General features: G+C 69.3%; 55 protein-coding genes (2 of these 55 cut by a window edge). 27 read left to right on the plus strand and 28 right to left on the minus strand.

What is annotated here, in order from left to right:
- The 3 genes in view from QGN31_RS00245 to QGN31_RS00255 are tightly spaced (at most 8 nt apart) and all read left to right on the plus strand, a layout consistent with a single transcriptional unit that may run on beyond the window.
- Positions 1–2118, plus strand: partial view of an acyl-CoA dehydrogenase gene (locus QGN31_RS00245; RefSeq protein WP_014943182.1) — the 3' portion only. 108 nt of this gene lie to the left of the window's left edge; 2118 of the gene's 2226 nt are visible here — the last part of the coding sequence; its start codon lies beyond the left edge, outside the window; the stop codon is at positions 2116–2118.
- An 8-nt stretch (positions 2119–2126) separates the two neighbouring features.
- On the plus strand, positions 2127–3335 hold the full coding sequence (locus tag QGN31_RS00250) for a thiolase family protein (protein ID WP_014943181.1): 1209 nt from the start codon (positions 2127–2129) through the stop codon (positions 3333–3335).
- Between the two features lie 6 nt (positions 3336–3341).
- Positions 3342–3755, plus strand: a complete 414-nt coding sequence (locus QGN31_RS00255) for a Zn-ribbon domain-containing OB-fold protein (RefSeq protein ID WP_014943180.1) — start codon at positions 3342–3344, stop codon at positions 3753–3755.
- A gap of 3 nt (positions 3756–3758) precedes the next feature.
- On the opposite strand, the gene QGN31_RS00260 is transcribed toward QGN31_RS00255, so the two are convergent.
- Entirely contained in the window at positions 3759–4736 is a 978-nt protein-coding gene (locus QGN31_RS00260; protein ID WP_038538275.1) for a LacI family DNA-binding transcriptional regulator, read from the minus strand.
- Positions 4737–5027: 291 nt separating this feature from the next.
- Between QGN31_RS00260 and QGN31_RS00265 the strand changes: the two genes are divergently transcribed.
- Genes QGN31_RS00265 through QGN31_RS00290 form a run of 6 tightly spaced genes read left to right on the plus strand, consistent with a single transcriptional unit; the run spans position 5028 to position 11312 of the window.
- A complete protein-coding gene (locus QGN31_RS00265; protein WP_041785330.1) occupies positions 5028–6377 on the plus strand; it encodes an amidohydrolase family protein in 1350 nt (449 codons plus the stop codon).
- 2 nt (positions 6378–6379) lie between these two features.
- On the plus strand, positions 6380–8716 hold the full coding sequence (locus tag QGN31_RS00270) for a CaiB/BaiF CoA-transferase family protein (protein ID WP_014943179.1): 2337 nt from the start codon (positions 6380–6382) through the stop codon (positions 8714–8716).
- Between the two features lies 1 nt (position 8717).
- A complete protein-coding gene (locus QGN31_RS00275; RefSeq protein ID WP_009953154.1) occupies positions 8718–9050 on the plus strand; it encodes a hypothetical protein in 333 nt (110 codons plus the stop codon).
- Positions 9051–9076: 26 nt separating this feature from the next.
- Positions 9077–10237, plus strand: a complete 1161-nt coding sequence (locus QGN31_RS00280) for a thiolase family protein (RefSeq protein WP_014943178.1) — start codon at positions 9077–9079, stop codon at positions 10235–10237.
- Positions 10234–10668, plus strand: a complete 435-nt coding sequence (locus QGN31_RS00285; RefSeq protein ID WP_014712579.1) for a Zn-ribbon domain-containing OB-fold protein — start codon at positions 10234–10236, stop codon at positions 10666–10668. Before QGN31_RS00280 ends, QGN31_RS00285 begins: the two co-directional genes overlap by 4 nt.
- A complete protein-coding gene (locus tag QGN31_RS00290) occupies positions 10665–11312 on the plus strand; it encodes a MarR family transcriptional regulator (protein ID WP_043955518.1) in 648 nt (215 codons plus the stop codon). The genes QGN31_RS00285 and QGN31_RS00290 overlap by 4 nt, the downstream gene beginning before the upstream one ends.
- Here the strand turns inward: QGN31_RS00290 and fadD1 are convergent.
- From fadD1 to QGN31_RS00305, 3 genes are all read right to left on the minus strand, one after another.
- On the minus strand, positions 11254–12885 hold the full coding sequence (gene fadD1, locus QGN31_RS00295) for a fatty-acid--CoA ligase FadD1 (protein ID WP_014943177.1): 1632 nt from the start codon (positions 12883–12885) through the stop codon (positions 11254–11256). The genes QGN31_RS00290 and fadD1 overlap by 59 nt on opposite strands.
- 85 nt (positions 12886–12970) lie before the next feature.
- Positions 12971–13732 (minus strand): SDR family NAD(P)-dependent oxidoreductase, encoded by a 762-nt coding sequence (locus QGN31_RS00300; RefSeq protein ID WP_014386113.1) that lies wholly within the window; start codon positions 13730–13732, stop codon positions 12971–12973.
- 75 nt (positions 13733–13807) lie between these two features.
- Positions 13808–14638, minus strand: a complete 831-nt coding sequence (locus QGN31_RS00305; RefSeq protein WP_014386112.1) for an alpha/beta fold hydrolase — start codon at positions 14636–14638, stop codon at positions 13808–13810.
- Positions 14639–14706: 68 nt separating this feature from the next.
- On the opposite strand from QGN31_RS00305, the gene QGN31_RS00310 reads away from it, so the two are divergent.
- Complete coding sequence (locus QGN31_RS00310; RefSeq protein WP_014383532.1) at positions 14707–15315, plus strand: TetR/AcrR family transcriptional regulator; 609 nt, start codon at positions 14707–14709, stop codon at positions 15313–15315.
- 8 nt (positions 15316–15323) lie between these two features.
- On the opposite strand, the gene QGN31_RS00315 is transcribed toward QGN31_RS00310, so the two are convergent.
- The 11 genes from QGN31_RS00315 to QGN31_RS00365 all read right to left on the minus strand — a co-directional run bounded on the left by QGN31_RS00315 (position 15324) and on the right by QGN31_RS00365 (position 27370).
- Positions 15324–15884 carry a TetR/AcrR family transcriptional regulator gene (locus QGN31_RS00315; RefSeq protein ID WP_009953164.1) on the minus strand — a complete coding sequence of 187 codons (561 nt, stop codon included), beginning with the start codon at positions 15882–15884 and terminating at the stop codon, positions 15324–15326.
- A 102-nt stretch (positions 15885–15986) separates the two neighbouring features.
- A complete protein-coding gene (locus tag QGN31_RS00320) occupies positions 15987–17276 on the minus strand; it encodes a lipase family protein (RefSeq protein ID WP_026071104.1) in 1290 nt (429 codons plus the stop codon).
- 215 nt (positions 17277–17491) lie between these two features.
- A complete protein-coding gene (locus QGN31_RS00325) occupies positions 17492–18301 on the minus strand; it encodes a polysaccharide deacetylase family protein (RefSeq protein WP_008262367.1) in 810 nt (269 codons plus the stop codon).
- 257 nt (positions 18302–18558) lie between these two features.
- Positions 18559–19947, minus strand: a complete 1389-nt coding sequence (locus QGN31_RS00330; protein ID WP_009953167.1) for an alpha/beta hydrolase — start codon at positions 19945–19947, stop codon at positions 18559–18561.
- A gap of 145 nt (positions 19948–20092) precedes the next feature.
- Positions 20093–22363 (minus strand): heavy metal translocating P-type ATPase, encoded by a 2271-nt coding sequence (locus tag QGN31_RS00335; protein ID WP_008262364.1) that lies wholly within the window; start codon positions 22361–22363, stop codon positions 20093–20095.
- Positions 22360–22572 (minus strand): heavy-metal-associated domain-containing protein, encoded by a 213-nt coding sequence (locus QGN31_RS00340; protein ID WP_008262354.1) that lies wholly within the window; start codon positions 22570–22572, stop codon positions 22360–22362. The genes QGN31_RS00335 and QGN31_RS00340 overlap by 4 nt, the downstream gene beginning before the upstream one ends.
- 63 nt (positions 22573–22635) lie before the next feature.
- Positions 22636–23406: an SDR family NAD(P)-dependent oxidoreductase gene (locus tag QGN31_RS00345; RefSeq protein WP_008262352.1), complete on the minus strand. Its 771-nt coding sequence runs from the start codon at positions 23404–23406 to the stop codon at positions 22636–22638.
- Entirely contained in the window at positions 23406–24227 is an 822-nt protein-coding gene (locus QGN31_RS00350; RefSeq protein WP_008262349.1) for a mycofactocin-coupled SDR family oxidoreductase, read from the minus strand. The genes QGN31_RS00345 and QGN31_RS00350 overlap by 1 nt, the downstream gene beginning before the upstream one ends.
- Before the next feature lie 18 nt (positions 24228–24245).
- Positions 24246–25310 (minus strand): hypothetical protein, encoded by a 1065-nt coding sequence (locus QGN31_RS00355; protein WP_014386111.1) that lies wholly within the window; start codon positions 25308–25310, stop codon positions 24246–24248.
- Complete coding sequence (locus QGN31_RS00360; protein WP_009954484.1) at positions 25300–26460, minus strand: sulfotransferase family protein; 1161 nt, start codon at positions 26458–26460, stop codon at positions 25300–25302. The genes QGN31_RS00355 and QGN31_RS00360 overlap by 11 nt, the downstream gene beginning before the upstream one ends.
- 34 nt (positions 26461–26494) lie before the next feature.
- Positions 26495–27370 carry an SDR family NAD(P)-dependent oxidoreductase gene (locus QGN31_RS00365; protein ID WP_008262344.1) on the minus strand — a complete coding sequence of 292 codons (876 nt, stop codon included), beginning with the start codon at positions 27368–27370 and terminating at the stop codon, positions 26495–26497.
- 139 nt (positions 27371–27509) lie between these two features.
- On the opposite strand from QGN31_RS00365, the gene QGN31_RS00370 reads away from it, so the two are divergent.
- Positions 27510–28475 carry a LysR family transcriptional regulator gene (locus QGN31_RS00370; RefSeq protein ID WP_014712576.1) on the plus strand — a complete coding sequence of 322 codons (966 nt, stop codon included), beginning with the start codon at positions 27510–27512 and terminating at the stop codon, positions 28473–28475.
- A 39-nt stretch (positions 28476–28514) separates the two neighbouring features.
- On the plus strand, positions 28515–28985 hold the full coding sequence (locus QGN31_RS00375; protein WP_008262340.1) for an SRPBCC family protein: 471 nt from the start codon (positions 28515–28517) through the stop codon (positions 28983–28985).
- Here the strand turns inward: QGN31_RS00375 and QGN31_RS00380 are convergent, their stop codons facing one another.
- A complete protein-coding gene (locus QGN31_RS00380) occupies positions 28986–29546 on the minus strand; it encodes a pyridoxamine 5'-phosphate oxidase family protein (protein ID WP_008262339.1) in 561 nt (186 codons plus the stop codon). It abuts the gene before it with no gap.
- A gap of 122 nt (positions 29547–29668) precedes the next feature.
- Between QGN31_RS00380 and QGN31_RS00385 the strand changes: the two genes are divergently transcribed.
- The 3 genes from QGN31_RS00385 (at position 29669) to QGN31_RS00395 (ending at position 32521) form a co-directional block, all read left to right on the plus strand.
- Positions 29669–30277 carry a TetR/AcrR family transcriptional regulator gene (locus tag QGN31_RS00385; protein ID WP_014386108.1) on the plus strand — a complete coding sequence of 203 codons (609 nt, stop codon included), beginning with the start codon at positions 29669–29671 and terminating at the stop codon, positions 30275–30277.
- A gap of 61 nt (positions 30278–30338) precedes the next feature.
- Positions 30339–30815 (plus strand): YkgB family protein, encoded by a 477-nt coding sequence (locus tag QGN31_RS00390; protein ID WP_008262337.1) that lies wholly within the window; start codon positions 30339–30341, stop codon positions 30813–30815.
- 119 nt (positions 30816–30934) lie between these two features.
- Positions 30935–32521, plus strand: coding sequence for a flavin-containing monooxygenase (locus tag QGN31_RS00395; RefSeq protein WP_008262336.1), 1587 nt, complete (start codon positions 30935–30937; stop codon positions 32519–32521).
- On the opposite strand, the gene QGN31_RS00400 is transcribed toward QGN31_RS00395, so the two are convergent.
- The 5 genes from QGN31_RS00400 to QGN31_RS00420 form a co-directional block, all read right to left on the minus strand.
- Complete coding sequence (locus QGN31_RS00400; RefSeq protein WP_014383518.1) at positions 32513–33316, minus strand: SDR family oxidoreductase; 804 nt, start codon at positions 33314–33316, stop codon at positions 32513–32515. The two genes, QGN31_RS00395 and QGN31_RS00400, sit on opposite strands and share 9 nt — an antisense overlap.
- Before the next feature lie 73 nt (positions 33317–33389).
- Entirely contained in the window at positions 33390–34682 is a 1293-nt protein-coding gene (locus QGN31_RS00405) for a sodium/hydrogen exchanger (RefSeq protein ID WP_014383517.1), read from the minus strand.
- A 244-nt stretch (positions 34683–34926) separates the two neighbouring features.
- The gene (locus tag QGN31_RS00410) at positions 34927–35745 is read right to left on the minus strand and encodes an SDR family NAD(P)-dependent oxidoreductase (protein ID WP_014943175.1); all 819 of its coding nucleotides are present in this window, start codon (positions 35743–35745) and stop codon (positions 34927–34929) included.
- On the minus strand, positions 35746–36159 hold the full coding sequence (locus QGN31_RS00415; protein WP_008262331.1) for a nuclear transport factor 2 family protein: 414 nt from the start codon (positions 36157–36159) through the stop codon (positions 35746–35748).
- Entirely contained in the window at positions 36156–37199 is a 1044-nt protein-coding gene (locus QGN31_RS00420) for a zinc-binding dehydrogenase (RefSeq protein ID WP_014943174.1), read from the minus strand. The genes QGN31_RS00415 and QGN31_RS00420 overlap by 4 nt, the downstream gene beginning before the upstream one ends.
- A gap of 124 nt (positions 37200–37323) precedes the next feature.
- Between QGN31_RS00420 and QGN31_RS00425 the strand changes: the two genes are divergently transcribed.
- Genes QGN31_RS00425 through QGN31_RS00435 form a run of 3 tightly spaced genes read left to right on the plus strand, consistent with a single transcriptional unit; the run spans position 37324 to position 40413 of the window.
- A complete protein-coding gene (locus tag QGN31_RS00425) occupies positions 37324–38172 on the plus strand; it encodes a helix-turn-helix domain-containing protein (protein ID WP_014383514.1) in 849 nt (282 codons plus the stop codon).
- Positions 38173–38213: 41 nt separating this feature from the next.
- The gene (locus QGN31_RS00430; protein ID WP_014383513.1) at positions 38214–39602 is read left to right on the plus strand and encodes an MmgE/PrpD family protein; all 1389 of its coding nucleotides are present in this window, start codon (positions 38214–38216) and stop codon (positions 39600–39602) included.
- 46 nt (positions 39603–39648) lie between these two features.
- A complete protein-coding gene (locus tag QGN31_RS00435) occupies positions 39649–40413 on the plus strand; it encodes a DUF2127 domain-containing protein (RefSeq protein WP_014386106.1) in 765 nt (254 codons plus the stop codon).
- 16 nt (positions 40414–40429) lie between these two features.
- On the opposite strand, the gene QGN31_RS00440 is transcribed toward QGN31_RS00435, so the two are convergent.
- Complete coding sequence (locus QGN31_RS00440) at positions 40430–41044, minus strand: PaaI family thioesterase (protein ID WP_008262317.1); 615 nt, start codon at positions 41042–41044, stop codon at positions 40430–40432.
- A 93-nt stretch (positions 41045–41137) separates the two neighbouring features.
- Between QGN31_RS00440 and QGN31_RS00445 the strand changes: the two genes are divergently transcribed.
- The 3 genes from QGN31_RS00445 to QGN31_RS00455 all read left to right on the plus strand — a co-directional run bounded on the left by QGN31_RS00445 (position 41138) and on the right by QGN31_RS00455 (position 42936).
- Positions 41138–41983 carry an SDR family oxidoreductase gene (locus tag QGN31_RS00445; protein ID WP_008262316.1) on the plus strand — a complete coding sequence of 282 codons (846 nt, stop codon included), beginning with the start codon at positions 41138–41140 and terminating at the stop codon, positions 41981–41983.
- Between the two features lie 152 nt (positions 41984–42135).
- Positions 42136–42300 (plus strand): hypothetical protein, encoded by a 165-nt coding sequence (locus QGN31_RS00450; RefSeq protein WP_008262315.1) that lies wholly within the window; start codon positions 42136–42138, stop codon positions 42298–42300.
- 24 nt (positions 42301–42324) lie between these two features.
- A complete protein-coding gene (locus QGN31_RS00455; protein ID WP_008262314.1) occupies positions 42325–42936 on the plus strand; it encodes a class I SAM-dependent methyltransferase in 612 nt (203 codons plus the stop codon).
- Here the strand turns inward: QGN31_RS00455 and QGN31_RS00460 are convergent.
- On the minus strand, positions 42916–43461 hold the full coding sequence (locus tag QGN31_RS00460; protein WP_008262309.1) for a CGNR zinc finger domain-containing protein: 546 nt from the start codon (positions 43459–43461) through the stop codon (positions 42916–42918). The two genes, QGN31_RS00455 and QGN31_RS00460, sit on opposite strands and share 21 nt — an antisense overlap.
- Before the next feature lie 148 nt (positions 43462–43609).
- On the opposite strand from QGN31_RS00460, the gene QGN31_RS00465 reads away from it, so the two are divergent.
- Together QGN31_RS00465 and QGN31_RS00470 are read left to right on the plus strand one after the other, a co-directional pair.
- On the plus strand, positions 43610–44305 hold the full coding sequence (locus QGN31_RS00465) for an SDR family oxidoreductase (protein WP_008262306.1): 696 nt from the start codon (positions 43610–43612) through the stop codon (positions 44303–44305).
- 58 nt (positions 44306–44363) lie between these two features.
- Complete coding sequence (locus tag QGN31_RS00470; RefSeq protein WP_008262303.1) at positions 44364–44816, plus strand: SRPBCC family protein; 453 nt, start codon at positions 44364–44366, stop codon at positions 44814–44816.
- A 17-nt stretch (positions 44817–44833) separates the two neighbouring features.
- Here QGN31_RS00470 and QGN31_RS00475 read toward each other — a convergent pair whose 3' ends face one another.
- The 3 genes from QGN31_RS00475 to QGN31_RS00485 form a co-directional block, all read right to left on the minus strand.
- A complete protein-coding gene (locus QGN31_RS00475) occupies positions 44834–45580 on the minus strand; it encodes a methyltransferase domain-containing protein (protein WP_008262302.1) in 747 nt (248 codons plus the stop codon).
- A 97-nt stretch (positions 45581–45677) separates the two neighbouring features.
- The gene (locus QGN31_RS00480) at positions 45678–47063 is read right to left on the minus strand and encodes an adenylate/guanylate cyclase domain-containing protein (RefSeq protein WP_009954459.1); all 1386 of its coding nucleotides are present in this window, start codon (positions 47061–47063) and stop codon (positions 45678–45680) included.
- 40 nt (positions 47064–47103) lie between these two features.
- The gene (locus QGN31_RS00485; protein ID WP_008262290.1) at positions 47104–47709 is read right to left on the minus strand and encodes a TetR/AcrR family transcriptional regulator; all 606 of its coding nucleotides are present in this window, start codon (positions 47707–47709) and stop codon (positions 47104–47106) included.
- Positions 47710–47895: 186 nt separating this feature from the next.
- Here QGN31_RS00485 and QGN31_RS00490 point away from each other — a divergent pair, with 186 nt between their 5' ends.
- Both QGN31_RS00490 and QGN31_RS00495 read left to right on the plus strand, forming a co-directional pair.
- The gene (locus QGN31_RS00490) at positions 47896–48870 is read left to right on the plus strand and encodes an oxygenase MpaB family protein (protein WP_043955900.1); all 975 of its coding nucleotides are present in this window, start codon (positions 47896–47898) and stop codon (positions 48868–48870) included.
- A 146-nt stretch (positions 48871–49016) separates the two neighbouring features.
- Entirely contained in the window at positions 49017–49781 is a 765-nt protein-coding gene (locus tag QGN31_RS00495) for an SDR family oxidoreductase (protein WP_008262286.1), read from the plus strand.
- A gap of 83 nt (positions 49782–49864) precedes the next feature.
- Here the strand turns inward: QGN31_RS00495 and QGN31_RS00500 are convergent, their stop codons facing one another.
- Complete coding sequence (locus QGN31_RS00500; RefSeq protein WP_043955515.1) at positions 49865–50608, minus strand: cutinase family protein; 744 nt, start codon at positions 50606–50608, stop codon at positions 49865–49867.
- A gap of 300 nt (positions 50609–50908) precedes the next feature.
- Between QGN31_RS00500 and QGN31_RS00505 the strand changes: the two genes are divergently transcribed.
- Both QGN31_RS00505 and QGN31_RS00510 read left to right on the plus strand, forming a co-directional pair.
- Positions 50909–51814, plus strand: coding sequence for an SDR family NAD(P)-dependent oxidoreductase (locus QGN31_RS00505; RefSeq protein WP_043955513.1), 906 nt, complete (start codon positions 50909–50911; stop codon positions 51812–51814).
- Entirely contained in the window at positions 51804–53375 is a 1572-nt protein-coding gene (locus QGN31_RS00510) for an AMP-binding protein (protein ID WP_014943170.1), read from the plus strand. Before QGN31_RS00505 ends, QGN31_RS00510 begins: the two co-directional genes overlap by 11 nt.
- A 63-nt stretch (positions 53376–53438) precedes the next feature.
- Here QGN31_RS00510 and QGN31_RS00515 read toward each other — a convergent pair whose 3' ends face one another.
- On the minus strand, positions 53439–56885 hold the 3' portion of the coding sequence (locus tag QGN31_RS00515) for a cation-translocating P-type ATPase (protein WP_014381517.1). Its footprint extends 1386 nt past the window's final position; 3447 of the gene's 4833 nt are visible here — the last part of the coding sequence; its start codon lies off the right edge, out of view; the stop codon is at positions 53439–53441.

Here is a 56885-nt window from a genome sequence, read left to right on the forward strand (position 1 = left end):
TCGGCAGGCCGCCCACCCGGATGGTGGGATGCGCTGGTCGGCAACGGGTTTCATGCCGTGCACCTGCCGGAGGACCTCGGCGGCCAGGGCGGACGGCTGATCGACGCCGCGTGCGTGCTGGAGGCGGCGGGCAAGTCGCTGTTGCCCGGCCCGCTGCTGCCGACGGTGGCCGCGGGTGCGGTCGCCTTGCTGGCCGATCCGACACCGAGCGCGCAATCACTGGTGCGTGACCTCGCGGCCGGCGTCACCGCTGCCGTCGTGCTTCCGGGCGACGGGGATCTGCACGCCTGGGCCGTGGACGGGCGGTGGTCTCTCAACGGGGCGTCGGAGATAACACCGGGCGTGTGCGCGGCGCGGATCATCCTGGTCGGCGCGCCGACCCGGGAAGGCGACGTCGTCTGGGTGCCGGTCGACACCCAAAAGCGCGCGGTGACAGTCGAACCCGTCCGCGGCACCGACCTCGTCGCCGATGCCGGGATCATGCGTCTGGACGACTACACGGCGACGGACGACGAGGCACTCACCGGGATCGACGCGGCACGCGCGCGCTGTGTGCTGTTGGGTCTCGTCGCCGCTACGACGGCCGGCATCGTCCAGTGGTGCCTGCAGGCCGTTACCGCCCACCTGCGCAGCCGCGAACAATTCGGCAAGGTGATCGGCACGTTCCAGGCGTTGCAACACAGCGCGGCAATGCTGTTGGTCAACAGCGAATTGGCCACCGCGGCGGCCTGGGACGCGGTGCGCGCCGTCGACGAATCACTCGATCAGCACAGGATGGCCGCCGCCGGGGCGGCCGTGATCGCGATCTCGCCCGCCCCGGACCTGGTGCTCGACGCGTTGACGATGCTCGGCGCCATCGGTTTCACCTGGGAGCACGACGTGCACCTGTACTGGCGGCGGGCCATCAGCCTGGCGGGATCCATCGGCCCGGCGAACCGCTGGGCGCGGCGGCTGGGGGAGCTCACCTGCACCCAGACGCGCGACATGTCGGTGAACCTCGGCGACGCCGAGCCCGAATTCCGTTCCTGGGTGGCCGAGACGCTCGATGCGGCCCTGCAGTTGCGCAACGACAAACCCGCGCCGCACGGCGACTATGAGCACCTCGCCACCGGGCCGCAACGCACGCTGATCGCCGACGCCGGCCTCATGGCGCCGCACTGGCCGGCGCCGTGGGGCGTCGATGCGGATCCGTTGAAACAGCTCATCATCGACGAGGAGTTCGCCAAGCGACCCGGCCTGGTTCGGCCCTCGCTGAACATCGCCGAATGGATCCTGCCCTCGGTGTTGGCCGCCGCGCCAAAAGACTTGCAGGAGCGGCTGATCCCGGCGACCCAACGCGGCGACATCCTGTGGTGTCAGCTGTTCAGCGAACCGGGAGCCGGCTCCGACCTCGCGTCGCTGACCACCCGCGCGACCAAGGTCGATGGCGGCTGGCGGATCAACGGCCACAAGATCTGGACGTCGTTGGCCCAATACGCCGACCTGGGTGCGCTCCTTGCGCGCACCGACCCCGAAGCCAGTAAGCACCGCGGCATCGGCTATTTCATCCTCGATATGCGTTCCCCCGGGGTGGAGATCCAGCCGATAAAGACGGCGACCGGGCAGGCGCATTTCAACGAGGTGTTCCTCAACGACGTGTTCATTCCCGACGAGATGCTGCTGGGTGGCCCCACCGATGGTTGGAGCCTGGCGATCGCGACGATGGCCGAAGAGCGTTCGGCCATCAGCGGATACGTCAAGTTCGACCGGGCCGTCGCGCTGCGCCGGCTCGCCGCTCAACCCGGACGGGACCGTGACGACGCGTTGCGTGAGCTCGGCGAGCTCGACGCCTACACCAACGCGATCAGGGCACTCGGGGTGCGCGAAACCATTCGGCTGCTCGACGGTCAGGCGTCCGGCCCGGCGTCCAGCATCGCCAAGGTCGCGATGAATGTGCTGCTGCGGCGCACCTTCCAGGCCACGCTGCAGCTCACCGGGCAGGTCGCGATGGTCGACGACCCCGACACCGCGGTCGTGGAGCCCTATCTGCATCTGCCGGCCGAGCTGATCGGCGGGGGAACCAGGGAGATCCAGCTCAACATCATCGCGCAGATGATCCTCGGACTACCCCGAAAGTAGGACAGCTCATGGGTTTACGTGGCGAGGCCGCGATCGTCGGGTACGTCGAACTGCCACCCGAACGAATGACCAAGGCGTCGCCCGCCCCCTTCGTCATCGAGCAATGGGCCGAACTCGGCGCCGCCGCGCTCGCCGATGCGGGATTGCCCTTCGAGGTTGTCGACGGCATCGTGGCGTCACACCTGGCCGAGTCGGAGATCTTCGTCCCCTCCACCATCGCCGAATACCTCGGAGTGGGGGCGAGGTTCGCCGAACACGTGGACCTGGGTGGCGCCAGCGCCGCGGCCATGGTGTGGCGGGCCGCCGCAGCCGTCGAACTCGGCATCTGCGACGCCGTCTTGTGCGCGCTGCCCGCCCGGTACATCACCCCGATGTCGCCGAAGAAACCCAGATCGCTCGGCGACGCATTGTATTTCGGGTCGTCGAGCAACCAATACGGCTCTCCCCAGGCCGAATTCGAGATCCCCTACGGAAATCTCGGCCAGAACGGACCGTATGGCCAGGTCGCCCAACGCTACGCGGCGATCTACGGCTACGACGAGCGGGCGATGGCCAAGATCGTCGTCGACCAGCGCACCAACGCCAACCACACCGAGGGCGCGATCTGGAAGGACAAGCCACTGACCGTCGATGACGTCCTGGCCAGCCCGGTCATCGCCGACCCGCTGCACATGCTGGAGATCGTGATGCCGTGTGTGGGGGGCGCCGCCGTCGTGGTCGCGAACGCCGACGTCGCCAGGCGCTCCCGCAATCGGCCGGTGTGGGTCAAGGGATTTGGCGAGCACGTGCCGTTCAAGACGCCGACCTACGCCCAGGACCTGCTGCAGACCCCGATCGCCGCCGCCGCCGACACGGCCTTCGCCATGACGGACCTGACCCGGGAGGAGATGGACATGGTTTCGATCTACGACTGCTACACCATCACCGTGCTGCTCTCCCTCGAAGACGCCGGATTCTGCGAGAAGGGCAAGGGGATGGAGTTCGTCGCCGGCCACGACCTCACGTTCCGCGGCGACTTCCCGCTCAACACCGCCGGCGGCCAATTAGGCTTCGGCCAGGCGGGTCTGGCCGGCGGCATGCACCACGTCTGCGACGCCACCCGCCAGATCATGGGCCGCGCCGGGGCGGCGCAGGTCGCCGACTGCCACCGCGCCTTCGTGTCCGGCAACGGCGGGATCCTGTCCGAGCAGACCACGCTCATCCTCGAGGGAGACTGATCACCGATGACCACCTTCGAGCGGCCGATGCCCGTCAAAACCCCTACCAGCGCGCCGTTTTGGGACGCGCTCGCGCAGCACCGCATCGTCATCCAGTATTCGCCGTCACTGCAGACGTATGTGTTCTATCCGCGGGTGCGCGCGCCGCGCACCCTGGCCGACGACCTGGAATGGCGCGAGATCTCCGGGATGGGCACGCTGTACTCCTACACCGTGGCCCACCGGCCGGTCAGCCCGCACTTCGCCGATGCCGTGCCCCAGCTACTCGCCATCGTCGAATGGGACGAGGGCCCAAGGTTTTCCACCGAAATGGTCAATGTCGACCCGGCCCGCCTGCGGGTGGGGATGCGGGTGAAGCCGGTGTTCTGCGACTACCCGGAACACGACGTCACGCTCCTGCGTTACGAGCCAGCCGACTGACGCTCACGTCGACGCCCGCACCACCAGGTGGGCGATGTCCGTCAGCTCGGGGGAGGGCGGGGCGGGTTGCCCCAGCCGCTCGAAGACGGCGGCGAGGGCGGCGTCGGCGACCGCGCAGGGGTCGAACTGAACGGTGGTCAGCGGTGGGGTGCTGACCATGCCCATGGGACTCGCGTCGACACCCATCACCGCGAGGTCGCTCGGACAGCGCAGCCGCGCCCGATGGATGCCGTAGAGGACGAGGCAGGCGATCTCGTCGCTTTGGGCGCAGACGGCGGTGACCCCGTCGCCCACCCATCCGGTGACCACGTCGGCGGCGTTGTCCAGGGTGACCTGGTCGACTCGCACGGGTGGCAGGTCGCGCGCCTGCGCGGCCCGCGACACGCCTTCGAACCAGTAGTCGCCCAGCGGCCTCCAGCGGTCAACCCCGGTGTACGCGAAGGCGATTCGCCGATGGCCGCGCTCGACGAGGTGCTCGACTCGCATCTCGCCGACCGAAAGATGCGGGTTGTTGAGTGCGGGCAGTGTCCCGATCTCGATGTGCGGGATGCCGGCCTTGGCCACCGCCTCGCGGGCGGCCGCGCTCAGCGGGAACAGGCTGGTGATCGCGACCGGGTCCAGGTTCTCGATCGCATCGACGACATGATGATCGTCGTCGGTCTCGAAAACCTGGACCTGAAGCAGACCCTGGCGGGCCAGCGCCGTGGTCATGCGGCTGCCCGCCTGCATCGGCATCTCGCCCACGGCCACGTGCGGCACCACGTAGAGCACCACACCGCTTTTGCCGCGCGCGAGGTTGCGGGCGGCGAGGTTGGGCCGATAACCGAGGAGTTTGGCGGCGCGGTAGACGGCGTCGCGGGTTTCGGGGGAGATCCGCCGGCCCTGCGCGTTGTTCAGCACGTAGCTGACCGTGGCGGTTGACACGCTGGCCAACCGGGCCACGTCCGCGGTGGTCGGACGCGCCGCCTTATTGCTGCTCAACTTCCGTCACCTTCCGGGCCCGGTCATGCCCCATGGTGGCATGCGAGACCCACCGGCACCGCAGGATGTCGTGTGGTGGAGCCGCATCACGTGGACTATTAGTCCACATGCGCCGGGAACGTCGTGCCCGAGCCGCCGGGAACAGGACGCGAAGCCCGGCAGCGCCTTGTCTCGTTGCGATGCAGCGGAAGACGCGAGAGGGGCGCGCTGTGTCCAACGCACCGCGCGTCGTTGACACTGTGATCGGCGCCATTATCTACTAGTCACTATAAATTGACCGAGGAGCGCGGCATGAACAAGGACGATCTGATCCTGATCAGCGTGGATGATCACATCGCCGAGCCGGCCGACATGTTCGACGCCCACGTTCCCGCCAAGTACAAGGACCGCGCCCCGCGGGTGGTCCTCGAACCCGACGGCGTCCAGCAGTGGTACTACGGCGAGGTGCGCGGCCGAAACATGGGCCTGAACGCCGTGGCCGGCAAGCCCCGCGAGATGTACAACATCGACGCCGCGCGCTACGACGAGATGCGGCCGGGCTGCTTCAACGTCGATGAGCGGGTCCGCGACATGAACGCCGGCGGGCAGCTGGCGGGGTTGAACTTTCCGAACTTCACCGGATTCTCCGGCCAGGTCCTCAACCAGGGCCCCGACCGCGAGGTCAACCTGGTGATGATCAAGGCCTACAACGACTGGCACGTCGACGAATGGTGCGGGGCGTACCCGGGCCGGTTCATCCCGTGCGGCATCCTGCCGCTGTTCGATGTGGCCGAGGCCGCCAAGGAAGTCAAACGCCTGGCCGACAAGGGTTGTCACGCGGTGACGTTCTCGGAGAATCCGGAAGCGTTGCAGATGCCCAGCATTCACACCAAGTACTGGTATCCGCTGTTCGAGGCCGCCTGCGAGAACAAGACGGTGCTGTGCACGCACGTCGGCTCCGCCTCCCGCTCCCCGCAGGTGTCGACCGACGCGCCGCCCAGCGTGCAGATGACGGCGTCGTCGATGATGAGCATGTTCACCTTCACCGAACTGATTTGGGCGGAGTTCTGGGCGGACTTCCCGCAATTGAAGTTCTCGCTCACCGAGGGCGACGTCGGCTGGATACCGTACTTCCTCTGGCGCGCCGAGCATGTGTACAACCGTCACTCGGGGTGGACACTGGCGACGTTCCCGCCCGGCTACAGTGGTCCCACCGATGTGTTCAAGCGGCATTTCTACACCTGCTTCATCAGTGACAAGGTCGGCGTCCACAACATGGAGTGGTTCAACGAGGACATGCTGTGCTGGGAGTCCGACTTCCCGCACTCCGACAGCAACTGGCCGTTCGCGCCGGAGGACATCATCGCCACCATGGGCCACCTCGACGACCGGGTCATCGACAAGATCACCCACGAAAACGCCATGGCCGCGTACTCATTCGACCCGTTCCAACACATCCCGAAGGAACAGGCGAGGGCCGGCCGGCTGCGCGCGCAGGCCACCGATGTCGACGTCGTCACCCACGTCGGCCGCCGAGCCAGCCAGCGTGACCGGGACGCGTGGACCCGGATGACACAGTTCGCCCTGCAGGCCGGAGCGGCCGCGCCCGTGACGGCCGAGGCGGCCGGCATCGCCGGACGCGCCACCACCCTGGGTAACTGAACGTGGCGGGTGCGGCGCCGTTCGCGGGTTGGCGCGTGCTGGAGTTGTGCAACGGACTGGCGGTGTCCTACTGCGGGAAGATGTTCGCCGACGCCGGGGCCGAGGTGGTGAAAATCGAATCCCCGCAGGGCGATTCGCTGCGCGCCTGGTCGGCGGCGGGCGGGCCACCGGGGGCGCTGTTCGGATATCTGGCCGCGGGCAAGAAGTCGGTGATCAACCGCGGCCAGGCAGAGGTCGCGTCGCTGCTGGCCGGCGCCGACCTCGTGCTCACCGACCTGACCGACGGATGGACGCTCGACGGCATCACCGCGCACACCGCCGCGTCGGCGGTGGTGGTGGCCGTGACACCGTTCGGCACCACCGGGCCCTACGCCGAAAACCAGGTCGCGGCCAACGAATTCATCCTGCAGGCACTGTGCGGATCGATCGCCGGGCGGGGCTGGCCGGACGACGAACCGGTGCAAGCCGGCGGGCGGCTCGGGGAATGGCTGGCGGGCACGTTCGCCGCGGCGGCCGCCGCGGCCACGGCGCGGCACGCCGCCCGAAGCGGCCGCGGCCGGGTCATCGACGTCTCGACGTACGAGGCCATGGTGATCGCCATGGGCGGCCTGTCGGCGATGTCGGCGAGCGTGCTGGGCCCCGATTCGCTGCTACACGAACGCAGTTTGGAGCTGCCGTCGATCGTTCCCACCGCCGACGGCATGGTCGGCTTCTGCACCATCACCGCGCAGCAGTTCCAGGACTTCCTGGTGATGATCGACCGCGCCGATCTCGTCGGCGACGCCGAGCTGGCGTCCTTCGCCGGACGGGTCGCGCGCCGCGACGAGTTCCTGGACATGGTCACCGCCTGGACCAGAAGCCGCACCACCCAGGAGATCGTCGACGTCGCCGTGGCCTTCCGGATTCCGGTCGCCCCCATAGCGTCTCCCGAGATGCTGCCCAAACTGGACCACTTCGTGGAACGCGGCGTGTTCGTCGAATCGCGGGACGGGGTGCTGGCGCCGCGGGTGCCGTATCGCAGCGAGGCTATGGCGACCAGGCCGCCCAGGCAGCCCCCGGCGCTCGGCGCCGACAACGCACGGCTGCACTGGCCGCCGCGACCCCAACCGCCCCGCACCGACGAGGCCGACGCGCTTCCGCTGTCCGACGTGCGGATCACCGATTTCACCGCGTTCTGGGCCGGCCCGGTCGCCACGCAACTGCTCGGCGCCCTGGGCGCCGACGTGATCAAGGTCGAGGGCGTCCGGCGGCCCGACGGCATGCGGTTCTCCGCGGGCCGCCCTCCCGACTGGGATCAATGGTGGGAGTGTGGCCCGGTCTTCTTATGCAGCAACAACAACAAGCGCGGGGTCAGCGTCGATCTGGGCACCGATGCCGGGCGATCCGTCGCGCTGGAACTCATCGCCGCCAGCGATCTGGTCATCGAGAACTTCTCGCCCCGGGTGATGGCGAACTTCGGCCTGGAATGGGACGCGGTCCGCGCCGCCAACCCACACGCCATCATGGTGCGGATGCCCGCCTTCGGCCTCGATGGCCCGTGGCGCGATCGCGTCGGGTTCGCGCAGACGATGGAGCAGGCGACCGGCATGGCGTGGATGACCGGCCACGCCGACGGTCCGCCCGTGATTCCGCGCGGAGTGTGCGACCCGATCGCCGGCTTGCACGCCGCCTTCGCCGCCGTGGCCGCACTGGCGATCCGCGACCGCGAGGGTGCCGGCATGCAGGTCGAATCGACCATGGTCGAGGCGGCGCTCAACGTGGCCGCCGAAATGCTGGTCGAGTACTCGCGCAACGGAATCGTCCTGCGGCGCAACGGGAACCGCGGCCCCGGCGCGTCCCCCCAGGGCGTGTACCGCTGTCGCGGCGACGACGAATGGGTCGCGCTCGCCGCGCTGGACGCCGCCGCCCGGGGGTCGCTGGCCGGGCTGCTCGACCAGCCGGATCTACACGACACCGCGTGGGACGAACGGGCCGACGACATCGACAAATTGATCTGCGCCTGGGCCGCGACGCGCTCGGTGACCGAAGCGGTCGACGCGCTGCGCGCCGCCGGCGTGGCCGCCGCGCGCGTCACCCCCGCCGCGGCGCTGCTGACCGATCCGCACCTGCACGCACGCGGCTTCTGGGAGACGGTCGACCATCCCGTCGCCGGTTCTTTCCTGTGCACCGGAATGCCTTTCGCGTTCCTCGACCGGCCGAGACGCTGGATCCGGCGGGTGCCACCGCTCTACGGGCAGCACACCCAAGAGGTACTCACCGACATTCTCGGGCACAGCGAAGCGGACCTGGCCGACCTGCGGCGCTCGGGCACCATCAGCGACCGGCCGGCGGGCCTGTGACATGGCGGTCAGCCTGTGCGTGCCGCCCCGCGCCGGGGAGCTGTGCGCGCCGGTGCGCTTCTTGGTGCGCCGGGATTCCGTGGTGATGGAGCTGACCGCCCGCCACCGCATCACCAGCGTGGAGTGGGACGAGGACGAACACGCGGTGGCGATGGTCGTCGAGATCACCGACCCGCAGACGGCGCGACCGGTGGACGTGCGGATCGACGTCGTGGAAGTGGCCGGCACCGATCACAGCCCCGCGCCCGGCACCATCATCGGCACCATCACCCGCGACGGGAGACGATACGAGGTCAGGGGCACCTACCTGGGTGTCGTCGCGGACGAAAACTGAACGGCGGTAACGGGAATGGAACATCGGTGAGCGCGACGAGGCGCACCGCGGCGATTGTCGGGGTGCACAACACCCGGCAGGGACGTCGGTTGGACGGCGAAACGTCGCGCGGCCTGGCGATCAAGGCGATCCTGGGCGCGCTCGACGATGCCGGGCTGACCCTCGATGACGTCGACGGCATCAGCGCGAGCCCCCAGTCGACCTCGTTGATCTACGACCTGCGGATCGGCCCGGCCTGGCAGGGCCTGGCCTTCGGGGTCGGCATGATCACCGAGGCGGTCACCGCGATCGAGCACGGCATGGCCGACGTGGTGGTGCTGGTCGCGGCGCAGGCCGGCGAATACCGCGACCACGAGGCCACCGCGCCGTGGACCCGGCCCGAAAACGAATTCGTCGCGCCCTGGGGCATGTTCACCACCGCCGAATTCGCGCTCATCGCCCGGCGCCACATGCACGTCTACCGCACCACGCGCGAACAACTCTCGCTCGTCGCCGCGACCATCCGCAACAACGGTTCGCGCAACCCAGAAGCCGTCTACTACCAGCGGGGCCCGTTCGCGCCGGAGGACATCACCGCGTCGCGCCCCATCGCGGACCCGTTCCATCTCCTGGACTGCGCGACCACGTCCGAAGGCGGGTGCGCGCTCGTCGTGGCCAACGTCGACGCCATCGACGTCAAGAGTCAACCCATCTACGTCCTGGGCAGCGGCGCGGACTTTCACGGTCCCTCCTACCAGCACCCACCGGCGTACGACCTGGCCGGGCGGCGCGGCGATCACGTGAACGGTGTGGTGGGCCGGCGCGCGGCCGAGTGCGCATTCACCCACGCCGGGCTGCGCCGCGAAGACGTCGACGTGCTGGAACTCTACGACCCGTTCTCCTTCGAAATCATCCGCCAGCTCGAGGCATTCGGCTTCTGCGGCGACGGCGAGGGCGGGCCGTTCGTCGCCGATGGCCACATCGCCATCGACGGCAGCCATCCGATCACCACCGACGGGGGGACCATGTCGTTCAGCCACGCGGGCTCCAACCCGCAGATGATGCAGCGCGCCATCCGAGCGGTTCAGCAGTTGCGCGGCCAGGCCGGCGATCTTCAAGTCCCCGATGCGCATATCGCGTTGTGTAGCAACGGGGGAGCGGGGGCGTTGTTCACGACGGTACTGATTTTGGGAGACGAGCCACGGTGACCTCTGATCCATTGCGACCCCAAACCGGCCCCGTCCCGCACGCGAGCAGCCAGGTCAGCGTGCCGTTCTGGGAGGGCTGCCGGTCGCGGCAGCTGCGTTATCAGCGTTGCGCGGGGTGTGGCCTGGCGAACTTTCCCCCGACCGAGCATTGCCGCCAATGCCTTTCGCAGGTCGTCGACTGGCGGGAGGGCAGCGGTCGCGGCGAGATCTACAGCTGGACGGTGGTTTATCGGCCGGTGACACCCGAGTTCGAACCGCCGTATGCGCCGGCGATCGTCACGCTCGACGAGGGCTATCAGATGCTGACCAACGTCGTCGGTGTGCCGCCGGAGGACATCGAGGTCGGCCTGCGCGTGCGGGTGCGATTCCACGACGTCGGTCCCGGCGTGACGCTTCCGTACTTCACCGCGGAAGGAACCGACAGTTCGTGAGTCCCCGTACCAGCAACGGACTTCCGGTCACCGCCTACCTGGTCCTGGGCGTGCTGGCGGCCAACGACGAGCAACTCACCGCCGGCGAGATCAAGATGCGCGCCGAACTGTCCGTCGGCCACTTCTACTGGTCCCCGTCGGTCAGCCACGTGCGGCGCGAACTGACCAGGCTGCTGGCCCGGGGAATGGTCAGCGAGACCGGCGCCCAGTCCGGCAAGCGCGCCATCACCCTGTACGAGACCACCGAGGCCGGGCTCGACGCGCTGCGCCGCTGGGTGCAGCACTTCCCGGGGCAGGACCAAGTGGTCATCAAACACCCCGTCATCCTCAAAACCTGGCTGGCCAGCGGCGAGGACCCCGAACACGTCCTGGACACCCTGGACCGCCATCTCGACGCGACCCGGGCCCGCCTCGACGAGGCGCTGTGGTCGCGGCAGCGTTCCCGCGAGCTCGGCATCACCGACGACCCCGAACAGCGCTACTCCTTCGCCGTTTTGGACTACGCGATCCGCGGGCTGTACGCGGAGATCTCCAACATCACCCAGCTGCGCGACGAGATCGCCGCCGGCACCACCCGCGATCCGGTCAAACGGGTGCGACGGTCGAAGGGGCAGATCCGCCGTAGGGAGCCCCGGAGCCCGTGACCGCATAGGCTGTCCCGCGGGATTCGCGCTCCCACAACACTTCTCCCTGCCCGATCGCGGTTCCCTGGGCGATCAACTGGCGCTTGAGCACCTTGTGGGTGGCGGTGCTGGGCAGGTCGGCGGCGATGCGGACGTAGCGTGGGCGCGCCTTGGGGGACAGGTCGGGCTGGGCGTCGAGGAACGCTTCGAATTCGTCGGGCGCCAGCGTGTGGCCGTCGTTGAGCACGACGGCTGCCATCACTTGATCGCCGACATGGCCGTCCGCGACGGCGTAGACCGCGACCCGGTTGATCGCGCTGTGGCGCAACAGGATCCGCTCGATGGGCGCGGCGGCCAGGTTCTCGCCGTCGACCCGCATCCAGTCGGCGGTGCGGCCGGCCAGGTAGATCCAGCCGTCGGAGTCGCGGTAGGCGAGGTCTCCGGACCAGTACATGCCGTGGCGCATGCGCTCGGCGTTGGCGTCCGGATCGTTGTAGTAGCCGGTGAAGAAACCCGAGCCGGCCGTGTTCACCAGCTCGCCCACCGCTTCGTCGGCGTTGACGAGTGCCCCGTCGGCGTCGAACCGGGCGACCGCGCATTCGGTGACGGTATCGCTGTGGTAGATGGCCACCCCGTCGGCGCCCCGCCCGATGGAGCCCTTGGGCGTGCCGGGTTCGCGGATCACGATGACGGCGTTCTCGGTCGACCCGAAGCCGTCCTCGACCTGCACACCGAACCGGCGCGCGAACTCCTCGATGTCCTTGTCGTTGGCCTCGTTGCCGAACGCCACCCGCAGCGGATTGTCGGCGTCGTCGTCGCGTTCGGCGGTGGCCAGGATGTAGGCCAGCGGCTTGCCGACGTAGTTCATGTAGGTGGCGCCGTGGCGGCGGATGTCGTCGAGGAAGTTGCTCGCCGAGAATTTCGCCGGCACGATCGCGGCACCCGAGCACACCGCCGGCGCCCATCCCGCGACCACCGCGTTGGAATGAAACAGCGGCATCGACACGTAACAGGTGTCCCGGTCGGTGAGGGTGAATCGCTCGGCCAGGCTGAGCCCGGCGACCGTGGCCATGAAGTGAGATACCTGCACCGCCTTGGGATTTCCGCTCGTTCCCGACGTGAAGATCATCATGAAGGCGTCCATCGCGGTGACCTGCCGATGCGGAGTGAGCTCGCCGGCGGAGTCGATGAGCTCGGCCCACTGCGGCGTCGAGGTGTCGAGGACGCGCGTGTCCGCCAGGTCCAGGCCGTCCAGCAGCGGGCGGTGCTCGGCGTCGGTCACCACGAACTGGCAGTCCGCGCGGCGGACGTCGGCGGCCAGCGCCTCGCCCCGGCGGGTGGTGTTCAGGCCACACAGCACGTAGCCGCCAAGCCCGGCCGCCGCCATCTGGCTCAACATCTCGGGGGTGTTTCCCAGCAGGGCGCCGACGTGCACCGGCCGGGACGGATCGGCGGCGGCCAGCAGGGCCGCGGCCCGCGCCGTCGAGCCCTCCAGATACTGACGCCAACTCCATTGCGCATCACCGTATTTCACCGCGATCGATGAATCGGATAGGCGCTTGCGCAGCAGCGCTTGAATCGTGTCGTCAGCCATCGGTCCGATTCACCCTCACTCTGCCTACCCTACGAGACGAGACGGTCCGTCTTATAGTAGCGGCCGGCGGCGGGCGGCGTGCCGCCTAGCCACCCACCATCATCAGGCCGCCGTCCACCGCCAGCAGTTGCCCTGTGATGAAGCCCGAGCCGGAACCGGCCAGAAACACCAGCATCGGCCCGAGGTCGCGGGTGGGGTCCCCCAGCGTCCCGCCCAGCGGGATCATCATCTTCATCTGCTGATCGATCAGGGCGGCGGCGTCGGGGCCGAGAAAGTCGCGCAGCCGGTCGGCACCCGGCGTCTGCACGGCGGGAGCCAGGGCGTTGACGGTGACGTTGTCGGCGGCCCAGGCCTTGGCGGCCGACCGCGTCCACGCCTGCACCGCGCCCTTGGTCGCGGCGTAGACGGCCGAGATCGGGCTGCCCATAACGGCTTCCGACGAGCCGAAGTTGATGATCCGTCCGCCCTTGGGGTCCTGGTCCCTCATGACGGCGTAGGCGGCCTGGTTGGTGAGGATGGTTGCCTTGACGTTGGTGTCCAACAGGAACGAGATGTCGTCGGCGCCGATATAGCCGGGGATGCCGGCCTGCCAGAGCCCCGCGGCGTTCACCAGCACGTCGAGCCCGCCCAGGTGGTGCGCCGCGTCCGTGACCGTCGCCGAGACGCCGTCGGGATCACGCGCGTCGCACTGAAACCACTTGGCGGCGAGGCCTTCCGGCGGCGGCGTCCGGTGATAGGTCGCGGCCACCTCGGCGCCCGCCTCGATCAGGACCCCTACCGCGGCGGCGCCGATGCCGGTGGCGGCGCCGGTCACCAGGATCCGCCGGCCTTGCAGGACATGTTCCATGCCCGCGAGCGTAACGCCATGGCGAAATCCCGCTCGGATCTCCGCCGTGGCGTTACGACCGCGAAGCAGAACGCGTTACGCGCGCACCGCGACCGTCGACAGCAGATCGGCCAGGCGGTCCGGCTGGTCGACCATGGAGAACGTCCGCGCCCCGGCGATCACCTCGAGGCGGGCGTTGGGGATGGTCGCCGCCAGCCGGGCGCCGTCCTCCTGCTCGAAGAACACGTCGTCGGCCGACCATGCGACGAGCGTCGGCTTGTCGAAGTCGTACAGCCTGGCCGCCACCGTCGTCGTCACCTCGGGGCGCATGGAAAGGGTGAACTGGCGCAGGTCCTCGGCGACCGCCGGCAGCGACTGCGCCGGGCGCACCCAGAGCTCGGTGAGGTCGTCGATGTTGCGGTGCGCCAGGCCGTCGAACGCGCGCTTGCGCACCGTGGGCACCCGCATGGCCTGGGCGACGGCCCGGAACGTCGTCTTCGACTTGGCCGCCAGGATCACCGGTTTGAGGATCGGCGGTGGAAAGTGTTCGAACGCATCGCAACTCGTGAGCACCAGCGCACCCAGCCGCTCGCGGTGGTGCACGGCGACCAACTGGGTGACGACGCCGCCGGTGTCGTTGCCGACCAGCACCACGTCCTCGAGGTTGAGCGCGGCGAGTGCCTCGGCGACCATGGCCGCCACGCCGGTGATGGTGCGATCGGCGCCGCGGCGCAGCGGCTCGGGGTGTGCGCCCAGCGGCCAGGTCGGGGCGATGCACCGCAATCCGCGGGCGGCCAGCCGTTCGCTGACCTGGCGCCACAGTTGGCCGCCCATCATGTAACCGTGCACGAAGACCACGGGCCTGCCGTTCTCGGGTCCGGTTGCTTCGTAATGGATGGTTCCGGCACTAATGTCGATCGTCGACATATGAGGACTCCTACGTCAGAGATACACTTACAAACAGGCTGTCTGTTCGTAAGTTACCAACAGGTTGTATGGAAAGCAAGAGACGCACCCAGGAGGAGCGCTCCGCGGCCACCCGCGAGGCGCTGATCGCGGCTGCCCGCAAACTCTGGGGCCTGCGGGGATACGCCGACGTGGGAACGCCCGAAATCGCCTCGGCCGCCGGGGTCACCCGCGGCGCGATGTATCACCAATTCGCCGACAAGGCGGCGCTGTTCCGTGAGGTCGTCGAGGTCGTCGAGCAGGATGTGATGGCGCGGATGGCCGTGGTGGTCGCCGAGTCGGGGGCGGCGACGCCGACGGCCGCGGTCCGGGGCGCGGTCGACGCCTGGCTCGAGGTGTCCGCCGATCCCGAAGTGCGGCAACTGATCCTGCTGGACGCGCCGAGCGTGCTCGGCTGGGCGGGATTCCGCGACGTCGCACAGCGGTACAGCCTGGGCATGACCGAGCAGATGCTCACCGAGGCGATCCGGGCCGGCGAGTTGGCCGAGCAGCCGGTGCGGCCGCTGGCGCACGTGCTCATCGGCGCGCTCGACGAGGCCGCGATGGTCATCGCCACCGCCGATGACCCGGACCGCACGCGCGACGAGACCCGGGAAGTGCTGCACCGGCTCATCGACGGGATGTTCGACGCGCGCTGACGAGGCGGTCAGTCACCGCGCACGTGCGCGACGCCGGCGATGACGCCCTGGATGAGCCGGTCGAGGTGCTCGGGGTCGTCGACGGCCGGCTGGCCCGCGACGAAGGTCAGCATGATCCCGTTGATGAAGGCCAGGGTGGCGGTCGCCTGGTCGTCGACCAATGCCGGATCCGGCGCGCTGCCCTCGGGGTGCCACTGGGTGACGACGTCGCGGGCCAGGGCGTAGAGCCGGTCCGCCGACTCACTAAGGGCCGCGGCCAGTTCCGGGTCCCGGCCGGCCAGCAGCGCCAGCTCGTAGCGGGCCTTGGCGCGGGTGAGCCAGGGTTCGCTGTTGACGTACATGACGATGCGGGCCAGGCCGGCGGTGCCGGTGAACTGGGTGGCGTGATCCTCGGCCAGTTCGGCCATCATCGAAAAGTCGGCGACGTCGAGTTCGGCCAGCCGGGTGGCGATGGCGTGCACCAGCGCCCGGCGGGTCCGGAAATAAAACGATGTGGTGCCGGCCGGCACGCCCGCGTGGTCGTCGACTTTCGGGTGACTGACCCCGTGCACCCCGTTGCTGCCCAGCAATTCGATCGCGGCGTCGGCGAGTTGGCGGCGCCGCTCGGGCGCGTTGTGCTTTCTGCGTGCAGCGATGCGCCCCAGTTTATCGGCGCCGACTTAGCCCGCGCTTTAGAACTGACCGCAGTTCGGCGTGGTGGGCTCGCCGTTGAAGCGGGCGGCGATCCATTGCATCGCCGGTTCGCCGTCGACCAGCATCGGCAGCGCGTGGTTGATGACGAGCTTGTTGAGGAACGGCGGCTCTTCGTTGGTGCGGAATTCGACGTCGGCGTCCTGGGCACACCAGTCGCGCCCGAGCTGGTTGGCCGCGGTCCACGGCACCAGCGGGTCGTAGCGATTGCTGTCGATCATCACCGGCGCGTTCGGTTTGAAGCGGCCGAGCCGTTGCGCCTCGAACAGGCTGTTGAACGGCTCCTCGTTCACCAGCTGATTGATGTCCTCGGTGAAGTAGGGCTGTATGTGACGAAACATGAAGTCCAGCAACGTCTGTCCGACGCATTGGCGTGACACCGATTCCAGCATCGCCAACCCGCGCGGCGTCATCTTGGAGCGAATGATGTCGGCGAACTCGGGATAGGCGGCCATGACGCTGTTGAGCGCGTACCCGACGACGCCGACCAGCGCGCTGCCGTCGGCGTAGGGCAACAGCTCCTTGAGGTCGGCGGGTGGCGCCCCGGCGTAGGTGCCCACGATGTGAAGGTCGGGGGCGTATTGCGAGGCGAGCTCGGCCGCCGACGCGGTCGCGCCGCCGCCCTGCGAATAGCCCCAAAACGCCACGGGCCCATGCGGATCCAGCGACGTGCCGGGTAGGCGCATGGCGGCGCGGGCGGCATCGAGCACCGCCTGTCCCTCGGCCACCCGCCCCACATACGTGTGCATCGGCGCGGTGCCCAGGCCCTCGTAGTCGGTCATCACAATGGCGAAGCCGCGCGCGACCATGGTGGCGACGAACAGTTCCTCGTAGTTGAACATGATGTCCCAGCCACCCGAATAGTGAATGCCCTGGTTGAACATTCGCGACGGCGCACACTGATTGCCCTGCCCCTGGGTACCCGGCGCGTAACTGATCAACGGGCGCGGCCCGGCGCCCGGCCAGTCGTTGTAGGGCTCGAAATAGGTGCCCGTCACCGCGATCGGGTTGCCCCGGGTGTCGGTGCTGCGGTACATGATTCGCGTGCCGGACGCCATGATCGCGCCCAGCTGGCCGGAGGGCTCCAGCACCAGTCGCGACGGTTCGGTGCGGATCAGGTCGCCGGGTTGACCGGGCGGCAGCGGATCCGGCGCGGCATAAAAGTCCGCGTACTGCGGCTCGTCCCCGCCGTCGGCGCGCGCAATTCCGGTGCCCACCAGAGCCGAAGCAATTATCAGCAGTACTGTGAATACTCCCCCGGCCCGATGCATTACGGAACGGTAACAATGGACCGCCCGCCAGCGGAAGAGCAATCTCTAATTTTTTAGAGATCTCGCGGTTAACGGAATTCCGGCCACCTCTTCCGCCCAGGGGCTCGGCTCACCGGAGCGCGGCTTCTGCGCGAGCGCCGACCGGGGGATCCACGCGAGACGTCGAAGACGTTGTCGGCCAACGAGTCCGCACCCGGCGCCGGCGGTAGCCGCCGTCAGGGTGTCTTGAGGAACACGTCGTTGAGCGTGACCGTGCGCAGGTTGCGGTCGCGGATGATGTCGACGAGCTGCGGATAGACGTGCGTCACCGGCAGATGATTGAGGTGCCCGATCACGATGGCCTGCGGCGTGAAGTACTGGTCGGCCATCTGCACGATGTAGTCCTCGGTGATCAACGTCGAATCCGACAGCGAACCCGACCACAAGGTGGGCACCTTGTAACCGAGGTCGGCGGCCACGGCATCCACGGCGGCGTTGCGCTTGGCGTAGGGCGGGCGCCAATAGGGTTTCGCGCCGATGCCGTACGTCTTCTTCAAGAACGTGTCGTTTCGTGTGAGCTGTTCGGCGACTTGCTCTTTGGTCAGTGTGGTCAGGTCCGGGTGTGACCAGGTGTGGTTGCCGAGTTGGATCTGCCCGCTGTCGACCAACGGCCGGAGCAGCTCGGAGTTTTCGGTCCACGAGTCGTAGATCCCGTTCACGAAGTACGTCAGCCGCACGCCGGTGTCCCTGGCAAACTGCGTGTAGGCACGCACCACTTCGCTGTTCACGCCGTCGTCGACGGTCAGCGCGAGCAGGTCGCCTTCGCCCGGGAGCTTCATCAATGCGCCGCCGCCGGGCAGGGGGATGCGGGCGCTGAGCGGCGGGGGCGGCAGCAGGGCCTGCGGCGCGGTCGGGCCCGAAGTCGGTATGTCGACGCCGGGCGTCTGGGCGAACGTGCGCGGCTGCGGGTCGACGATGAGCCGCGCCGTCCCGACGCCGGCAACCACCGACGCGGCGAGCGATCCAAGAAACTGGCGGCGGTTCATGGCTGCGAAGGGGCGACGTCGATCAAAAGGGATGGGCGCAGAAAAGGAGATTTCGGCCCGGTCATTTGGAAACGGATGGCGGCGCGTTGCGTACCGGGCGGGTCCCCGCAGGGACCGCCGTTCGCGCAAAACACCGAGGCCACAGCAGCGAACCGTACCATTCAAAGGCCCAAATAGTCGGCTGCGTTACGGGAGGGTCAGCTGTGAATTCTCTCGGCGGACATCGCGGCCGCTGACGGCGACCCGACCAGCGAGGATCAATGCGGTTCCCCGGCGCCGCGTTGCGGCAATTGCACGGGTTCGGCGGCGGGAGTTCCCAGCGTAAAAGCCAGCCACGGCAGGGCGGTGGCAAACGCCTGGGCGGCAAACGGCCAGTCGTGCTTGCCCTCCTGGGTGACCACCGCACAGGCGATGCCGTGCGCGGTGCCGACCGCACACAGCGACCTCGCGGCGGCGTCCTGGCCCTCTGGGTTGGCGGCGGGATCGCTGGACGCGACGAGGGTCGGACTGGCCTGTTCGGCGACGTTGCCGGGCCCCGAGGAGACGGGCACGTCGAACCATCCGGACAGGCCGGCGTAGTGACCGTGCTTGGTCATCACGGTGACCGGGTCGAAGGCGGCCCATGCGGCCTGATCCCCGCCGAACAGCCGCGCGACGGACTGGTCCTTGGAGCCGACGTTGGGACCGCGGTCGCCCGCGATGTCCACGAACGCGCTGAACAGCTCCGGGTGCATGACGGCCAGGTCGACGGCGCAGGTACCGCCCATCGACCAGCCGGCGACGCCCCAGTTGGCCCGATCGGCGCTGACGCCGAAGTTCGACACCGTGAACGGGATGACGTCTTTGGAAAGGTGGTCGGCGGCGTTGCCGCGGGGGCCGTTGACGCACTCGGTGTCGTTGTCGAACGACCCGGTCGGATCGACGAACACCAGCACCGGCGAGAAACCGTGATGCGCGGCGGCGAAGTTGTCGATGGCGGTGAAGGCGCCGCCCGGACCCAGCCAATCCGCCGGGGTGTTGAAGGCCGAGCTGATCATCATGACGGCCGGCAGCCGGGGCGGGGGATTGCTGTTGAACCATGCCGGTGGCAGATAGACCAATTCCCGCCGGTGGGCGAAATGGGAGGCCGAGGAGTCGATGTCGACCGGCACCACGACGCCCTTGGTGGGCCTCGTTCCCGCGATCTGCATCTCGGTGACGCGCAGGCGGTCGACCTGGTCGGGCAACGGCACCGAGGTCAGCTGGTTCCACGCGGCCAGCGCCGTGGGGAAGTAGCCCACCCAGCCGTTGAGCGCCATGCCCGCGCACAGGACGCACAGCGGTATCGACAGCACGGCCACCCCGCGGCGCCACCAGCGCGCGCCCCGCCAGCCCACCAGGAACACCGCGGCGGCCAGGCCGCTCATCGCGATCCACAACCACAGCGTCGTCGGCGCGGGATCCCCGGCCACCCCGAGCGAGGTGATGTACCAGCGCGACAGCGCGGTCACCGCGACGGCCGCGATCAGCGCCACGGGCAGCACTCGCTTGAGCCAACTTCGCGCGCGCCATTGGATCGCGACGATCAGCACGAGCAACGCGAGGCCCTGAACGGCGGGCGGAAACCAGCCATGCAGCAGGGACAGTTGCCCGAAGAACTGCTCCAACGGTCGTGACCTTTGCTAGATCGATCGCTGCGCGAGGGTGCGGTGATTGTCGTGATCGTCAAGGGGCCGGGCGGCGTCTCGGCGGCCGGTGGCCGGACTCACTATCCCATACGATCGCGGCCCGCCGGCCTACGCTCCGCCGGGTTCACGTGTCCGTGACGACGCTGGTGAATGAGCGCAGCCGCAGGCTGTTGCCGACGACGAGAACGCTGGAGAGCGCCATGGCGGCGCCGGCCAGCATCGGGTTGAGCATGCCGAGCGCGGCGAGGGGGATCGCGGCGAGGTTGTAGCCGAACGCCCACACCAGGTTGGTCTTGATGGTGGCCAGCGTCCGGCGGGAGAGCCGGATCGCGTCCACGGCCGCCCGCAGGTCGTCGCGGATCACGGTGAGGTCGGCCGCCTCGATCGCGACATCGGTGCCCGCGCCCATGGCCAGACCCAGATCGGCGGCGGCCAGCGCGGCGGCGTCGTTGACGCCGTCGCCGACCATGGCGACCACCTTGCCCTCGGCTTGCAGACGCTTGACGGCCGCGACCTTGTCGTCGGGCATCGCCTCGGCGATCACCTCGGCGATGCCGAGTTCGGCGGCGATGCGGGCGGCGACGGTGTGGTTGTCGCCGGTGAGCAGCACCGGGGTCAGGCCGAGTCGCTGCAACTGGCGCACGGCGTCGCCGCTGGACGGCTTGACGGTGTCGGCGAGCACCAGGAGCCCCCGCGCCGCGCCGTCCCAGCCGACGACGACGGCCGTCTTGCCGTCGCCCTCCGCGCGGGATTTGGCCGCGGCGAGCGCGGCGTCGAGGCGCGCACCGCGCTCGTCCATCAGGCTCGCGCGCCCGACGACGACGGCGTGGCCGTCGACCGTGCCGTGCACGCCCATGCCGTGGACACCCGCGAAATCGGCGGGCGTGGGGAGCGCGCCGAGCTGCGCCGCGGCGGCCCGGGCGATGGCCTGCGCGACCGGATGTTCGGAGGCGGCCTCCAGGGCACCGGCGTAGCGCAACAGCGTGGCGCGGTCGGTTCCCGCCCCGACGACCACGTCGACCAGGGCCATTCGGCCGGTGGTGACGGTGCCGGTCTTGTCGAGCACGATCGTGTCGATCCTGCGGGTGGACTCCAGCACTTCGGGCCCCTGGATGAGGACGCCGAGCTGGGCCGCGCGGCCGGTGCCGACCAGTAGGGCGGTCGGAGTCGCGAGGCCCATCGCGCACGGGCAGGCGATGATGAGCACCGCGACGGCGGCCGTCAGCGCGGTGGTGGGCGAGAAGCCCGCCGCGAGCCAGCCGCCCAGGGTCGCCACCGCGAGCGCCAGGACGACGGGAACGAACACGCCGGAGACCCGGTCCGCGAGGCGCTGCACCCGTGCCTTGCCCGATTGGGCCCGTTCGACGAGCTTGGCCATCTGCGCCAGCTGGGTGTCGTCGCCAATCCCGGTGGCCCGGACGACAAGCCGGCCCCCGGCGTTGACGGTGCCGCCGGTGACGGCGTCGCCCGCTCCGACCTCGACGGGCACCGACTCGCCGGTCAGCATCGATGCGTCGACCGCCGAGGAACCCGTGACGACGACCCCGTCGGTCGCGATCCGTTCCCCGGGACGCACCACGAACTGGTCACCCACCGCGAGCCGCTCGATCGGGAGCCGGGTCTCGGTGCCGTCACGCAAGACCCCGACGTCCTTGGCGCCCAGCGCCACCAGCGCGCGCAGCGCGTCGCCGGCGGACCGCTTGGCCCGCTTCTCGAAATAACGGCCGGCCAGGACGAACAGCGTGACGCCGGCGGCCACCTCGAAGTAGACGTGGCACGGGGCGTCATCGCGCCCGACCGTGAGCTCGAAGTCGTGCTGCATGCCCGGCTGGGCGGCGGTCCCGAGGAACAGCGCGTAGAGCGACCACAGGAACGCGGCCAGGGTCCCGATCGAGACCAGGGTGTCCATGGTGGCGACGCCGTGTTTGAGGTTGGCCCAGGCGGCCGCGTGGAAGGGCAGCCCGCACCACAGGACGACCGGCGCCGTCAGCGCCAGCGACGCCCAGTGCCAGTGGTGAAACTGCCACGCGGGAACCATGGCCATGGCGATAACCGGGCCGGCCAGCACGGCGGCGGCGATCAGCCGCCGGCGCAGCGAAGTCAGCTCGGCGTCGCGCACCGGCGAACGTCGCGGCAGGGCGGCCGCGTAACCGGCCTTTTCGACCTCGGCGATCAGGATCCGTGGGTCGTACCCGGCGGGGGCGCTGACGGCGGCCGTCTCGGTCGCATAGTTGACGGTGGCCGAGACGCCGGCGAGCTTGTTGAGCTTTCTTTCGATCCGGGCGGCGCAGGAGGCGCAGGTCATCCCGGTGATCTCGAGCTCGATGGGGGGCGCGGCGGCCGGCGTGTCCTCGGGGAGGGTGCCCTCGTCGATGTTTCGCGGGGGCGTGCTCATGCGACCTGGACGGCCTGGAAGCCCGCCTCGTCGACCGCGGCGAGGACGGCGTCCGCGTCGATGGGCACCGCGCTGGTGACGACGAGCCGGCCGGTGTCGGCGCTGACCGTCACGCCGTCGACGCCGGGAATCCCGGCGACCTCGCCCTGGACGGCGGCCTCGCAGTGCGCGCAGCTCATCCCGCTCACCCGATATTCGCTGGTGGGCATGCCGCTCCTTCTCGATCCCGCCGCGGACTTGACCCCACCATTCTGCCTGCCGGGGGGTTCGGGCTATTGGCGCAGGTGCGACCCGCCGCCGATGTACCACACCTGGCCGGTGATCCACTCGGCCTCGTCGGACAGCAGGAACGCGGTGATCGCCGCGAGGTCGTCCGGCTTGCCCAGCCGGCTGGTCTTGCCGAACGTCAGGAAGGCCTGCTGGAGCGCGACGTCGTTTTGGCGCTCCTGGGTCTCGCCCATCACCAGGCCCGGCATGACCCCGTTGCTGCGGATGTTGTGTTTGCCCCAGTTGACGGCCACGTGCCGGGTCAGGTGGTTCACCGCCGCCTTCGAGGCGCCGTAGGCGACGTGCATGGGGTCGCTGCCCAGCGCGGCGCCCGACGAGGTGTTCACGATGCTGCCCCCACCCCGGGCGAGCAGGTGCGGCAGGACCGCGCGGATCGTGCGGACGTACCCGAGCAGGTTGACGTCGAGCGTGCGCTGCCAGACGTCCATGTCGGTGTCGAGAATCGTGGTGTCGCGTCCCAGGTTTCCCTCGGACAGATCGGCGCCCACGTTGTGCAGGCCGTCGATGGCCCCGAACTCGTCGAGCGTCGTCTCGACGAGGCGCCGCACCGACTGCTCGTCGGCGAGGTCGAACTCGACGGCGATCGCGCGGCCGCCGGCCGACACGATGCGCTGCGCGGTGGCGGCGGCGCCCGCAATGTTGTTGTCGCCGATGGCAACACGGGCGCCTTCGGTGGCGAGGCGTTCGGCGGTGGCCGCGCCGATCCCGGTGGCGCCCCCGGCGACCACAAATGTCTTGCCGGTCAGGCCGCGCATCACACGTACCCGACGCCGATGTCGACCGACACCTGGGTCGCGGTCACCAATCTGGATTGGTCGGAGGCCAGCCAGGCCACGGCGTCGGCGATGTCCTCGGGCTGCGCGATGCCCTCGGGCAGCAGCGGTTTGTGCATGCCCCGCAGGTGTGGGTAGTCGTCGGCGGCGGCCTGTAACGCTTCCCGCATCCGGCCGGTGCCCATCGGGGTGGCGACGGCGCCGGGGTTGAGGCTGTTGACGCGGATGTTGTACCGGCCGAGCTCGGCGGCGAACGCCCGCGCCATCCCCACGACCGCGTGTTTGCTTGCGGTGTAATGGATCATGAACGACTGCATCTTGATGCCGGCCGCCGAACCGATGAGGATGATCGAGCCGCCGCGGCCGCCGTCAATGATGTGCCGCACCCCCGCCATCACGGTGTTCCAGGTGCCGATCACGTTGGTGTCGATGGTGTCTCGGAACGCCTGCGCGGTGATCTGATCCCAGGGCGCGGGGCTGCAGATCCCGGCGTTGGCGACGATGACGTCGAGCCGGCCCAGCTCGCCGACCCCCTTGTCCACGGCGGCGGACAGCGCGTCAAGATCGCGGATGTCGGCCTCGGCGGTGACGACCCGCCGGCCGCCTTCGCTCACCAGCCGTGCGGTTTCGGCCAGATCGTCGGACGTCGGCGAGTCGTAGGGGACGCTCGGCGGCAGCGGCCCGGCGAGATCGACCGCGATGATGTCGGCGCCCTCGGCCGCAAGACGCACGGCGTGTGCCCGGCCCTGCCCGCGCGCGGCGCCGGTGATCAGCGCGACCTTTCCCGAGAGTGACTGGCTCATGTGTGGTCTGGGTTCCTTTCAGTCGCGCGCGAGCTTGTCGAGCGGGTTGGAGCGTTCCAGCATGCCGTACGCTTCTTCGCCGTCCCATCGGTAGCGCACGCCGGCCTGCTGGACGGCGGGGAACTCGGCCATCTCCTCTTTGAGGGCGTGCATGGAGTACATGTCGTCGTCGTGGTGCACGTCGTGCGTGGAAAACACTGTCTCGCCGGCGATTTCGACTAGCCCGTCGGCGGTCTCCAGCACCAGCGAGGCATCCTCGCCGAGTGGCCGCAGGCGTGTCAGCCACGGCGCCCGCACCGCCCGCGCCGGGACCAGGCCGCCGTCGCCGGTGAAGACGAATCCCTCGTTGAAGGTGGGCTGGCCGTCGGGGCGCGGCGGATAGGCGATGTAGCCGAAGGCGCGGCCGCTGCCGAACACGGCCGACTGCCAGCAGTGTCCCCAGAAGCCGGCGAGCTTGCGCACCCCGGTGCGACGGATCCGCAGGCCGCTCCCGGTGAAGGTGTGGCGTTCATCCCCAAATCGGAATTCCCCTGTGGCGGTGAACAATTGCTCGTAGCGGGGCCCGCCCATGATGGCCCCGACAGACGTCGTTTGGAGCTGCGTGCCCGCGTCGGCCTGTAGCGCGCCCTGGACCCACGGGGGCACGGCCATCCTCGCCTCGACGTGGAAGCCGATGTTGGTCGTCGGGCCGTCCTTCCTGCCCGCCACCAGGTCGACCGACGAGGTCTGCACGGCCGGCCCGTCGTAGGACATCGTCCAGGTGTCGAAGGGTTCGAGGCACTGGAATGCCAGGCCGCCGGCGCCGAGCACGGTGGGCCGCCCGTCGGCGCCGCGAGCCGGCAGCGACGGCCCGTTGGTGCGCAGCCGGTAGACGCGCCCGTCGGGAAACGCGGCATTGACCTGAATGTCGTGGGAGTCCCAATTGGCGCCCACCGCCTCGATTCCCACGCGGGGCAGGCCGATCTCGCCGCGGTCGTCGACCACCCAGAAACTGACCGAGTCCCGCATCTCCGGATCCTCGGGGCGCTGCGCCAGCACGTACTCGCGCGACGGGTCGATGCCGCCGGTGAGATCAACCGCCATTGCTTTCCTCGCTCCTTACCTTTGGATGCCGCGTCCACCGCCGCGCGCTGTCCACATAGCGCGCGAACCGGGGCCGAACCTCGTCGAGATCGATGCCGAACTCCACCGGGTCGGCGTGCGAGCTCGGCTCGCGCTGCGCGGCGGCGTGCTCCCACCAACTGTGCATCCGCGCTTCGAACTCGTCGGACACCGGGGCCCCGAGCCAGGCGTACAGCCCGGCGACCTCGCCGACCGGGTCGGCCTGCATGGCCCGAAAGTCGATGTCGTAGAACCGATCGTCGGCACCGGCCGCGCGGAACCGCAGCGCCCGCTCCATGCCCAGCGACCAATGCTCGACGTTGAGCCGGCCGATGTAGCGGCGGTCGATCCGGGTGTTGAACGACCCGATGATGTCGGCGTACAGGTCGGCCACCGACAACAGGACGTCGGTGGGATCGCGATGGGTCATCACGAATCGGGCGTCCGGGAACACCGCGTCCAGCGCGTCGAGCCACAACACATGGGACGGGCACTTCAGCCGCCACGGCCGCTCAGGCTCGCCCCACTGCAGCAGCTGCATCACCCGCCGCTGATAGCGAAACGTCGGGGTGAGGTCGGCGTGGTGCACGAGCCACGTTGAGTACGAGGGGATTTCGGCGAACGACTGAAAGATGTGCGACTTGAAGTCGAGCGCCATCAGCTCGTGGCACTCCATGGGCCCGTGGGTGTCGCCGGGAACGTGGCGGCGGGTGCCGACCATCTCGCCCCGGTCGGCCGGGACGCGGGGATCGACGCCGTGCACCGTCGAGGGCGGGGGGCACGGTTGCGTCGACTCCCACCGGCGCAGGTAGCGCACCTCGGGATCCTGGGCCAGCAGCATGGACAGGGCGGTGGATCCGGTCCGGGGCAATCCCAGGCCGACCAGCGGTTCGCGGATGGGCACGTCGCCGATCTCCGGGTGCCGCCGAAACCAGTCCTCGACCTGCAGCCGTTGCGAGAGATAGCCCGCGATGCGTTGGCGCAGAAAGGCTTCCCCGCGCTCGTTCAGGTGGGCCTCGTCGCGCAACGCCGACAACAGGACGTTCAGGCCCTCGGTGAAGGAGTCGTCGCCGAAGTCGGTGAGCCCGGTCTGCGCCGCGGCCTCCTCCATCAGCTCACCGGATGTCAGCACGGCGTCTCCTCGATCAAAGTCCTTGCGGCGGCGCTCAACCCATCCACTGCCCGCCGGCGACGTCGATGGTCTGACCGCACAGGTAGTCGGCGGCCTCGGAGGCCAGGAATGCGACCATGTTGGCGGCCTCCTCGGGCAACGACGCGCGACCCAGCTGGACCTGGTGGGTGATCGCTTCCTGGATGGCGCCGCGGCCGGCGCGCTGCTTGTCGTCCTGAGGATCGAGCAGGTACTGCCGCATCTCCGGTTTGATCATGATGCCCGGCGCCACGCCCAACACGTTGACACCGCGCAGCGCGACCTCGTGGGCGAGGTTGCGCGTGAACCCGATGACGCCGGCCTTGCACGCGTTGTAGACGACCAGGCCGCGCTGCTGAATGCGGCCGCCGACCGACCCGATGTTGATGATCTTCCCCGAACCCTGGTCGAGCATGTACGCCAGCGCGGCGTGCGCCCCGTACATCATCATCGTCAGGCTGCCCAGCACCGTGTAGTCGATGTCCTCTTTCGTCTGCTTCTCGAACGGACCCGCGGCCACCATCACCGGGTTGTTCACCATGATGTCGAGGCCGCCGAGCTCGTGGTGAGCCTGCCGCACCGCGCCGTGCACCTGGTCCCAGTCGGACATGTCGGCCTTGACCGGGATGGCCCGCACGCCCCAGCGCCGCTCGACTTCCTCGGCCCGGCGTTCGACCTTCTCGAAGGTGCGGCCGATGAGCGCGACCTCGGCGCCGCAGCCGGCCAGCCGGTTGGCGATCGCCTGCCCCAGGCCGTCGCCGCCGGCTCCGGTGACGAAGGCCTTCTTGCCGGACAGGTCCATCAGCTCGGTCACGCGCTTGCCGACGATGTGCTCCGGTAGGCGGTCCAACCCGAGCAGCTGCACCCAGTCCTGGTCGTCCTGAACCGTCATCGTCGACCCCTCCTCAGCCAGACCGGGACGGCATCGCCGCCCCACCTCGCTGACGATATGACGGCCTCACGGCCAGCAGGTAATACCAATTCGGGAAACCAGTCATGCCGCATTTATATGGCTGGTAGATGTGGAGGCGATGGACACCCACCGGCTCAAGTACTTCCTGCGGATCGCGGAGGAAGGCTCGATCACCCGCGCGGCCGCGGTGTTGGGCATCGCCCAGCCGGCGCTGAGTCGCCAGATCCGGCTGCTGGAGGAGGACCTCGGCATCACGCTGTTCGAGCGGACCCGCCGGGGCGTGCACCTCACCGAGGAGGGCGAACGGCTGCGCTCCTCGACCGCCGCGCCGCTGCGTCAGCTCGAGCTCGCGGTCCGGTATGCGGGATCGCCGTTGGCGCGCATCGAGCGCGGGCTGCTGTTCGGGATCGTGCCGACCGCCGCCGGCGTCCTGGCCGCGCCGCTGGCGGCAAGCGTGGGCGCCGCGTTCCCGAATGTCCATTTCCACGTCGCCGTGGCCGAGACCGACGACCTGGTGGAGCGCCTCCTCAAGGGCGCGATCGACCTCGCGGTGATCAACCCGGTCTCCGATGACCGGCTCTTCCACCGGCACCTGGTGACCGAGGACCTCGTGCTGGTCGGGGGGCCCGCGTCGGAGCTCTCGCCCGCCAGCCCGATCCGCTTCACCGATCTCGCCAAGCTCCCGCTGGTCATGCCCAGCGGGCTGACCGGCATTCGAAACACCCTGGAGAACACCGCGCTGCGGCTCAAAGTTGCGATCACGGCCCGCTTTTCGACCGATTCGGTGGAGGTGGCCAAGCATCTGGTCGCCGCGGGGCTCGGCTATGCGGTGCTGCCGATGGCGGCGTGCGGCGCCGATGTGGAGGCGGGGCGGCTGCGGTGGACGTCGATCCACGAACCCCCGATCGACCAACAACTCGGCGTGGCCGCCACCGCGGCGCTGGAACTGCCCCGCGAATTCGCGGCGAAGATCGGCATCGTGTTGCGCGAAGAGGTGGCGCGGTTGACCAAATCCGGCTTCTGGCCGGCGCGTTTCGAGCCGTCACCGGTATGGGACCCCAACATCCCCGAGCCGCGGAACTGAACGGGATTACGCTGCCGGTTAGCGGAAAGGAGATTCGCAATGACCGTCACCGTTGTTGACCGGGGGCCCCGCCAGGTGAGCCGCAGAGTCGAAGTGGCCGCGCCGGCGGCCGAGCTGTACGCCATCGTCGCCGATCCGCGGCGTCACCACGAACTCGACGGGTCGGGCACGGTGCGCGACAACATCACCATGCCGCCGCAACTCCTTGAGGGCTCGAAGTTTTCGACGAGCATGAAGATGTTCGGCGTGCCCTACCGCATCACCAGCACGATCACCGCGCTGACGCCGAACGAGGTGGTCGAATGGCGCCACCCGCTGGGTCATCGCTGGCGGTGGGAATTCGAGGCGCTGTCACCGAACCTGACGCAGGTCACCGAGACGTTCGACTACCGGGATGCCGGTGCGCTGAAGAACAAACTGAAGTACTACGAGCGGATGGGCTTCGTCAAGGCGAACGCCTCGGGCATCGAGGCGACGCTGACCAAACTGCGGGATCGCTACGCTGGGTGATCAGTTCGCCACCGGATCGGCTGCGTCCCAGGGCATCACGCCGGACACCCAGTGGCTCAGTTCCGAGGCCTGGTCGTTGCGGTGCAGATGGCGTGGAGGCGTCGCGTAGGTGGAGTAGGGCCGGCACCGAATGACGACGCGGTTCTCGCGTTCGCACATCGCCTCGATGTGCGGGCGCGCCTCGTCACCGAGTGGCTGGCCGGACATTCGGCCGGCGACCGCCATCATCACGTCGATCGCCAGATCCCGGTCGTCCTCGACGGCGGCGTCGGCGTAGACCTGCAGGTAGGCGAAGGGCCACCGCTCGTCGAGGACGCACAGGCTCACCTTGCCGTCGCGCTGAACGATCCGGGCTTTGCCCCTGCCGGCCATCGTGGAGACGAGCAAGTCGTCGGTGTCGGTGGGGATGTAGTACACGACCGACATGGCGGGGCCGTCGTGGCGGCGACGGTAGCCGAACACGCACGTGCGATGCGTGCGCACGAATTCCCGTCGTTCGGAGGGAAGCATGTCGCGGTCGGCCGGAGCGGTGAAGGGCTCTGCCGCCAGGGGGAGGAGCATGACGAATTTTCCTTGCTGTCAACGGAGTTGATCCGCGCGATAATTACGGATACAGTGTCTCCGTAATGCGTGACGATGTCAACCGGGGGCCGCGGCGGTCCCGCGGCCGCCCGGCCCTGCCGATGGACCGCATCCTGGGCGCGGCCGTCGAACTCCTCGACGCGGAGGGGGCGGACGCGTTGTCGATGCGGTCGCTTGCCCAGCGCCTGGGATCGGGCACCGCCACGCTGTACCGCCACTTTTCCAATCGATCCGAACTGGTGTCGCAGGTGATCGACCACATACTGGGCGAAGTCGACCTCGATGCGCGGGCGCTGGCGGCCCTACCGTGGCAGCAGGCGTGTATCACGTTCGCGCAACACATGTTTGACGCGCTGCGCCGGCATGGCAATGTCGCGCCGCTGTTGATCGAATACACGCCGACGGGGCCGAGCGCGTTGGCCAATCGCGAGCGCTGCCTGGTGATCCTGCTGGACAACGGCTTTGCGCCGGCGGTCGCGGCCCATGCCTACGCCACGCTGGCCCGTTACGTCTTGGGTTTCGCGCTACAACTGCCCGGAGCGACGGATGGGGGCGGTGAAGCGGAGCTGTCGGCGGCGTTTCATCGGCTCGATCCGTCGCGTTATCCCGCGACCGTCACCGTCGCCGACGAGCTTCCCGTTCCGCTGGCCGACGAGTTCGCTTTTGGGTTGCGGCTCATCGTCTCCGGGCTCGAACGACTGCGCGAGTGAACGTTTTCGCGGCGCCAACCGTGGCTTGGGTGGATGACCGCGCCCGAAAGGACACCGCTCGATGATCGCAAACACGCTGAGCCGCTGGGGTCAACTCGTGGGCCGCTATGGCCTGGTGGTGGTGCTGGTGTGGATCGGAGTGGGCAAGTACGTGAAGATGGAATCGCGCGTGCTCATCGAGCACAGCCCCCTGATGAGCTGGCTCTACGACGTCTTCAGCGTCACCTTCGTCGCGCGGGCGCTCGGAACGATGGAAATCGTTGCGGCCCTGCTCATCGCGCTGCGGCCATGGCGGCCGCGGGTCTCGGCGGCGGGCAGCGCGCTGGCGGTGGTGCTGTTCCTGGGCACGGTGAGTTTCTTGTTCACCACCCCCGGCGTGATCGCAACCCATGCCCACGGCATGCCGGTGCTCTCGGCGCTGCCCGGCCAGTTTCTGCTCAAGGACCTGGTATTGCTCGGGGTTGCCGTGTGGACGCTGGGCGACTCGCTGTCCGCGGGCGGCGTCACCGCACGGCCGTATCCCGCCCGCAGCGAGTGACTATATAGTCGTGGCCACGGAGAGGAAGCCGAGGCCGTGACCGAGACCGTTGGCCAGGAGATAGGCGTCGACGCGCCACGACGCGGGCACGCCGAAGAACGCCGCGCGCAGGGCGGCCCGTGACCAGCCGAAAAGCCCGCTGGCTCTATGCCGTTGGGCGGCTGCGCGCGACGACGCGGCGCGGGCGATCGCCGCGGGTGGCGATCATCGGCGCGGGCTTCGGCGGTCTCGGTGCCGCCGTCGCGCTGCGCCGCGCCGGCATCGACGACCTGGTGATCATCGAGGGCGCCGACGGCGTCGGCGGCACCTGGCGCCGCAACACCTATCCCGGCGCCGCCTGCGACATCCAGAGCCATCTGTACTCATTTTCCTTCGCGCCCAACGCATCCTGGACCCGCACGTACGCCCGGCAGCCCGAGATCCTGGCCTACCTCGAATCGGTCGCCGACGATTTCGATCTGCGACGCCACCTCATGCTCGACACGACCGTGCGGTCCCTGCACTGGAACCCGGGCGCCGGGACGTGGGAGTGCCGAGTCGACCGCAACGGCGAGTCCGCCACGTTGGTCGCCGACGTCGTCGTGTGCGCGGTCGGGCTGTTCGGTTCGGCCAAGCTGCCCGACATCGACGGGCTGACGGGGTTCGCCGGACCGGTGCTGCATACCGCGCAGTGGGATCACCAGCTCGACCTGGCGGGGCGCGACGTGGCGGTGATCGGGACGGGCGCCAGCGGGGTGCAGTTGGTGCCGGAGCTGGCGAAGACCGCCGGACACGTCACGGTCTTCCAGCGGACCCCGCCGTGGATGGTGCCCAAGGACGACCGCCCGTACAGCGCAAGCGAATTGGCGCGGTTCAGGCGCAGCCCGGTCGCGCTGCGCCGCACCCGGTGGAAGATCTGGAAATTCCAGCACGACAACACCGCGACGTTCGCCGACGATCCCGTGGTGGCCGCGCGCACGCAGATCGCGACGTCGTTCCTGGACCGCACCGTCGACGACGAGCCGTTGCGCCGAGCGCTGACCCCGGACTATCCGTTCCGGTGTAAGCGAGTGTTGTTGGGCGACGACTATTACCGGGCCCTGCAGCGGGACAACGTCGAATTGGTCACCGAGCCCATCGCGCGGGTCGGCGAGACGTCGGTGATCACCGCGTCGGGCCGCGAAATCGCCAGCGACGCGATCGTGCTCGCCACCGGCTTCGAGACGTCCCGCTACCTGTCCGGCATCGACGTCACCGGAACGGGTGGCCGCCGGTTACACGAGCACTGGGGTGACGATCCGTGCGCCTACCTGGGGGTGGCGGTCAGCGGATTCCCGAACTTCTTCATGCTGTACGGCCCCAACACCAACCAGGGCGGCAACTCGATCGTCTACATCCTCGAGTCCGCGGCGCGGCTGGTCGCCAGCGCGGTGAGCCGCCTGGCGCGCCGTGGCGGCTACCTCGACGTGCGTCCCGAGGCCGAAAGGCGATACAACGACCAGCTTTCCGCCGACCTGGCGCGGACCATCTGGACGCAGTGCGACAGCTATTTCCGTTCGCCCACCGGCCGCATCGTCACCCAATGGCCCTATACCGAGCTGGACTACGCCCGCCGGACCTGGCGGCTGCGACGCCGAGATTGGATCCACCGCTGCGGCGCGCCACCACGGGATGACGCGCACCCGGTCGATGGTGAAACACGATGTGCACCAGCACCTTCAGGCTGAGCTGGCGGCGGCCGCCCTCGCCCGCTCGGTCATCGAGGCGATCACCCCGCCGTCGTTGAGGATGTCGGTGCCGGTGAGGTAGCCGGCCTTCTCGCTGGCGCAGAAGGCGAGCAGCTCCGCCATTTCCTCCGGCTTGCCCCACCGCGGGACCGCGGCGTCGGCCACCATCGCGCCCGCCCCCGCCTGCTCCTCCAGCCTGCCCATCTCGGTGTCGATCGAACCGGGGGACACCGAGACGATGCGCAGTCCGCGCGCGTTGAAGCGCTCCGCCTGTGACTGGCTGTACCACTTCACGAAGCTCTTGCTCAGGGCGTACGCGAGACCGGACCGCGCCTCCTCGGGGGCGATGTCGCACGCGGTCATCATGGCGCCCATGAAGGCGTCGGCGTCGTCGAGCGCGAGCGGGAATTGGCCTGTCGGAATGATCTCCGCGGGCAGCATGTGCGCCGCCATCGAGGCCACATTGACGATCACCGCGCCCTCGCCGGCGACCGCGTAGAACTCCTCGTCGACGTTGACGGTGCCGACCGCATTGGTCCGCATGACGTAATCGGCGGGTCCCATGCTCGGGCTCACGCCCGCGGTGTGGATGACCGAGACGACCGATCCGAGGTTCGTGGCGGTGCCGAGCAGGTCCACGACGGCTCGCCGGTCGGTGACGTCGCAGTTCACGACGGTGGGGTTGATCCCGAGCTCTTGCAGCGTGGCGGCGGCGGTCGTCAGCCGGTCCTGCCGGACGTCGCAGAGCACCACCGTGTGGTCGCGCCCGACGATCTTCGCGGTGGCCAGGCCCATGCCACCCGCGCCGCCTGTGATTACGGACACTCGATTCATACCTGGACGGTATACGGCGCGCGATCGCGGGACGTTACGGGTCTGGCACTGGATGTAACGGGTGGCCGGTGTGGCGGACGGCCGTCCCGAAGAACGGCGCCCGGACCGTGGCGGGCAGGTGGCGCCGGTAGCGGATCAGCGCGACGACGGCCACCGCCGCGTAGACGCCGCAGAGCAGCAGGCGGCCGTGCGTCGAGGCGATCGGGAACTGCACGACGAACATTCCCAAGAGCGCCAGCGCCGCGCCCCGGTGGAAGCGCAGCGCCAGGATCAGCGCCACGCCCATCATCGTCTGGGTCGCCGTGAGCAGCATCTCCTCCACCTGGCGGGAGTCGAGGTGCAGGGCGAACCCGCCGCCACCGAGCAGGTGGGAGATGGGCAGCGAGCCGATCAGCAGGGTCCACTGGTTGACCTTGGAAGAGATCAGCGTGGCGATGGCCGCCGTGCCCTTGCCGCGGGTGGCGAAGATGGTCGCGATGATGAACTCCGGGGCCTCCGACGCCAGCGGGGCCAGCCACTGAACCAGCAGGAACCGGTTGACGCCCAGTTCGGTACCTGCGGCCACCAGGTTGTCGGCAAACGGCTTGGCGCACAGCAGAATCACCGCGCCCGAGGCGGCGAAGAGGCCGACCACGGCGACGCGACGACGGACGTCGGGCAGTTCGCCCAGCGCGGCGGCGGTACCGATCAGGTCGGGCTCCTCGACCTCGCCGTGGCTCAGCTTGTACAGGTAGAACCCGAACCAGGCCAGCAACGCCAGCCCCAGCCCGAAATGAATCTCGCCGGCCACCGGCACCGCGAACGCGATGACGCCGGCGATCAACAGGAATCCCAGTTCGACGCGGTTTGCTGGCTCCAGCGTCAGCCCGGTGGGTTTCCCTGATCCGGACCTGCGCGCCACCACGATGCTGACCAGCACCACGACCGGCCAACCCAGCCCCATCAGCAGCCGGTTGGACCCGGTCATGTTGGCGGCCGCGTACTGCGTGTATTCGGCGTTGTGGCCGGAGACGTACGCGTAGTACAGGTCGACCGCGTATTCGGGCAGGACCGCGATCAAGGCGAGCAGCGCCGTCGCCAGGCCGCCGGACACATCGATCTGGGCGGCCTCGGCGGCCCACGCCAGCAGGAAGCTGGCCGCCACCACCGCGGCGCCGAAGATCAGCAGCGCGGGCACGGCGCCGACGTGCAGCCCGGCGATCCGGATGGCCACGGCCGGGGCGACGAATGCCCCGGTGATCAGCCCGGAACGCGTCAGGGTGCGGCGCCGCCACTGGGCCGTCATCGTGACGTCGGCAGCGGGCCTGTCTATGGCGAGCATCGTCATCCTTCGCGGGAGGCGGCGATCGGGTGGTGGTACTTCGGCTCGGTTGCCGTGACGAACTGATTACCCAAGCTACCCGTCGCCCACACCGTCAGCAACGCGGTGGGTAGGCAAAGTCGGTGACGTGCCCACGCCCATATTTGCTGTACAGGGGCCTATGGAAGCGAAAGTTAGGCAGCCCTGATTTCGAATTTTGGCAAACCTCGCCACGACTGGTTCGACGCGCAGCGAACGGTTCGGGTTCCCACTAGTGGTCCGGCCCCATGGCCGCGGCGGCGGCCTGGGCGAAAAGCTCGACGGCCTGATTGCGGCTCAGCGACGCCAGCAGCTGCGCGGCGGCGCGCATGGTGTCGCCCACCATCAGCGTCGGGCCGTTGCCCAGGTTCTCGAAGGCCTCGGCGATGACCTCGGAGACGGGGGCCGCGTCCGCCGGCGCCTCGTCGGGCGAGCCGATCTGGCCGCGGCTGTATTCGAGCGCGCGCAGGGCCGGCGTATCGGTCTTGCTGAGGATGAGCCCCAGGACGTCGACGCCCTTGGGTTGCAGTTCGGCCCAGAGCGCCTCGGCGAACACCATGTCGAAAGCCTTGGAGGCGCCGTAGGCGACCATGTTGGGCCCACCGGCCAACCCGGCACCGGAGCCGAAGAGGACGATGCCGCCGCTGCCTCGCCGGACCATCGCGGGCGCGAAGTGGTGGCACAGCTGCATGGGCACCATGCAGTTGCGCTGCACCATCGCCTCGGCGGCCTCGATCGAATTGGCAAGGAACGGTGTGAACTTCGGGTCGGCGCCGGCGCAGTAGACCAGCATCCCGATCTCCAGGTCGCCGGTGGCGGCTGCGATCGCCGCCGCGGCGCCGGGCTGCGCGAGATCGATAGCGACAGTGCGGGTTTGCGCCGACGTCGTGTTCTCGATCTCGGCCGCGACGCGGTCGAGAACGCTTTGCCGCCGGGCGAGCAGCACCACGTTGACACCGCGTTCGGCCAGTCCTTCGGCGAACGCCGCCCCCACACCGTCGGACGCGCCGGCCACCAACGCCCACGGCCCGTACTTCGTCGCGAACGTCATCTACGGGGCCCCGAACGTAGCGACGCGCACCTGAGTGAAGCGGCGCCGCGCGATGCGCCATCCCTCGCCGGTCCGCACGATCTCGTCGTCGTAAAAGCCCCACGCGTTGACGCCGGCCTGGTTGTCACCGAACATGATCACCGCGTCGACATAGGTTCGGGCAGTGGCATTGTCGCCTTCGACGGCGATGACCTGGTTGGATAGCCGATGCAGGGTGTGGCCCGCCATCGCGTGCGTCTTGTCCATGAAGTCGGTGACTTCGTCCACACCGCTCCAGCGGCCGATCTCGCCGTAGTCGAGCTCGCAGTCGTCGGTGAACACGGTGCGAAACAGCGGCCAGTCGCGCCTGTCGATGCCGGTGGCGTAACGCACCAGCAGGTCCGAAATGTCTTGCCGGTCTTCTCTTTCGCTCACGGACGATCTCCATTCGGGTGGACGATGATCCGGGGCGGACCGTCGGACCTGCGGGCCAGCTCGAGGGCGTCGGGGACCTCGTCGAGGCCGATGATCGTGCCGACGCTCGGTAGCGGGTCCAGCCGCCCCGACGCGATCGCGTCGAGTGTGCCGTACCAGTCCTGCGGGTGCGGGCCGCCGCCGAACTGGATGGTCACGCCCTGGCGGGTGGCGGTGGTGATGTCGAGGGTGTCGCCGGTGTACCAGCCACCCGCACAATAGATTCGGGTGCCCATCTCGGCGGATTCGACCAGCTTCTGGATCAACCCCGGGGCGCCGACGCATTCGAATACGACGGCCAGCCCGGGCAATCCGCGCCGCGCACGGACCTCGTTGAAGGCCTCGAACGGGGACTTCTCGGAAGGGTCGACCACGACATGGGCACCGAAGCGGTCGCGGGCCAGCTCGCGCCGGTCGGATTTGTAGTCCGCCACGATGATGGGCTCGACGCCGCGGGCGGCCAGGGCGGCGACGGCCGAAAGCCCGATCGCCCCCGCGCCGATGACGATCGCGACCTCACCCTGTCCCAACCGCGCCGACCGCACGTAGAACTCGCCGACGGCGAACGCGTCGGTCAAGGCGACGGCGTCGCTGGGCACGTCACCCGGGACGCGCTTGGTCGCGGCCTCCGAAACCACCAACAGCTCACCGAAACTGCCCTGCGCCTCGGGGTGCTGGCCGATGATGCGCATTCCGCCCGCGCCGCCGTCGACCAGCCGCACCGGCATGGCGGTCACGCGCGTGCCGGCGGCGAACTGGTCGGTGCAACCGGGACCGTGCCCGATGACCTCGCCCACGAATTCGTGACCGAGCACGATGTCTCTATCGGTGTCATACAGCGAGCGGCCGGTCGGGTCGTCGATGGCGAGTTCCGGGTGGTCCATGAAATGCACGTCGGACGCGCAGATCGCGGTGCTCAACGTGCGCAGCAACAACTCGCCCTGGCCGGGGATGGGGTCCGCGGTCTCGCGGACCTGCAGCCGACCGTCTCGCAACACCACTGCGCGCAATACGGTAGCTTTCTCGAATAATCGACATAAGATCTCGAATGTTCGTACAACTGTAAAAATCGCGTAGCGGAGGAGTCAAGCGATTCGCGGATCGACGTCAGCGCCGACCGCGCGGGTGCTCGATGTCGTCGAGCTCCTTGCGCGGTCCGGAAGCGCGCGGCTGCGGTTCTCCGACGTGGTGCGCGAGCTCGATCTCACGCAGGCGACGGCGCACGCCATCCTCAAGACCTTGTGCGACCGCGGCTGGGCCAGTCGCGATCCGATCGCAAAGACGTTCGCGCTGGGGCCGGCGCTCGCCGTGGTGGCCGCCCGCACGGACACCGCCCGCCCGCTGGCCCACGCGGCGCGCTCGGCCGCGCTGCGCCTGTCCGGTGAAGTCGGCTACGCCTGTTCGGTGGTCGAGAAGTTCGGAGACTCCCTGGTGGTCACCGCATTTGAGGGCGAACCCGCCACCCAGCCGTCGGGCATACCGGGCGACCGCATCCCCTACGCACCACCCTTCGGGGTGGCGATGGCGGCCTGGGACACCGACGAGGAACAACGCGCCTGGATCCGCCGCGGCGCGGGCAGCAATGCCGATCGCACGCAGCGCCTGCAACAGGTCCTCGCACGGACGCGGGAACGGGGATTCGACATCGACTGGACGACACCCGCACTGGCCCAGGCCGTCCAGGTGGTCGGCACCTTGGACAGCAATGAGATGCCGACACCCGTGCGGCACATCATGGACCAACTGCTTGTCGAATTCACCACCATCGGGTTCCTTTCCGACGACAACCCCGGGCGTCGGAAGCAACCCGTGGTGACGATCGCCGCACCGGTCTTCGACGACCGGGGCCGCGTTTCCCTGATGGTGGCCGTGCACCCGTTGTGCCCGCTGAGCGCGCGGCAGATCCGGGACATCGGGGCGCATCTGACGGACGAGACGACGGCACTGAGCGGATCACCAGCATCAGCCGGGTAGCCTCGCCCCGGAGGCGAAAAGTCATGGCAGAGAACTACCTTGTGGACGAGCTGGCCCAATTCGTCGTCGGCGCGCAGGCATCTGACCTGACCGGGCGGCCCCGTGCGCTGTTGACGCGCAACGTGCTCGACAGCGTCGCGTGCGCCGTCGGTTCGTTGAACGGGGAGCTCATCGCGACGGTCCGTGAACACACCGCCCAATTCAGCGGAGACCCGACGGCAACACTGGTCGGCGGAGGCCGGGCATCGGTGGACCAGGCCGCGTTCTTCAATGCGGTGCTGGTGCGCTACCCCGATCTGCTCGACACCTACCTGACCGTGGGAGGCTTGTGCCATCCCGCCGACAACTTCGGTGCCGTGCTGGCGGTGGCCGAGCACACCGGCGCCGGCGGCGCCGACTTCCTGCTGGCACTGGCGGTCGCCTACGAGGTCCAATGTCGTTTCAGCGCACAGGTTCCCGTGATGGCACGCGGACTCAACCATGCGCTGCAACTGGCGATGTCGGTGGCCGCGGGCACCGCGAAACTGCTCGGGCTCAGTGCCGAACAGACCGCCAACGCCATCGCGGCCGCCGCTGCCGACAATGTGTCGCTGGCGGGCGTGCATGCCGAACCGGTTTCCTACTGGAAGGGCATCTCCCCGGCCAGCACCGGCATGCGCGCCGTCTACACGACAATGCTGGCGGCGCGCGGAGTCACCGGTCCCAAGTCGCTGTTCGACGGCCCTCACGGGCTGGTCCAATTATTCGGTCAGCCAATCGATTTCCACACCGCCGACCGGGCACTGTCCTGCGTCGAACAGACCTATCTGAAGCAGTACTGTTCGCTCATCCACGGCCAGGTGGTGATCGACGCGGTCCTGGTGCTGCGTGCCGAGAACAGTCTGCGCGGCGAGGACGTCGCGCGGGTCGGCCTCGAGGTCTTTCAGGGCGCATTCGACATCGCCGGCGGCGGTGCGTACGGCAACAAGGACCACCCGCGCACCAAGGAGCAGGCCGACTACAACCTCAAATACCTGAGCGCGGTCGCCCTGCTCGACGGGGGAGTCGGTCCCGAACAGCTTGAGACCGAACGGGTTCTGCGCGCCGACGTTCAGGACCTCTTGTCGCGGGTGGACGTCACGGCGGCCGACGATCTGACCGCGGGCTATCCGCAGCGCACGGCGGCGCGGGTGCACCTCAGGACGCACGACGGACGCGAATTCAGCCGCGAGCAGGACGATTACGAGGGATCACCCACCCGTCCGATGTCCTGGGATCGTGTCGTGGACAAGTTCTGGTGGCTCGCCGGGCCCTTTTGCGAGCGGGCGCTGGGTGACGAGATCATCGCGGCGGTCGCACGGCTCGACGAGATTCCCGTCGCCACGCTCACCGGACTGCTCGGCGCCGTGAGCCCCACCGCCCGGCGTCCGCGCACCGGGCCGCGCTTCTGACGCGCGCCCCCTTGCGCGTCCGGGCACGCGCGGTCGATGATCGGCCATGCCCAAAGAACGTGGCCTCAATCGGTGGGAGCTGGTTACCTGCGCGCTCGCGGGACACGTCACCTATGCGCCCGACGATCACGCGCTCGCGCAGCGGCTGAGCGGCACCACCGGTCTGGGTGAGGTATGGCGCTGTCTGCGGTGCGGTGAATTCACCGTCGGCCCGCCGCACGGACGCGGTCACGCCGAGGACGCGCCGATGATCATGCACGGCAAGGCCTTACGCCAGGCCATCATCATTCGCGCCCTGGCGGTGGAACGCCTGTTCCGCGCGATGGTGATCGTCCTGGCGGCCTATGCGGTGTGGAAGTTTCGCGGAGCGCGGGGCGCCATTCAGGCCACCCTCGACCGGGACCTGCCGATCTTCCGCGCCGCCGGTTTCAAGGTCGATCAGATGACCATCGTGCACGAACTGGAAAAGGCGTTGGCCGCCAAGCCGTCCACCCTGGCGTTGCTGACCCTGATGCTGGCGGGCTATGCACTGCTGGAGGTCGTCGAGGGCGTCGGCCTGTGGCTGCTGAAACGCTGGGGCGAATACTTCGCGGTGATCGCCACCTCGGTCTTCCTACCGCTGGAGATCCACGATTTGGCCAAGGGCATCACGATGACGCGGGTGGTGACGTTCACCATCAACGTCGCCGCGGTGATCTATCTGCTGATCTCCAAACGTCTGTTCGGCCTGCGCGGCGGGCGCAAGGCCTACGACGAGGAACGGCGCGGCGAGCAGCTGCTCGACGTCGAGCGGGCCGCGGCCAGGACCTGAATCTGCGGCGCGTCCGCTATTCCGCCGCCGGTCTGGGATGAATGAAAATACCCTCGGCCTCCACCGTGACGCCGTGCTCGTCGGCCAGGTGACCGACGGCGAACGTCTTGACGCCCTCCACACGCTCGACATGAGCCTGGGCCCGTAGTGGCCGTCCCAGCGCCGTGGGGCGCCGGTACCGCAGCGTGAGCGTGCCGGTGAACGCGGGCTTGTCGGGCTGGTGCGCGGTCGCGCCCAGCACATGATCGAGCACCAGCGCGCACACGCCGCCGTGCACGGTGTCCGGCGGGCCCTCGTAGGCGGCGCCCAGCACGAACTCCGACCACACCAGTCCGTCGGGTTCGTGATGGATGACCAGCGGCGGTGCGATCGGGTTGCGCAGGCCCACCACCGCGTTGCCCCACGCGATGGTCTGGCCATCGGGATTGCGGTGCACGCCGAACGGCCCGGGCTTCAACGCCCCGCTCAATTCCGCTGCCGCACTGTCGATCTTGGACGTGGCCGCCGCCACCGCCGCGGCGCCGGCCTCGGTGCGGATGCTGATATCGATGAGCCGGCGAAGCGATTCGGCCAGCGGCGCGTAGACCGACTCGAGCTCGCCGAAGTCGATGCAGGGCGTTTGGTCATGCATCTTCGCAACTTAACTCAGGTGTCCACCCAGCGGGCGGCGCCCCTCGGAAGCGTCCGGCGGGCCGGGCATACTGCCTGGGGAAGGAGGACCTCGATGGGGACCTACGCGATCACCGGATCGGCGTCCGGGATGGGGCGCGAGACCGCGCAGCGCCTCCGGGACGGCGGGCACACCGTCATCGGAGTCGACATCAAGGACGCCGACGTCGTCGCCGATCTGTCGACGCCACACGGGCGTAGCGAGGCCGTCGAGCGCGTCCTGGCGGCATCGGGCGGCAGGCTCGACGGCGCCGTGCTTGCGGCCGGACTCGGGCCCAGTCCCGGGCCGGATCGCCTTCGCCAGATCGCCCAGGTCAACTATTTCGGGGTCGTCGACTTACTGACCGCCTGGCGGGCGGCGCTGGCGGCCTCCGGGCGCGCCAAAGCCGTTGTCGTCGCCAGTAATTCGACGACGACCGTGCCCGCGGTGCCCCGCCGGGCCGTGAGGTCCCTGCTCGCGCACGACGCCGACAAGGCGTTGCGCTCGGTGCGGCTGTTCGGACCGGCCGCGCCGACCATGATGTACGCGGCCTCGAAAATCGCTGTCAGCCGTTGGGTGCGGCGGCATGCGGTGCTGCCCGAGTGGGCCGGGTCCGGCGTGCGCCTCAACGCCCTGGCGCCGGGTGCGATCATGACTCCGCTTCTGGCCGAACAGTTGTCGGACCCGCGGCAGGCCAAGGCCGTCGAATCGTTTCCGGTCCCGGTCGGTGGTTTCGGCGACCCGGGGCAGATGGCAGAGTGGATGTGCTTCATGTTGTCGGACGCCGCCGACTTCCTGTGCGGCACGGTCATATTCGTCGACGGCGGCACCGATGCCTATTTCCGGTCCGACGACTGGCCGAAGGCCGTGCCGGTGGGCCGATTGTCCGGGTACCTGCGCCGGTTCAGGGCCTTTCCATAAATTCTGCTGTTGCGTGCCTTTCGATATACCGGGAATGTGCGCTATCCCACAGCGCGGCTTTTCGTGACGTTTACCTCGGCGCGGCGTCCACGCAAAACGGCTGTGGTGCAATTGAATGAATCGGCGCACGGCCGAAAAACAAAGGATCAACTGTGACCACTCTTCCGTCCTGGGTCAGCCAGGGCTCCGCCAACCTCGACGTGGGCGCGCCCCTGAAGGCGCGCGCCTGCGACGCGCTGTACGCGGTCCTCGGCAGCAAGCGGCGCCCGGGGGCCACCGCCCCGCGCATCATGCCCAGGGGCGTCGAACGCTGCTGACGTCCGTCGGTCAGACTGGCAACGGTGCCTGAATACGCGAAGCACGACGACTACTGGAACCACAATTCCGCCTATCACCCGTGGCTGGTCGGCCTCGCCGCGCGGCGGCACGGCGATGTCTTCGACGTCGGGTGCGGCGAAGGGCTGCTGGCCCAGCGGTTGGCCGCGGTGTCCCGCAGCGTTGTCGGCATCGATGCCGACCCGGTCTCGGTGTGGCGCGCGGCGCAGCGATTGCAGTCCATCGACAACGCGTCGGTGGAACATGGGCGGTTCGAGGACCTCGATGGGGCCGAGCGGCGCTACGACCTGATCACCTTTGTGGCCAGTCTGCATCACCTGCCGCTGCGCGATGCCCTGCACAAAGCGCGTCAAATGCTGCGGCCCGCCGGGCAACTGGCCGTCGTCGGGCTGTCCGCCAACAAGAGCATCGCCGACTGGGTGTGGGCCGGCCTGTGCGTGCCGGGGGCGCGCGTCGGCGGGTTACTGCATCGGGAGACCCGCGACATCGGGGTGCCCGTTGCCGATCCCCGGGAGGGCCTCGACGAGATCCGGCGTGTCGCCGCCGACGTCTTACCCGGGGCCGCCATCCGGCGGGGCCTCTATTACCGTTACCGCCTACTGTGGCGAAACCGCTGAGCGCGTTGCCTTTTCGCGTTCGCGCCGGCGCGCCCGGGACGCCCGCAGGTTGACGGCGTTGCCGCACGTCTTGACGTCGTGCCAGACCCCGCTGTTGTTCTTCGAGCGGTCGTAGAACGTCGACCCGCACCGGTGGTTGTGGCAGCGCTTGATCCGCCGCCAGGTGTCGGCGTGCTGGCTCAGCAGGATTTCGCCCCACAACGCCGAGGCCAACCAGCGCCACCCGTTGCCGCTGGGATCAAGCCGCACCTCACCGGCATCGGACAGCCCGAAGGACGCGACGACACCGTGGGCGCCCCGAGACCTCGGCGGTTCGCCGTCCACCATCCGCTCGATGGTGGACCGCACCGCGCGAAGCCTGCCTAAATCCGCCTCACCCAGCTCCGGTGGCGACACGTCCACGCCGCGCGCGGACGACCAGGCCCGCACCGCGGCGTCCGCCCACTCGCGCGCCTGGCCCGGGTCGGCCAGCAGGTCCGGTCCGTACCCGTCGACGCCCCTCGTGTTGAGGAAGTCCTGGACCAAGCCCAGGCCTCCAGGCGCCGCGGCGCAGCCGTATCGCTGTGACGCAATCCACGATGAAGACATAGGCAAATACTACTTGACTGCGTCGCTGCCGACAACTAGATTGACGTAATCAAAGCAATTTTGCCTCAGTCAAAGGAGCAGGATCATGGTCAACGTCAACGGAGCGGCCGTGGTGGTCACCGGCGGGCAGCGCGGTCTCGGCAAGGCCATCGTGGCCGAGTTGTTGGACAGGGGCGCGGCGAAGATCTACGCGACGGCGCGGGTGCCGAAGCCCAGTGAGGACCCCCGCGTGATCGGCGTCGAATTGGACGTCACCCGGCCGGACTCGGTGGCCGCGCTGGCGACGACGGCGGCCGACGCAGAAATCGTCATCAACAATGCCGGCGTTCTCGGCGCCCGGACCCTGCTCGACAGCGACATCGAAGAGGTGCGAGCGGTCTTCGAGACGAACTACTTCGGCGCGCTGCGCGTCGCCAAGGCATTCGCACCCGTCCTGGCCGACAACGGCGGTGGTGCCCTCGTCGACATCGCCTCGATCCTGTCCTGGATGCCCGGATCCGGTGGGTACGGCGACTCCAAGGCCGCCCTGTGGTCGATGACGAATTCCCTGCGTGCCGAACTGGAGAAGCAGGGCACCCTGGTCATTGCCGCGCATCTCAGCTTCACCGACACCGACATGACCTCCGGCTTCGACGCGCCCAAGAACGACCCGCGCCAGGTGGCACGCGCGATCGTCGACGGCATCGAGGCGGACGACAAGGAGGTGCTGGCCGACGACGATACCCGCTACGTGAAGGCGGCGCTGGCCGGACCGGTCGAGGCGCTGCCCCGGATGCCGTGAACCGCCCGGCTCGACGTGGCCCGGCGCGGCGGGCGGCGCTCCGTGTTTGGATAGCGGTATGTCCGATACCGAACGCATCGTGACCGCCACCCGGGTCATGTCGGCCAACGCCGCGCGGATCTTCGAACTGATCGCCGACCCGTCGCGCCAGCCGAGCTGGGACGGCAACGGCAATCTGGCGTCATCGGCGCCCGGTCAGCGCGTGCGCGCAGTGGGTGACGTGTTCAAGACCACGCTGACCAACGGCGCGGTGCGGGAGAACCATGTCACCGAGTTCGTCGAGGGCAGCAAAATCGCTTGGCGCCCAGCCGAACCCGGCAAGCAGCCGCCCGGTCACCTGTGGCGCTGGGAGCTCAGCCCGGTCAACGCCGAGCTGACCACGGTGACCCACACGTACGACTGGACGGAGCTGACCGACGCCACCCGCCTCGAGCGCGCCCGCGCGACGACGACGGACATGCTGCGCGAGTCGATGGATCGGCTCGCCGCGCTGGCGCAGAGCGCCGAATAACAAGCCGCCCGGAAAAGTCAGCCCAGCTTGGCGCGCACCCACTGGAAGGTGCCGACGTTCTTGACCCGAACGCTGCTAAATCCGTTGTCTTCCAAGGTGTCGCCGATCTCGTCGTCGTCGAACGCGTGCGCCCCGACGTTGGGCAGCAGCTGCCAATAGCGGGCCAGCCGCCCGGCCGTCGGGACCATGATCGCCACCCTGCCCCCGGGCCGCAGCACCCGCGCGATCTCGGCGAGCGCGGCCTTCGGGTCCGGAACCAGTTGCAGCACGGCGGTCGACACCGCCGCGTCGAAGGTGTTGTCGCGCAGCGGAAGTCGCTGCGCATCGGCCTTGATGAAGCCGACCTGGGGCCCGGCCTCATTGCGGACGGCGCGGGCGAGCATCGGCTCGGAGATGTCGACGCCGAGGGCCAGCCCGTCGGGTCCGGCGGCCCGCGCCAGCGACGCGGTGACGTTGCCCGGTCCCGAGCCGACGTCCAGCGCGATACCGCCGGGCGGGATTTGCAACCACTCGAGCGGCAGCTGCCAGGCGCTGATCCACTGGCGAGCGAAGGCCTGGGCGTTGTCGTAGAGCATCGACCCGACTCGTGACGCCCACGCGGCCTGGATCGGGCCGGTGTTCTTCCCCACGCCGTCGTCGCCGGCCGAACCGGAGCCGAGCAGGTCGAGATAGCCGTGACTGACGTCGGGATCGGCCGGCGGATCGATGAGCAGGTCCAGTGCCCGCCGCAGCGCGGGAGGCAGCGTGATGTCCACGTCGGTCATGCGTAACTCCTTCGGGCAGCAGCCCCGAGCTGGACGCCAAATCGCACAGTGGGCTGGCGAAGATTCCCCCGTTGGGCAGCCTACGCCGCGCGCGGGGTTACCGGCGGACGGCGGCGTGCTCGCGGACGAGGGCGTAGAGGCGCCAGTAGCCCGGCACGCCCTTGAGGGCGGACTCGCCCCGGTCGCCGAAGCGGTGCCGCGATCCGGTGACGATGTCGCGCAGCGTCGAGGACACCAAGACCTCGCTCGGCCCGGCGAGGGCCGCCACCCGCGCGCCGATGTGCACGGCCATGCCGGCGATGTCGTCCTTGCCGGCGCCGCGCACCTCGACTTCGCCGGCGTGGATGCCGACCCGCACCTCGATGCCCAGCACTTGCACCGCGTCCACGAGAGCGTCGGCGCAGGCGAGCGCGGCGCTCGGGCTGCTGAACGTCGCGACGAATCCGTCCCCGGCGGTGTTGACCTCGCGGCCGCCGAAGCGCTGCAGTTCGTGCCGCACGATCCTGTCGTGGTTGTCCAGCAGGTCGCGCCAGCGGTAATCGCCGAGCTCGGCGGCGCGCTCGGTCGACCCGACGATGTCGGTGAACACGATGGTCGTGAGCAGCCGCTCGGCGTCAGAGGCGCCGCGGATCCCGGTGATGAACTCCTCGATCTCGTCCAGCATCGGCCCGGTGTCGCCCACCCAGTACAGGACGTCTTCGCCGGGGAGCTCGACCAGGCGCGACCCGGGGATGCGCTCGGCGAGGTAGCGCGCGTGCCCGACGGGGCTGAACCGCGGGTTGTCCCGGTGCAGGATCAGCGTCGGCACGCCGACCCGGTCCAGCCGGTCGCGCACGTCGCCCTCGCGGATCTTGCCGATGAACGCGCGCGCCATGCTGGGCGACGCCGCCCGGTTGCCGGCCATGTCCCACCACGACCGGAACGCGTCGTCGTGCGCGACGCTGGGGGCGATGATGCCGAGGATGTCGAAGCCCCGCTCGACGGCGTCCGGCTCGATGGCGACGGTGGTGTAGGGGTCGGCCTCGGCGAGATCGGAGCCGAACGGGTAGTCGGGGGCGCGCAGCGTGCGCGCCTGGCCGTTCACGATCACCAGGCTGTTCACCCGCTCGGGGAAATCGGCGGCGAGAACCACCCCGGCCAGCGACGTGAAGCTCGGAGCCAAGATCGTCGCGCGCTCGCATCCGACCGCGTTCATGACCGCGATCGCGTCGTTGGCCCAGGATTCCGCGCCGATCATGTCCAGCGACGGGACCCGGGAGGACAGCCCGATCCCGCGTTGGTCGAAGCGGATCACCCGGCAGAAGGACGCCAGGCGCCGATGAAAGCGGTACATCGACGGCTCGCTGTCGACGCAGTCGATGGGGATGAACGGGCCCGGCAGCACGAGCAGGTCGATCGGGCCATCGCCGAAGACCTGATAGGCGATGTCGATCTCGCCGCAACTGGCATACCGGGTCCGTGGAGCCGCAGAACTCCCAGCCACGGATCGAGCGTAGTTCAGGGCACCGACACCGCAACGGCCTTCAGGGTCCGATGATCGGAACCAGATAGCGGGCGGCGTACTCGCGCACCGCCGCCGGGTCCGAGGTGTCGAGCCGATCGGTGGGAAAGACGATGATGCCGAGCGCGACGCGCAGCAGGATGTCGGCGACGTTGTCCAGGTCGGTCCCGGACATCTCGGCGCCGCACCGCCGCAGGGTATGGGCGATCCCGTCGGCGAACTGGCGGATCGGGAACACGTGCGACCGGGAGAACATCCCGAACAGCTCCGGCTCGCTTTCGGCGATCCGCGAATACAGCGGGGAGTCCTGCACCAGGCGCACCCCGAGCGCGAACGCCTCGACCACGGCCTCCCGCGGATCACACCCCGCCGTGGCCTGATCGAGCGTGCTGAAGAACAGCTCGGCCTCGCGCCGCACCACCTGCCCGAACAGCTTCTCCTTGGTCGGAAAGCGGCGATAGATGGTGCTGCGGCTGACCCCGGCCCGGGTGGCGACGTCGTCGATATTGGCCCGACGCACGCCGTAGGTCTCGAACACGCCGCGCGCGGTGTCCAGGATGGTGCGATCGAGATCGGTCAGCGCCTCGGCGGAAGCGGAGTGAGAGGCCGAGCCCGGTTCGGACTGCATGATTGGCGGCATAGTATCAACTCCCCGGCACGGTTCATCGGCGCTTTTCGGCGCGAGGAAAGCGGCGCGGCCCACCGGCGATGTGCGAGGCCGCGGGATGGCTGCTAGGCTCTGAAACAAAGATACGACTTTGTGTCACTGGTTCACAACGCGTGGCCGGCTCAGCGCGTGCATGAGGAGGTGGGCATGACCGCCCGGAACGACGAACTCGCCGCCCCGAGCGCGGGATCGCGTTTCGACAGCGGCGTGCGCGAGGCCGTGCCCATGCCCACCGACGGCCCCGACTGGTCGGCCACCGACGACACGTCACCCCGGCTGGGGCCCGATTCGTTGATCTGGAAGTTCTACGGAGACAACCGAACCCAGCTGTTCGGATTCCAGCGCACCGCCGGGGTCGAGAACTGCATCGAGCAGCTCGCGCAGGGCGTGCTGGACCACTCGGTGATCTTCAGCGACACGCTGGGCCGGGCCAAGCGGACCGCGCCTCCGCTGATGAACACGGTCTACTCCGAGGACCCCCGCGAGTGGGGGCGAAAGGTGCGGGACTTCCACAAGACCATCAAGGGCACGATCAGCGACGGCTCGCGGTATCACGCGTTGAACCCGGAGCTGTTCTACTGGGCCCACGCCAGCTTCGTCGACCAGGTCATCTACAACACCGACACCTTCATCCGGCGGCTGTCGCACGCCGAGAAGGAGCAGATCTTCAACGAGGGCAAGGTCTGGTACAGCCTCTACGGCGTCAGCGACCGCGGCCAGCCGCAGACCTACGACGACTTCGTGGCCTACTGGGACGAGATGCTGGACCGGTTCGTCCCGCACAAGACCGTGCTGTACGGCACCGGCTACATCCGCAAGGGCATCCCGGGCCCGCGCTGGATGCCCAAGCCGATCTGGAACGTGGTGTCGGCTCCGCTGAACGCCTATACCCGGCTGGTCGTCGTCGGAACGCTGCCGCCGCAGATGCGCGAGGTGTGCCAGCTGCACTGGGATGCCAAGAAGGAGAAGCGATTCCAGCGCTTCGCCGCGGTCATCCGGGCGCTCAACCCGCTGATCAACCGGCTCCCCGTCAAGGCGCTCTACACCCCTTGGGCGGCCCGGGCGTGGGCCCGCGCCGGCGTCGACCCGCGGAAGTTGCACAACCGGGCCGCCGCGGCATAATCCCGCCTCCGGCGGCCCGCCCTCCGAGGGTGCCGGCCGTGACATCGCGCGGGTGGATAGGGCATCGTGGTTAGCCGGCTTCCCAACGGGGCATTCCGCTGCGTCGGTCGGGTGTGCCGGTCGAGCGAATCCGAAGGAGAACCGCGATGCAAATGACAGGCAATACGGTTCTGGTCACCGGCGGTGGTAGCGGAATCGGCCGCGGTCTGGCCGAATCTTTTCACCGGCTGGGCAACCAGGTGATCATCGCCGCCCGACGCAGCGACCAGCTACGGGCCGTCGCAGAGGCCAACCCGGGCATCCAAACCCTGTCGCTCGATCAGGGCGACGCCGCGGACATCCGGCGGTTCGCCACCGAGGTGACCGACCACTACCCGGACCTCAATGTGCTGATCAACAACGCCGGCATCCAGCGGGTCGAGGACCTCACCAGCGGCAATGTCGGCCTGGCCGAGCAGTCCGTCGCCATCAATCTGCTGGGCCCCATGCGGCTGACCGCGTCGTTGCTGCCGGCGCTGCTGCGCAAGTCGCACGCCACCATCCTCAACGTCACGTCGGGCCTGGCGTTCATGCCCAGCGCGCTTACCCCCACCTACTGCGCCTCCAAGGCGGCGCTGCACTCCTACACCGAATCGCTGCGCTTCCAGCTGCGCGACACCTCGGTCCAGGTGATCGAGATCATCCCCCCGCACGTGCGCACCGCCCTGCAGGGCGAGCGGGGATTCGATCCCCGGGCGATGCCGCTCGACGAGTACATCACCGAGACGATGACGCTGCTGCAGACGCAGCCACAGGCCAACGAGATCGTGGTGGAGCGCGTCAAGATGTTCCGCTACGCCGAGCGTGACGGCACCTACGACGACATCTATCCGCGGTTCAACGAGACGATCACCGCCATGTTCGGCAGCTAGCGCCGCCCCCTGTACGCCCGCGGGGCGCGGGCCGAGATCCCGTGTGACACAGGGCGATAAAACCCCGCCAGCGGGTTAGCCGCTCACTCTCCAAAACCGCCGTGCGGCGACGCGACCGACATCGCGCCGGGGCTACCCATGCCGAGGTGGCTGGAGGCGAAGGCGACGCCTTTGTCGATGATGGAGCCGTCGTCGGCGTAGGTGTTGTGGGCGGCGAAGTTCATGCCGTCGGAGCAGACGGGGTCTTCGGTGGCGCAGACTTTGAGGGTTTTGTCTTGGTAGGCGGGTCCGATGACGACGGGGGGTTCGCCGAGGAAGTTCATGGCGCGCACGTTGGGCATGCCGAAGAGCACGACTGAGGAGACGTGGTTGGCGACGTCGGGGGACAGGGGTTCGGGGACGGTGGCGGGGTCGATGCCTTCGGGGACGGCGGCGGAGGTGACAAAGCCCATGACGGCGGCGCCTTGGGAGTAGCCGCCGAGGACCATTTTGGTGTTGGGGCAGTCATGGGCCATGGATACGACGTGGGCGCCGGCGTCGCGGATGCCGTCGATGCCGGTGTCCCATTGGTCGGTGGCGGGGTAGTTGACGGGGTAGACGTCGAAGGAGCGGTCGCCGACGCGTTGGTGCAGGGCGTCGACGAAGGCTTGGCCGGTGGGGCCGACGCCGGGTTCTTCGCCGGTGCCGCGGGCGAAGACCACTTGCACGTCGGGACATTGGGCGGCGGCGGTGGGGATGAGGGAACCGGAGACGGCCGAGGCGGCCATGCCCGATGCGGCGATAACTACTGCTGGACCAAAAGAACGAACAATGCGACGCGCAAACATGCCGCCATTGTGCCCATTCGACACGCGGCCTAAACAATGGAAACGCCGAAATTACCGTGTTCTCATAAAAGAACCGCCGCTGCTGCGGCCGGAGCGAGATCGGTTGTGCGCGGCGCTCATCCGGCATGAGCGCCCCGGCACCTTGCGTCCCGCCCCTCATTGCGAGTGCCACCGGGTCGTCTCGGCCGGGCCGAAGCGCGGACCCGGGCCGCAATGTGGTCTGCTACTTGTAGTTACGGGTCGGGACACGGTTGAGCAGCAGCCACGTCCCGGCCAGCGGCTCGAATGAATGCGGCAGCGATGTTGAACGCAGTAGCCCAGGCCCTCAACGCGGTCCTCACCGCGGCGGGCGACCACGTGGCAAATCCGGCGCGGGTGTCGGATCCCGACAAGCTGCGCGCCGCCGCCTCCGGCAAGACCGCGTTGGTGACCGGCGCCTCCTACGGCATCGGCGAGGCGACCGCGCGCAGGCTCGCGGCCGCCGGTGCGACCGTGCTCGCGGTCGCCCGGTCCGAGGAGAGGCTCGGGGACCTGACGGCGTCGATCAACGCCGGCGGCGGGCACGCGGTCGCCTACCCGACCGACCTCACCGACGAATCCGCGGTGAGCGGCCTGGCCAAGCAGATCACCGAGGAGCACGGCCCGCTCGACATCGTGGTGAGCAACGCCGGTAAGTCGCTGCGCCGCTCGCTGCACCACCAGTACGACCGCCCGCACGACTTCCAGCGCACCATCGACATCAACTACCTGGGGCCCGTCCGGCTGCTGCTGGGACTCGTGCCCGCGATGCGCGACAACGGCAGCGGGCACATCGTGAACGTGTCCAGCGTCGCCGTGCGGGTGGCGCCGGGCCCGCAGTGGGGCGCCTATCAGGCATCGAAGGGGGCTTTCGACCGCTGGCTGCGCAGCGTGGCTCCGGAGCTGCACGCCGACGGCGTCGACGTCACGACCATCTACTTCGCGCTGGTGCGCACCCGCATGATCGCGCCCACGCCCCTGCTCGGCCGGTTCCCCGGCCTGTCACCGGATGACGCCGCCGACGTCGTCGCGAAAGCGGTCATCGAGCGGCCCCGCACCCTGGAGCCGCCCTGGGTGCTGCCGGCCGAGTTTGCCTCGGTGCTGTTGGCCGGGCCGGCCGACCACGCCGCCCGGCTATGGCACCGCCGATTCCTCACCGATGCCGACGGGGGCGACCGTGACCACTGACCGCGTCGCCACCGCCGCCGCCCGCGCCCTGGTGCACTCCGGCCTGCTCACCCCGCCGTCGCCGGCGGCGGGCTTGCGGCTGCTTCGCGAGGCGCGCCGGGGCGGCACGAACCCCTACACGCTGCTGGCGGTCACGGCGGCCCGCTGGCCCGACCGCACGGCGATCGTCGACGACGACGGCGCCCTGAGCTACCGCGAGCTGCAACGCCAAACCGAGTCCCTGGCGCGGCGGTTGGCCGCGGACGGGGTCGCGCCCGGTCGCGCGGTCGGGGTCATGTGCCGCAACGGGCGCGGCTTCGTCGCCGGTGTCTTCGCCGCCGCGCTGCTGGGCGCCGACGTCGTCCCGGTCAGTACGGAGTTCCGCAGCGACGCGCTGGCGGCCGCCGTGCAGGCCCACCGCATCTCAACGATGGTCGCCGACAACGAATTCGCCGAGCGGATACGGGCCGCCGACGAATCGGTCGCCACGGTCGACCCGGCCACGGTCACCGCCGAGGAGGGCGCCCGGCGGCCGCGGGTGGCGGCGCCCGGCCGTATCGTGCTGCTGACGTCGGGCACCACCGGCAAACCCAAAGGGGTGCCGCGCGCACCGCAGCTGCGCTCCGCCGTGGGGGTCTGGGTGACCATCCTCGACCGCACCCGGTTGCGTACCGGTTCGCGAATCTCGGTGGCAATGCCGATGTTTCACGGCCTGGGACTCGGCATGCTGATGCTGACGATCGCCCTCGGCGGCACCGTGCTCACGCATCGCCAGTTCGACGCCGAGGCAGCGCTCGCCCAGGCGTCGCTGCACCGCGCCGACGCCTTCACCGCGGTGCCCGTCGTCCTCGCGCGCATCCTCGAGCTGCCCGAGCGGGTTCGGGCGCGTAACCCGGTGCCGCACCTGCGCGTGGTGATGTCCAGCGGCGACCGCCTGGATCCCACGCTGGGGCAGCGGTTCATGGACACCTACGGGGAGATCCTCTACAACGGCTACGGCTCCACCGAGGTCGGCATCGGTTCCCTGGCGACGCCCGCGGACCTGCGCGAGGCCCCCGAAACCGTCGGCCGGCCGGTGGCGGGCTGCCCGGTGCGGATCCTCAACAAGAGCGACCGACCGGTGGGGCCGCGGGTGACCGGACGCATCTTCGTCGGCGGCGACCTGGCCGGCAAGGGCTACACCGGAGGCGCCGGGGAAGCCAAGGCCGTCGTCGACGGCATGACGAGCACCGGCGACATGGGCTACCTCGACAACGCCGGCCGCCTGTTCATCGTCGGCCGCGAAGACGACATGATCATCTCGGGCGGCGAGAACGTCTATCCGCGCGCGGTCGAAAACGCGCTCGCCCGCCACCCCGCCGTCGCCGACAACGTGGTGATGGGCGTCCCCGACGAGCGGTTCGGCCAGCGGTTGGTGGCGTTCGTGGTGGCGCGGCCGGGCAGCGACATCGACGTGCCGGAGCTCCGGGAGTACTTGAAGAGCCGCGTCTCGCGCTTCGAACAGCCCCGCGACATCAACGTCGTAGACCGCATCCCGCGCAACCCGACCGGCAAGGTGCTGCGCAGGGAGCTGTCCGGCTGAACAGGATCGTCCGGCTCCTTACTCGCGCCGCTCCACGGCGCTCGCCGTCGCCGGACCGCGCGATCACTCCTCGGCGGGCTCCAACGCGGCGACCTGCTTGGCCAGCCAGTTGGGCGCCAGCGCCGAGATCACGGTGGCGCCCGCGGTGGAACCCAGCACCCCCGACCAGGCGACCGGACCCAGGGGCGTGCAGCCGAAGAACTGGCTGAGCACCGGGGTCTGCACGATGCCGACCAGCACACCGGCGCTGCCCAGCGCGGTCGCGATCACCAGCGGGCTGTGCCGGCGGGTCAGCAGCGTCTGCGCCAGCTGCGTCGTCACCAGGGCGGTCAAACCCATTGTCGCCGTGCGGCGTTCGGTGCCCGGCGTCCAGCGCCCGATGGCCCAGGCCGCCGTCGCCCCGGCCGCGGTCACCGCGCCGCGGGTGACGATCTGGCGCATCAGCGGCGCGTCGAGGGAAGGCGTGGGCCCGGTCAGCACCGCGCGCCGGTGCTGCCGGCGCGCCTCCTCGGCCTCCTCGGGCGACGCGTACTCGGCTTCGTCGGGCTCGACGTATTGCGACGTGACCGCCACCGCGAGCGCGGGGAACATGTCGGTGAGCAGGTTGACCAGCAGCAGCTGGCGGGTGCCCACCGGTGCACGGCCGGCGCCGAAGGCGGTGCCGATGATGGTGAACAGCACTTCACCGACGTTGCCGCCGACCAGAATCGTCACGGCGTCCCGGACGCCCGCCCACATGCTGCGGCCCTCGACCAGGGCGTCCATCAGCACGCCCAGATCCTCGTCGGTCAAGACGATGTCCGCGGCGCCGCGGGCGGCCGACGAACCCCGCCCGCTCACCCCGATCCCCACGTCGGCCATCCGGATCGCCGCGGCGTCGTTGGCGCCGTCGCCGACCATCGCGGTCACCCGCCCGCAGCGCTGCAGCGCGGCCACGATCTGCACCTTCTGCTCCGGGCTGACGCGGGCGAAGACCTGCACGTCGGCGACCATCTTGGAGCACGCGTCCTCGTCGAGCCCGGCGAGTTCGGCGCCGGTGATCACCCGCGCGTCCGCGGGCAGGCCCAGCTGCCGGGCGATCGCCCGCGCGGTGATGGGGTGGTCGCCGGTGATCAGCACGACGTCGCGGTCGGCGTCGGTGAGCGCCTCGATCAACGGGCGCGCCGACGCCCGGGCGGTGTCCGCCAAGCCCACGTAGCCGAGCAGCTCGAGGTCCTCGGCCGCGGCGTCCACGGCGTCGGCGTCGGTGTCGTCGTCGTCGGTCTCGTGCTTCCAACCGCGCTGCGCCACCGCGAGCACCCGCAGGCCCTGTTCGGCGAGACCGCGGACGACGCCCTCGGCCCGTTCCTGGTCGGCCTGCGGGTCGGCGAACCGGCAGCGCGGCAGGATGACCTCGGGCGCGCCCTTGAGGATCAGCACCGGCGCGTCGGCGGGATGCCCGTTGGAGCTACCCAGCGCGCCGATCGCGGCGGCGAAGCCGCGACTGGACTCGAAGGGCACCTCGGCGATCATCGTCCAGTCCGAATCGCCATGGCCGTTCAGCGAATTCGCGGCGGTGAGGATAGCCTCGTCGGTGGCGTGGGCATGGCCCTGGCCGTCCTGCGGCTGGGCGGACGCCCGCGCGGCGGCCCGCAGCAGCCCCGCCGATTGCGGATCGGTCAGTTGGGGCAGCGGGTCGTGCGGGTCGACCCCGACCGGCACGGCGCACACCACGCGTAGCCGGTTCTCGGTGAGCGTGCCGGTCTTGTCGAAACAGATGGTGTCGACGCGGCCCAGCGCTTCGATGGTGCGCGGCGCGCGGACCAGCGCGCCGCGGGCCGTCAGCCGCTGGGCGGCCGAGAGCTGGGAGAGGGTGGCCACCAGGGGCAGCCCCTCCGGCACGGCGGCCACCGCGATCGCGACGCCGTCGGCCACCGCCTGGCGCAGCGGGGCGCGGCGCAGCAGCGCCAACGCCGACACCGTCGCACCTCCGGCCAGCGTCAGCGGCAGCACCTTGCTGGTGAGTTCCCGCAGCCGCGCCTGGATTCCGGCCGCCGTCTCGACGTCGGCGACCGCCGAAATCGCGCGGTGCGCGGCGGTCCCGACGCCGGTGGCCACCACGATCGCCCGGGCGTGGCCGGCCACGATGGTGCTGCCCTCGAAGAGCATGCTGGCCCGGTCGGGGTCGTTGACGGCGACGGGGTCCACCTGCTTGTCCACCGGCAGCGACTCGCCGGTGAGCAGGGACTCGTCGACCTCGAGGTCCTCGGCCACCAACAGGCGGGCGTCGGCCGGCACCACCTCGGGGGCGGCCAGATCGATGACGTCGCCGGGCCGCAGCGACTTCGCGGACACCGTCGCCGTGCGGGTGGCGTGCTTGGCCGCCTCGAGCCGGCGGCGCGTCGTTGCGACCGCGGGGACGACCACCCGGCGCACCATCTGGTCCTGCTCGGCGAACAGCTCGGCGGCCGCGGATTCGGCCCGCAGACGTTGCGCCCCACCGGTTATCGCGTTGACGGTCATGACTCCCGCGACCAGCAGCGCGTCGATGTTGCTGCCGACGATCGCCGACGCGGCCGCCCCGACGGCCAGGATCGGGGTCAGCGGATCGGCGAGCTCGGTCCGGGTCGCCGACGCCAGCCGGGCCATGTTGTGCAGCGGCTTGCGCAGGGGCGCCAGGCCCGGGCTGTAGGACAGGTCGTCGAGACGGCGCCGCCACGAGGGTTCGGTCTCGACGGCCAGCGGCCGCGCGCCGCCGGCGAGCCGCGAATAGACGATCTCGGGATCCAGTGCGTGCCAGGCGGTCAGCGGTTGGGGGGTCGGGTCGGGCAGCCGCAGCACCCGGGTGGCCGAGAACGTTCCGGCCACCAGGGCCGTGGCCGCCGCGGCGTTGACCGGGTTGAGCCAGCGCCGAAAGCTCACCGGGTTGGTGGTCTTCTCCTGCTCACCGGTGACCAGCAGCAGCCCGGCCAGCGTGGTGCCGCCCTGGGCCAGGTGCACCGCCGACTCGCTGGCCGATCGGGCCACCGGAATCGCCGAGAGGATCCGCACCGCGTCGGCCAGGTCGGTACCGGTGATGATGTCCGCGGTCCACGCCGTGGCGGCGCGCGGATCATCAAGCGCCACACCGACATCGGCGATCGCGAGCGCGGCCAGGGTGTCGGTCGACGCGAAGTCGCGGTGCAGCGCGGTGATCAGCAGCACCGGTCCGCGATCGGCCCGCAGCTCGCGGACCACGTTCAACAGCGGGGTGCCGGGCGGGTGCGTCGCGCCGACGCTGGCGGTCAGGTCTTCGGTCCCCGCGACGTGGCGGAGCACCACCCGCGCGCCGGTGCGGTGCGCGGTCTGGAACAGCGGGATCGCGTACGGGTCGACCTCCCAGCCCACGTCGACGCTCCCGACGCATTCGCCGTCGACGATCAGGTCGGCGCTTTCCAGGCCCTGCGCGGGCGTGGCCGAAGGCCCTTGATTGCGAACCCATTTCAGTCGTGCACCGGTCGCCGGCAACTCGTCCGGGTCGGGCTCGGGCGC

This window comes from Mycobacterium sp. 2-64 (genome assembly GCF_035918375.1).
Lineage (GTDB): Bacteria > Actinomycetota > Actinomycetes > Mycobacteriales > Mycobacteriaceae > Mycobacterium > Mycobacterium intracellulare.

Excerpts from the sequence above, each read along its gene's own strand:
- QGN31_RS00250 (WP_014943181.1), top strand. The coding sequence starts at position 2,127 with ATGGGTTTACGTGGCGAGGCCGCGATCGTCGGGTACGTCGAACTGCCA.
- QGN31_RS00255 (WP_014943180.1), top strand. The coding sequence starts at position 3,342 with ATGACCACCTTCGAGCGGCCGATGCCCGTCAAAACCCCTACCAGCGCG.
- QGN31_RS00265 (WP_041785330.1), top strand. The coding sequence starts at position 5,028 with ATGAACAAGGACGATCTGATCCTGATCAGCGTGGATGATCACATCGCC.
- QGN31_RS00275 (WP_009953154.1), top strand. The coding sequence starts at position 8,718 with ATGGCGGTCAGCCTGTGCGTGCCGCCCCGCGCCGGGGAGCTGTGCGCG.
- fadD1 (WP_014943177.1), bottom strand. The coding sequence starts at position 12,885 with ATGGCTGACGACACGATTCAAGCGCTGCTGCGCAAGCGCCTATCCGAT.
- QGN31_RS00300 (WP_014386113.1), bottom strand. The coding sequence starts at position 13,732 with ATGGAACATGTCCTGCAAGGCCGGCGGATCCTGGTGACCGGCGCCGCC.
- QGN31_RS00305 (WP_014386112.1), bottom strand. The coding sequence starts at position 14,638 with ATGTCGACGATCGACATTAGTGCCGGAACCATCCATTACGAAGCAACC.
- QGN31_RS00310 (WP_014383532.1), top strand. The coding sequence starts at position 14,707 with ATGGAAAGCAAGAGACGCACCCAGGAGGAGCGCTCCGCGGCCACCCGC.
- QGN31_RS00320 (WP_026071104.1), bottom strand. The coding sequence starts at position 17,276 with ATGCATCGGGCCGGGGGAGTATTCACAGTACTGCTGATAATTGCTTCG.
- QGN31_RS00325 (WP_008262367.1), bottom strand. The coding sequence starts at position 18,301 with ATGAACCGCCGCCAGTTTCTTGGATCGCTCGCCGCGTCGGTGGTTGCC.
- QGN31_RS00335 (WP_008262364.1), bottom strand. The coding sequence starts at position 22,363 with ATGAGCACGCCCCCGCGAAACATCGACGAGGGCACCCTCCCCGAGGAC.
- QGN31_RS00340 (WP_008262354.1), bottom strand. The coding sequence starts at position 22,572 with ATGCCCACCAGCGAATATCGGGTGAGCGGGATGAGCTGCGCGCACTGC.
- QGN31_RS00345 (WP_008262352.1), bottom strand. The coding sequence starts at position 23,406 with ATGCGCGGCCTGACCGGCAAGACATTTGTGGTCGCCGGGGGCGCCACC.
- QGN31_RS00350 (WP_008262349.1), bottom strand. The coding sequence starts at position 24,227 with ATGAGCCAGTCACTCTCGGGAAAGGTCGCGCTGATCACCGGCGCCGCG.
- QGN31_RS00355 (WP_014386111.1), bottom strand. The coding sequence starts at position 25,310 with ATGGCGGTTGATCTCACCGGCGGCATCGACCCGTCGCGCGAGTACGTG.
- QGN31_RS00365 (WP_008262344.1), bottom strand. The coding sequence starts at position 27,370 with ATGACGGTTCAGGACGACCAGGACTGGGTGCAGCTGCTCGGGTTGGAC.
- QGN31_RS00370 (WP_014712576.1), top strand. The coding sequence starts at position 27,510 with ATGGACACCCACCGGCTCAAGTACTTCCTGCGGATCGCGGAGGAAGGC.
- QGN31_RS00375 (WP_008262340.1), top strand. The coding sequence starts at position 28,515 with ATGACCGTCACCGTTGTTGACCGGGGGCCCCGCCAGGTGAGCCGCAGA.
- QGN31_RS00380 (WP_008262339.1), bottom strand. The coding sequence starts at position 29,546 with ATGCTCCTCCCCCTGGCGGCAGAGCCCTTCACCGCTCCGGCCGACCGC.
- QGN31_RS00385 (WP_014386108.1), top strand. The coding sequence starts at position 29,669 with ATGGACCGCATCCTGGGCGCGGCCGTCGAACTCCTCGACGCGGAGGGG.
- QGN31_RS00390 (WP_008262337.1), top strand. The coding sequence starts at position 30,339 with ATGATCGCAAACACGCTGAGCCGCTGGGGTCAACTCGTGGGCCGCTAT.
- QGN31_RS00400 (WP_014383518.1), bottom strand. The coding sequence starts at position 33,316 with ATGGGCCTGGCCACCGCGAAGATCGTCGGGCGCGACCACACGGTGGTG.
- QGN31_RS00405 (WP_014383517.1), bottom strand. The coding sequence starts at position 34,682 with ATGACGATGCTCGCCATAGACAGGCCCGCTGCCGACGTCACGATGACG.
- QGN31_RS00410 (WP_014943175.1), bottom strand. The coding sequence starts at position 35,745 with ATGACGTTCGCGACGAAGTACGGGCCGTGGGCGTTGGTGGCCGGCGCG.
- QGN31_RS00435 (WP_014386106.1), top strand. The coding sequence starts at position 39,649 with ATGCCCAAAGAACGTGGCCTCAATCGGTGGGAGCTGGTTACCTGCGCG.
- QGN31_RS00440 (WP_008262317.1), bottom strand. The coding sequence starts at position 41,044 with ATGCATGACCAAACGCCCTGCATCGACTTCGGCGAGCTCGAGTCGGTC.
- QGN31_RS00445 (WP_008262316.1), top strand. The coding sequence starts at position 41,138 with ATGGGGACCTACGCGATCACCGGATCGGCGTCCGGGATGGGGCGCGAG.
- QGN31_RS00465 (WP_008262306.1), top strand. The coding sequence starts at position 43,610 with ATGGTCAACGTCAACGGAGCGGCCGTGGTGGTCACCGGCGGGCAGCGC.
- QGN31_RS00470 (WP_008262303.1), top strand. The coding sequence starts at position 44,364 with ATGTCCGATACCGAACGCATCGTGACCGCCACCCGGGTCATGTCGGCC.
- QGN31_RS00475 (WP_008262302.1), bottom strand. The coding sequence starts at position 45,580 with ATGACCGACGTGGACATCACGCTGCCTCCCGCGCTGCGGCGGGCACTG.
- QGN31_RS00485 (WP_008262290.1), bottom strand. The coding sequence starts at position 47,709 with ATGCAGTCCGAACCGGGCTCGGCCTCTCACTCCGCTTCCGCCGAGGCG.
- QGN31_RS00490 (WP_043955900.1), top strand. The coding sequence starts at position 47,896 with ATGACCGCCCGGAACGACGAACTCGCCGCCCCGAGCGCGGGATCGCGT.
- QGN31_RS00495 (WP_008262286.1), top strand. The coding sequence starts at position 49,017 with ATGCAAATGACAGGCAATACGGTTCTGGTCACCGGCGGTGGTAGCGGA.
- QGN31_RS00500 (WP_043955515.1), bottom strand. The coding sequence starts at position 50,608 with ATGTTTGCGCGTCGCATTGTTCGTTCTTTTGGTCCAGCAGTAGTTATC.
- QGN31_RS00505 (WP_043955513.1), top strand. The coding sequence starts at position 50,909 with ATGTTGAACGCAGTAGCCCAGGCCCTCAACGCGGTCCTCACCGCGGCG.